This is a genomic window from Paenarthrobacter sp. NPDC089714, from assembly GCF_044748905.1.
Taxonomy (GTDB): Bacteria; Actinomycetota; Actinomycetes; order Actinomycetales; family Micrococcaceae; genus Arthrobacter.
In genome coordinates, this window is the sequence record NZ_JBIVGX010000003.1 from 1 (window position 1) to 56184 (window position 56184).

Annotated in this window: 54 protein-coding genes, 5 tRNA genes and 1 other RNA gene (1 of these 60 only partly in view); 36 read left to right on the forward strand and 24 right to left on the reverse strand. The window is 63.4% G+C overall.

All coding sequences use genetic code 11. From position 1 onward, the window contains the following. Positions 1-495: 495 nt before the first annotated feature. The 7 genes from ACIPY3_RS06620 (at position 496) to ACIPY3_RS06650 (ending at position 5456) form a co-directional block, all read left to right on the forward strand. Positions 496-915 (forward strand): DUF3052 domain-containing protein, encoded by a 420-nt coding sequence (locus ACIPY3_RS06620; RefSeq protein ID WP_397321510.1) that lies wholly within the window; start codon positions 496-498, stop codon positions 913-915. Next, a complete protein-coding gene (locus tag ACIPY3_RS06625; protein ID WP_400331673.1) occupies positions 912-1409 on the forward strand; it encodes a peroxiredoxin in 498 nt (165 codons plus the stop codon). The genes ACIPY3_RS06620 and ACIPY3_RS06625 overlap by 4 nt, the downstream gene beginning before the upstream one ends. A gap of 1 nt (position 1410) precedes the next feature. Beyond that, complete coding sequence (locus ACIPY3_RS06630) at positions 1411-2367, forward strand: NAD-dependent protein deacetylase (protein ID WP_400331676.1); 957 nt, start codon at positions 1411-1413, stop codon at positions 2365-2367. 64 nt (positions 2368-2431) lie between these two features. Then, positions 2432-2507, forward strand: a tRNA-Val gene (locus ACIPY3_RS06635). A 288-nt stretch (positions 2508-2795) separates the two neighbouring features. Beyond that, a complete protein-coding gene (locus tag ACIPY3_RS06640) occupies positions 2796-2930 on the forward strand; it encodes a hypothetical protein (protein WP_400331679.1) in 135 nt (44 codons plus the stop codon). 231 nt (positions 2931-3161) lie between these two features. Further along, on the forward strand, positions 3162-3956 hold the full coding sequence (locus ACIPY3_RS06645) for an IclR family transcriptional regulator (protein ID WP_400269121.1): 795 nt from the start codon (positions 3162-3164) through the stop codon (positions 3954-3956). A 141-nt stretch (positions 3957-4097) separates the two neighbouring features. Continuing rightward, positions 4098-5456 (forward strand): MFS transporter, encoded by a 1359-nt coding sequence (locus tag ACIPY3_RS06650; RefSeq protein WP_400331682.1) that lies wholly within the window; start codon positions 4098-4100, stop codon positions 5454-5456. 67 nt (positions 5457-5523) lie between these two features. Here ACIPY3_RS06650 and ACIPY3_RS06655 read toward each other — a convergent pair whose 3' ends face one another. Further along, positions 5524-6591, reverse strand: a complete 1068-nt coding sequence (locus tag ACIPY3_RS06655) for a D-2-hydroxyacid dehydrogenase (protein WP_400331685.1) — start codon at positions 6589-6591, stop codon at positions 5524-5526. Positions 6592-6688: 97 nt separating this feature from the next. On the opposite strand from ACIPY3_RS06655, the gene ACIPY3_RS06660 reads away from it, so the two are divergent. From ACIPY3_RS06660 to ACIPY3_RS06670, 3 genes are read left to right on the forward strand one after another with little or no spacing between them, the layout of a single operon-like run. Continuing rightward, complete coding sequence (locus ACIPY3_RS06660; RefSeq protein ID WP_400331688.1) at positions 6689-7600, forward strand: NAD(P)-dependent oxidoreductase; 912 nt, start codon at positions 6689-6691, stop codon at positions 7598-7600. Positions 7601-7633: 33 nt separating this feature from the next. Further along, a complete protein-coding gene (locus ACIPY3_RS06665) occupies positions 7634-8404 on the forward strand; it encodes an SDR family oxidoreductase (protein ID WP_400331690.1) in 771 nt (256 codons plus the stop codon). Next, positions 8404-9453 (forward strand): L-idonate 5-dehydrogenase, encoded by a 1050-nt coding sequence (locus ACIPY3_RS06670; RefSeq protein WP_400331693.1) that lies wholly within the window; start codon positions 8404-8406, stop codon positions 9451-9453. The genes ACIPY3_RS06665 and ACIPY3_RS06670 overlap by 1 nt, the downstream gene beginning before the upstream one ends. Here the strand turns inward: ACIPY3_RS06670 and ACIPY3_RS06675 are convergent. Then, the gene (locus tag ACIPY3_RS06675) at positions 9450-10178 is read right to left on the reverse strand and encodes a FadR/GntR family transcriptional regulator (RefSeq protein ID WP_400331696.1); all 729 of its coding nucleotides are present in this window, start codon (positions 10176-10178) and stop codon (positions 9450-9452) included. The two genes, ACIPY3_RS06670 and ACIPY3_RS06675, sit on opposite strands and share 4 nt — an antisense overlap. A 243-nt stretch (positions 10179-10421) precedes the next feature. Between ACIPY3_RS06675 and gndA the strand changes: the two genes are divergently transcribed. After that, positions 10422-11858, forward strand: a complete 1437-nt coding sequence (gndA, locus tag ACIPY3_RS06680; protein WP_400331699.1) for an NADP-dependent phosphogluconate dehydrogenase — start codon at positions 10422-10424, stop codon at positions 11856-11858. Between the two features lie 83 nt (positions 11859-11941). Further along, positions 11942-12775, forward strand: coding sequence for an oxidoreductase (locus ACIPY3_RS06685; RefSeq protein WP_400331702.1), 834 nt, complete (start codon positions 11942-11944; stop codon positions 12773-12775). On the opposite strand, the gene epsC is transcribed toward ACIPY3_RS06685, so the two are convergent. The 3 genes from epsC to msrA all read right to left on the reverse strand — a co-directional run bounded on the left by epsC (position 12772) and on the right by msrA (position 14924). Next, positions 12772-13356, reverse strand: coding sequence for a serine O-acetyltransferase EpsC (epsC, locus tag ACIPY3_RS06690; RefSeq protein WP_397321523.1), 585 nt, complete (start codon positions 13354-13356; stop codon positions 12772-12774). The two genes, ACIPY3_RS06685 and epsC, sit on opposite strands and share 4 nt — an antisense overlap. A gap of 40 nt (positions 13357-13396) precedes the next feature. Next, positions 13397-14332 carry a cysteine synthase A gene (gene cysK, locus ACIPY3_RS06695; RefSeq protein ID WP_397321524.1) on the reverse strand — a complete coding sequence of 312 codons (936 nt, stop codon included), beginning with the start codon at positions 14330-14332 and terminating at the stop codon, positions 13397-13399. 67 nt (positions 14333-14399) lie between these two features. Next, on the reverse strand, positions 14400-14924 hold the full coding sequence (gene msrA, locus ACIPY3_RS06700; protein ID WP_397321525.1) for a peptide-methionine (S)-S-oxide reductase MsrA: 525 nt from the start codon (positions 14922-14924) through the stop codon (positions 14400-14402). Between the two features lie 134 nt (positions 14925-15058). Here msrA and ACIPY3_RS06705 point away from each other — a divergent pair, with 134 nt between their 5' ends. Together ACIPY3_RS06705 and ACIPY3_RS06710 are read left to right on the forward strand one after the other, a co-directional pair. Continuing rightward, on the forward strand, positions 15059-15970 hold the full coding sequence (locus tag ACIPY3_RS06705) for a Nif3-like dinuclear metal center hexameric protein (protein WP_400331705.1): 912 nt from the start codon (positions 15059-15061) through the stop codon (positions 15968-15970). 62 nt (positions 15971-16032) lie between these two features. Further along, positions 16033-16770, forward strand: coding sequence for a zinc ribbon domain-containing protein (locus tag ACIPY3_RS06710; RefSeq protein WP_400331708.1), 738 nt, complete (start codon positions 16033-16035; stop codon positions 16768-16770). Here the strand turns inward: ACIPY3_RS06710 and ACIPY3_RS06715 are convergent. Beyond that, positions 16767-17531, reverse strand: a complete 765-nt coding sequence (locus ACIPY3_RS06715; RefSeq protein WP_400331711.1) for a YaaA family protein — start codon at positions 17529-17531, stop codon at positions 16767-16769. The genes ACIPY3_RS06710 and ACIPY3_RS06715 overlap by 4 nt on opposite strands. A 58-nt stretch (positions 17532-17589) precedes the next feature. Between ACIPY3_RS06715 and rnpB the strand changes: the two genes are divergently transcribed. After that, positions 17590-17982, forward strand: an RNA gene (gene rnpB, locus ACIPY3_RS06720) — RNase P RNA component class A. 11 nt (positions 17983-17993) lie between these two features. Here rnpB and ACIPY3_RS06725 read toward each other — a convergent pair. Both ACIPY3_RS06725 and ACIPY3_RS06730 read right to left on the reverse strand, forming a co-directional pair. Beyond that, positions 17994-18728 carry an acyltransferase gene (locus ACIPY3_RS06725; protein WP_400331714.1) on the reverse strand — a complete coding sequence of 245 codons (735 nt, stop codon included), beginning with the start codon at positions 18726-18728 and terminating at the stop codon, positions 17994-17996. Between the two features lie 47 nt (positions 18729-18775). After that, complete coding sequence (locus ACIPY3_RS06730; protein ID WP_400331717.1) at positions 18776-19864, reverse strand: polysaccharide deacetylase family protein; 1089 nt, start codon at positions 19862-19864, stop codon at positions 18776-18778. 262 nt (positions 19865-20126) lie between these two features. On the opposite strand from ACIPY3_RS06730, the gene ACIPY3_RS06735 reads away from it, so the two are divergent. The 3 genes from ACIPY3_RS06735 (at position 20127) to ACIPY3_RS06745 (ending at position 22811) form a co-directional block, all read left to right on the forward strand. After that, positions 20127-21614 carry a glyceraldehyde-3-phosphate dehydrogenase gene (locus ACIPY3_RS06735; RefSeq protein ID WP_400331720.1) on the forward strand — a complete coding sequence of 496 codons (1488 nt, stop codon included), beginning with the start codon at positions 20127-20129 and terminating at the stop codon, positions 21612-21614. A 70-nt stretch (positions 21615-21684) separates the two neighbouring features. Beyond that, entirely contained in the window at positions 21685-21894 is a 210-nt protein-coding gene (locus tag ACIPY3_RS06740) for a hypothetical protein (protein ID WP_387437088.1), read from the forward strand. A gap of 116 nt (positions 21895-22010) precedes the next feature. Beyond that, positions 22011-22811 (forward strand): HNH endonuclease family protein, encoded by an 801-nt coding sequence (locus ACIPY3_RS06745; RefSeq protein ID WP_400331723.1) that lies wholly within the window; start codon positions 22011-22013, stop codon positions 22809-22811. Here ACIPY3_RS06745 and ACIPY3_RS06750 read toward each other — a convergent pair. From ACIPY3_RS06750 to orn, 4 genes are all read right to left on the reverse strand, one after another. After that, entirely contained in the window at positions 22796-23626 is an 831-nt protein-coding gene (locus ACIPY3_RS06750; RefSeq protein ID WP_400331726.1) for an acyltransferase domain-containing protein, read from the reverse strand. The genes ACIPY3_RS06745 and ACIPY3_RS06750 overlap by 16 nt on opposite strands. A gap of 3 nt (positions 23627-23629) precedes the next feature. Continuing rightward, entirely contained in the window at positions 23630-24202 is a 573-nt protein-coding gene (def, locus tag ACIPY3_RS06755) for a peptide deformylase (RefSeq protein ID WP_400331729.1), read from the reverse strand. Positions 24203-24332: 130 nt separating this feature from the next. Then, positions 24333-24408 (reverse strand) — tRNA-His (locus ACIPY3_RS06760). A gap of 130 nt (positions 24409-24538) precedes the next feature. After that, positions 24539-25174: an oligoribonuclease gene (gene orn / locus ACIPY3_RS06765; RefSeq protein ID WP_400331731.1), complete on the reverse strand. Its 636-nt coding sequence runs from the start codon at positions 25172-25174 to the stop codon at positions 24539-24541. Between the two features lie 149 nt (positions 25175-25323). Here orn and mptB point away from each other — a divergent pair, with 149 nt between their 5' ends. Beyond that, positions 25324-26880 carry a polyprenol phosphomannose-dependent alpha 1,6 mannosyltransferase MptB gene (gene mptB / locus ACIPY3_RS06770; protein WP_400331734.1) on the forward strand — a complete coding sequence of 519 codons (1557 nt, stop codon included), beginning with the start codon at positions 25324-25326 and terminating at the stop codon, positions 26878-26880. Here the strand turns inward: mptB and ACIPY3_RS06775 are convergent. Together ACIPY3_RS06775 and ACIPY3_RS06780 are read right to left on the reverse strand one after the other, a co-directional pair. Further along, positions 26873-27583, reverse strand: a complete 711-nt coding sequence (locus tag ACIPY3_RS06775; RefSeq protein ID WP_400331737.1) for a DNA alkylation repair protein — start codon at positions 27581-27583, stop codon at positions 26873-26875. The genes mptB and ACIPY3_RS06775 overlap by 8 nt on opposite strands. 57 nt (positions 27584-27640) lie before the next feature. Next, the gene (locus ACIPY3_RS06780) at positions 27641-28222 is read right to left on the reverse strand and encodes a single-stranded DNA-binding protein (RefSeq protein WP_400331740.1); all 582 of its coding nucleotides are present in this window, start codon (positions 28220-28222) and stop codon (positions 27641-27643) included. A 224-nt stretch (positions 28223-28446) separates the two neighbouring features. Between ACIPY3_RS06780 and ACIPY3_RS06785 the strand changes: the two genes are divergently transcribed. Further along, positions 28447-28519: transfer RNA gene (locus tag ACIPY3_RS06785), tRNA-Arg, on the forward strand. Between the two features lie 44 nt (positions 28520-28563). Here the strand turns inward: ACIPY3_RS06785 and ACIPY3_RS06790 are convergent. Further along, the gene (locus tag ACIPY3_RS06790) at positions 28564-29010 is read right to left on the reverse strand and encodes an SRPBCC domain-containing protein (protein WP_400331743.1); all 447 of its coding nucleotides are present in this window, start codon (positions 29008-29010) and stop codon (positions 28564-28566) included. 86 nt (positions 29011-29096) lie between these two features. Here ACIPY3_RS06790 and ACIPY3_RS06795 point away from each other — a divergent pair, with 86 nt between their 5' ends. Both ACIPY3_RS06795 and ettA read left to right on the forward strand, forming a co-directional pair. Further along, complete coding sequence (locus ACIPY3_RS06795; protein ID WP_400331745.1) at positions 29097-29636, forward strand: DUF6993 domain-containing protein; 540 nt, start codon at positions 29097-29099, stop codon at positions 29634-29636. A 57-nt stretch (positions 29637-29693) separates the two neighbouring features. Next, positions 29694-31376 carry an energy-dependent translational throttle protein EttA gene (ettA, locus tag ACIPY3_RS06800; RefSeq protein ID WP_400269143.1) on the forward strand — a complete coding sequence of 561 codons (1683 nt, stop codon included), beginning with the start codon at positions 29694-29696 and terminating at the stop codon, positions 31374-31376. Positions 31377-31451: 75 nt separating this feature from the next. On the opposite strand, the gene ACIPY3_RS06805 is transcribed toward ettA, so the two are convergent. Next, the gene (locus tag ACIPY3_RS06805) at positions 31452-32357 is read right to left on the reverse strand and encodes an acyl-CoA thioesterase (protein WP_400331748.1); all 906 of its coding nucleotides are present in this window, start codon (positions 32355-32357) and stop codon (positions 31452-31454) included. A 63-nt stretch (positions 32358-32420) separates the two neighbouring features. Between ACIPY3_RS06805 and ACIPY3_RS06810 the strand changes: the two genes are divergently transcribed. Continuing rightward, positions 32421-33098, forward strand: a complete 678-nt coding sequence (locus ACIPY3_RS06810) for a hypothetical protein (RefSeq protein ID WP_400331750.1) — start codon at positions 32421-32423, stop codon at positions 33096-33098. Here the strand turns inward: ACIPY3_RS06810 and ACIPY3_RS06815 are convergent. Beyond that, on the reverse strand, positions 33095-33574 hold the full coding sequence (locus ACIPY3_RS06815) for a globin (RefSeq protein WP_400332590.1): 480 nt from the start codon (positions 33572-33574) through the stop codon (positions 33095-33097). The two genes, ACIPY3_RS06810 and ACIPY3_RS06815, sit on opposite strands and share 4 nt — an antisense overlap. 1 nt (position 33575) lies before the next feature. Further along, positions 33576-34274, reverse strand: coding sequence for a mechanosensitive ion channel family protein (locus ACIPY3_RS06820; RefSeq protein WP_400331752.1), 699 nt, complete (start codon positions 34272-34274; stop codon positions 33576-33578). Between the two features lie 87 nt (positions 34275-34361). On the opposite strand from ACIPY3_RS06820, the gene ACIPY3_RS06825 reads away from it, so the two are divergent. Continuing rightward, entirely contained in the window at positions 34362-35357 is a 996-nt protein-coding gene (locus ACIPY3_RS06825; protein ID WP_400331755.1) for an NAD-dependent epimerase/dehydratase family protein, read from the forward strand. On the opposite strand, the gene ACIPY3_RS06830 is transcribed toward ACIPY3_RS06825, so the two are convergent. Beyond that, positions 35354-35833, reverse strand: a complete 480-nt coding sequence (locus tag ACIPY3_RS06830) for an OsmC family protein (RefSeq protein ID WP_400331757.1) — start codon at positions 35831-35833, stop codon at positions 35354-35356. The two genes, ACIPY3_RS06825 and ACIPY3_RS06830, sit on opposite strands and share 4 nt — an antisense overlap. 52 nt (positions 35834-35885) lie before the next feature. After that, positions 35886-38486, reverse strand: coding sequence for an aminopeptidase N (gene pepN, locus ACIPY3_RS06835; RefSeq protein ID WP_400332593.1), 2601 nt, complete (start codon positions 38484-38486; stop codon positions 35886-35888). Between the two features lie 107 nt (positions 38487-38593). Between pepN and ACIPY3_RS06840 the strand changes: the two genes are divergently transcribed. The 3 genes from ACIPY3_RS06840 (at position 38594) to ACIPY3_RS06850 (ending at position 41066) form a co-directional block, all read left to right on the forward strand. Beyond that, a complete protein-coding gene (locus ACIPY3_RS06840) occupies positions 38594-39604 on the forward strand; it encodes a hypothetical protein (RefSeq protein WP_400331760.1) in 1011 nt (336 codons plus the stop codon). 92 nt (positions 39605-39696) lie between these two features. Continuing rightward, positions 39697-40179 (forward strand): ribose-5-phosphate isomerase, encoded by a 483-nt coding sequence (locus ACIPY3_RS06845; RefSeq protein WP_400331762.1) that lies wholly within the window; start codon positions 39697-39699, stop codon positions 40177-40179. Further along, positions 40179-41066: an Fpg/Nei family DNA glycosylase gene (locus ACIPY3_RS06850; RefSeq protein WP_400331765.1), complete on the forward strand. Its 888-nt coding sequence runs from the start codon at positions 40179-40181 to the stop codon at positions 41064-41066. Before ACIPY3_RS06845 ends, ACIPY3_RS06850 begins: the two co-directional genes overlap by 1 nt. Before the next feature lie 74 nt (positions 41067-41140). On the opposite strand, the gene ACIPY3_RS06855 is transcribed toward ACIPY3_RS06850, so the two are convergent. After that, positions 41141-41214: transfer RNA gene (locus ACIPY3_RS06855), tRNA-Gly, on the reverse strand. Between the two features lie 126 nt (positions 41215-41340). Between ACIPY3_RS06855 and ACIPY3_RS06860 the strand changes: the two genes are divergently transcribed. From ACIPY3_RS06860 to ACIPY3_RS06885, 6 genes are all read left to right on the forward strand, one after another. Further along, a tRNA-Pro gene (locus tag ACIPY3_RS06860) sits at positions 41341-41415 on the forward strand. 71 nt (positions 41416-41486) lie between these two features. Further along, positions 41487-42866, forward strand: a complete 1380-nt coding sequence (gene tig, locus ACIPY3_RS06865) for a trigger factor (protein ID WP_400331768.1) — start codon at positions 41487-41489, stop codon at positions 42864-42866. 219 nt (positions 42867-43085) lie between these two features. Next, the gene (locus tag ACIPY3_RS06870) at positions 43086-43709 is read left to right on the forward strand and encodes an ATP-dependent Clp protease proteolytic subunit (RefSeq protein ID WP_397321550.1); all 624 of its coding nucleotides are present in this window, start codon (positions 43086-43088) and stop codon (positions 43707-43709) included. Between the two features lie 37 nt (positions 43710-43746). After that, positions 43747-44406 carry an ATP-dependent Clp protease proteolytic subunit gene (locus ACIPY3_RS06875; protein ID WP_387437112.1) on the forward strand — a complete coding sequence of 220 codons (660 nt, stop codon included), beginning with the start codon at positions 43747-43749 and terminating at the stop codon, positions 44404-44406. 182 nt (positions 44407-44588) lie between these two features. Continuing rightward, positions 44589-45878 carry an ATP-dependent Clp protease ATP-binding subunit ClpX gene (gene clpX / locus ACIPY3_RS06880; RefSeq protein ID WP_397321551.1) on the forward strand — a complete coding sequence of 430 codons (1290 nt, stop codon included), beginning with the start codon at positions 44589-44591 and terminating at the stop codon, positions 45876-45878. An 80-nt stretch (positions 45879-45958) separates the two neighbouring features. After that, positions 45959-46582, forward strand: coding sequence for a DsbA family protein (locus ACIPY3_RS06885; RefSeq protein ID WP_400331772.1), 624 nt, complete (start codon positions 45959-45961; stop codon positions 46580-46582). Positions 46583-46599: 17 nt separating this feature from the next. On the opposite strand, the gene ACIPY3_RS06890 is transcribed toward ACIPY3_RS06885, so the two are convergent. Further along, positions 46600-47475, reverse strand: coding sequence for a DNA-formamidopyrimidine glycosylase family protein (locus ACIPY3_RS06890; RefSeq protein WP_400331775.1), 876 nt, complete (start codon positions 47473-47475; stop codon positions 46600-46602). Between the two features lie 338 nt (positions 47476-47813). Next, on the reverse strand, positions 47814-50435 hold the full coding sequence (valS, locus tag ACIPY3_RS06895) for a valine--tRNA ligase (protein WP_400331778.1): 2622 nt from the start codon (positions 50433-50435) through the stop codon (positions 47814-47816). Between the two features lie 73 nt (positions 50436-50508). Here valS and ACIPY3_RS06900 point away from each other — a divergent pair, with 73 nt between their 5' ends. After that, on the forward strand, positions 50509-51276 hold the full coding sequence (locus tag ACIPY3_RS06900; RefSeq protein ID WP_400331781.1) for an SDR family oxidoreductase: 768 nt from the start codon (positions 50509-50511) through the stop codon (positions 51274-51276). A gap of 4 nt (positions 51277-51280) precedes the next feature. On the opposite strand, the gene ACIPY3_RS06905 is transcribed toward ACIPY3_RS06900, so the two are convergent. Further along, positions 51281-52309: an endonuclease/exonuclease/phosphatase family protein gene (locus tag ACIPY3_RS06905; protein ID WP_400331784.1), complete on the reverse strand. Its 1029-nt coding sequence runs from the start codon at positions 52307-52309 to the stop codon at positions 51281-51283. A gap of 328 nt (positions 52310-52637) precedes the next feature. Here ACIPY3_RS06905 and ileS point away from each other — a divergent pair, with 328 nt between their 5' ends. Both ileS and ACIPY3_RS06915 read left to right on the forward strand, forming a co-directional pair. After that, on the forward strand, positions 52638-55925 hold the full coding sequence (gene ileS, locus ACIPY3_RS06910) for an isoleucine--tRNA ligase (RefSeq protein ID WP_400331786.1): 3288 nt from the start codon (positions 52638-52640) through the stop codon (positions 55923-55925). A 4-nt stretch (positions 55926-55929) separates the two neighbouring features. Then, positions 55930-56184, forward strand: partial view of a bifunctional folylpolyglutamate synthase/dihydrofolate synthase gene (locus ACIPY3_RS06915; protein WP_400331789.1) — the start only. Its footprint extends 1107 nt past the window's final position; only the first 255 of its 1362 coding nucleotides appear in the window; its start codon is at positions 55930-55932; its stop codon lies off the right edge, out of view.

The window sequence follows — 56184 nt, forward strand, 5'->3', positions numbered from 1 at the left end:
CACTCCGCGGTCTCTTCCGGATCACGATCAGGCAACTGGGCAGTCAACCCACTAAGGATGTGTGAGGTCTCTTCTCCTGCAGCCACGTCCAACCTTCCTTTAGGCGCATCCATCGGCGCCTCAGGTCCGGCAGGGTAACTGCCCGTCGTGAACGCGTCGTGTGCGACATCTCGGTTTCAAACAGCCCGGTCCGATGCGCCGGGCAGGTCTTGTGAGCGCATGGCTGCCCGATGGAATCCGTCGGGGCGATCGCCCTGCAGCCAATGCACTCATGGCCACTCTAGCTTTGACGGCGCTGCTATGCGTAGCCGCGGGCCCGGACGGGCGTTGTATGTCACACCGCGGCGCGTTCCGTGACGGATGCCACGCGATTGTCACAGCTTCGAAACACCCCGGGTGGTGCGGAATATGGTGGATCGCAGGGACAATGGCTTGAAGCACGCGCCCAAAGGGTGTTGGCTGTTAGTAATGGAAGTCACTTCAAAAGGAGGAAACGTGAGCGAGGCCGACGCCGCCACATCGGTAAATGTGGCGGAAAGATTGGGTTTCAAAGATGGGGATCTGATTCAGGAACGCGGCTACGACGACGACGTCGATTTCGACTTGCGTGACGACATTGAAGATGTCACGGGTTCAGAGCTGCTGGATGAAGACGACCACGATGTCGTCGACGCTGTGATCTATTGGTGGCGCGACGGCGACGGAGACCTGGTTGATGCGCTGATGGATTCGCTCACCACACTCAAGGAAGGCGGCGTGGTGTGGGTGCTGACCCCCAAGTCAGGCCGCGAGAATTATGTTTCACCGGCTGACATCCAGGACGCCGCCCCGACGTCCGGCTTGCACTTGACCACGTCGGCCGGGGTTTCCAAGGACTGGAGCGCCACCCGCCTGGTGGCTAAGAAGAACAAGTGACGGAAGTCCAGGAATCTTCCGCCCTCTCGGTCGTTCCGGAGGTTGGCCTGCCGGCACCGGACTTCGAGTTGTCCAACCAATACGGTGAGCCGATCCGGCTTTCGGATTTCAGGGGCCGCAACGTAGTAGTGGTGTTTTATCCGTTCGCTTTCTCCGGCATCTGTACAGGCGAGCTCTGCGAAATCCGCGACAACATTGCGTCCTTCGAGGACTCCGACGCGACGGTGCTGGCTGTTTCCGTGGACAGCAAATTCGCTTTGCGGGCCTACGGTGAGAAGGAAGGTTACGGATTCGACCTGCTGGCAGACTTCTGGCCTCATGGCGCCGTCGCTTCGCAGTATGGGGTTTTCGATGCCCAGAGCGGAATGGCACTGAGGGGCACCTTCATCATCGATTCCGAGGGTATCGTGCGCTACGTGGTGGTCAATCCACGTGGCCAGGCGCGGGATCTCGCGGAATATCGCACAGCCCTGTCGGCCCTTTCGAGGACATAGCGTGGCCAACGCGCGGCCAGGGGTGGGCATGACAGGGTTTGCCAGCATGGCGCCGGTGTCCGACGATGCTTTGGCCCCGGACGAGGTGGCTGCCCTGAGGGAAGCCTCCGCCGTCCTTGCCGGCAGGCGGCTGGCCATGCTCACGGGCGCCGGGCTCAGTACCGACTCCGGCATTCCTGATTACCGTGGCCCGGGCTCAGCCCCGAGGAAGCCCATGACCTATCAGGAGTTCATTGGCAGCATGGAGAACCGCCGCCGGTACTGGGCCAGGAACCATCTTGGATGGTCGCACCTCCGGCATGCCGATCCAAACGCCGGCCATGCCGCAGTCGCCTTGATGGAGCAGCGCGGTCTCTTGACCGGGCTCGTCACCCAGAACGTTGACAGGCTCCACGAGGACGCAGGAAGCGTCAATGTCGTGGACCTCCATGGGCGGTTCGACCAGGTCATCTGCCTTGACCAAGGACACACGTTTTCCCGGAAGCTGCTGGCGGCCATCCTCGAGGAACTCAATCCGGGTTTCGTGGAGGCTGCCCTCGAGGCCGGTGTTGTGGAGATGGCGCCTGACGCCGACGCAACCATCGAGGATCCGGAATTGATCACGTCCTTCGTGGTGGCAGTGTGTCCCATATGCGGTGGAACCCTGAAGCCCGATTTCGTCTACTTCGGCGAGAATGTCCCCAAGGACAGGGTGGATCGGGCTTACGCCATGGTGGACAGTGCCGACGCCTTGCTCGTTGCCGGGTCGTCCTTGACGGTGATGAGCGGACTAAGGTTCGTCCGGCATGCGTCCAAAGCGGGCAAGCCGGTGGTGATCATCAACAGGGGAACCACCCGTGGAGACGGACTGGCAACGCTCAAGCTTGACCTCGGTGTCAGCGGTGCCTTGGAGTATTTGTCCCGTGATTTGCCTGATCTGCCGGACACTGGGCGCGCGATTGGTATTTCCACCGGATGATCAGGTAGAGTCATTGTTCGTTGGTTGGGGCGGTAAGGAAAGAAAGCCGCCCAGACCAAGGCAAGGGTCTTTAGCTCAGCTGGTAGAGCGCCACGTTTACACCGTGGATGTCATCGGTTCGATCCCGGTAGGACCCACCAACAACCCCGTCATTTCACACTGAAAAGTGGAAATGGCGGGGTTCTTTTTGTTTCGGCCGTCTTTGCCGCCTTGTCCTGGTGAGGAAGCCCATCCACCAAGAATGTCAGAGCTTTCGCTTAGCGTTCCCTGTCATGGAGCACGTCTTTATTCGTAACAACCCCGACGGCACTCCGGCGGCCGTCGTCAGGGGTACCAGGGAGTGGCAGATAGCGGTTGATCCCGTGAGGTGGTTTGAGAGGGTTCCGTGGTGGGAGGACGCTCGTCGGATGCCAAGGGGACATGGGCGCGTGGACATCGAAGTGTGGCAGGTCCAGGTTCGCCTGGGAAGCAACGCCAAGTCGATGCTCGCCACCTGGGAGCTTGTGAGGGACGGAGCCGGCGGGGGATGGCGCCTGAGGGGCGGGGAACTGGCCGTCGCCTGACCTTCCCGGGAAATGGATGAGCTCTCCACCGCGACTATTGGGGGATGCCGCGGTGGAGAGCTCGAAAATGAATATACATTGAACTTTTGGGTTTGGAAAGCTGCGCAGTGGCAACTCTGTCTCTGTGACGAGAGCTGCCTGCCACCGCCACGATCGACCCGCTCATCTTGCCACTATGATGGGAATTGTTCAGCAGACTGGACAGCCGGTTGAGATCGACAAAGGAGAATCATGGCCGATTCCCGTACCACCCGCCCGGATGGGCTGGGTTCGTCATCCCCGGCGCCGGCGGTAACCCGCGCGGCAGCAGTACTGGAGGCCCTGGCGGAGTCGCCATCGGGTCGCCTGACGCTCAGTGACTTGTCCCGGGAGCTTGGCATCCCCAAGTCGTCAACGTCCAACCTTCTGCTCGCGCTTGAGGAGGCCCGGCTGATCACCCGTCAAGGTGCCGATTTCGCGTTGGGACGCAAGCTGGTGGAGTTGGGCGCCGCCTATCTCAGCCGCCTCGATGAGGTGCAGGAGTTCTATAAGTACTGTGAGCAGGCGCCAACCCTTTCGGGCGAAACGGTCCGGGTGGCCATGCTTGATGGCGACCACGTGATCTACCTGGCACGTTATGAGGGGCACCCCGCCGTCCGATTAACCTCGAACATCGGCGACAAGATGCCTGTTTCACTGTGCGGGGTTGGCAAGGCGCTCATCGCCCAACTGCACGATCACGACATTGAAGCGATGTTCCCCGATGGCTCGGAGCTCCCGGTCATGACGGCGAACTCCCTGCGAACGGCCGAGGAACTCAAGGCCCAGATTTCCACCATCCGCAAACAGGGCTTCGCCTTCGAGGATGAAGAGTCCACCGTGGGAGTCGTCTGCCTGGCCGTGCCGGTACCCACCCATGGTGCGCACGGCCCAAGCCTGGGCCTCTCCGTCACGGCGCTGAAGGCGACCTATTCGGATGAGCAGGGTGCGCTCATGGTCAAGGAACTCAAGGAGCTGGCGCGTTCGCTGGGCAACCCCATGGGCTAGCGCTCGAATACTTGCATTAAATCTGATTACAACCTTGGCATGTGATCCAACTCGCTGTACGCTGTTCAGCATAGTGACCTTGGCGGTTGATGCCATCACTATCTCGCCGGGCCAACGGGGGCCTGGCGTGATGTTGAGGGAGTGCTTGTGATTACTCGAACCAATGCAAAGCTCGCAGCAGAAGCTGACGACGCTGTTGTTGAACCGGAGCAGCTGCGCAGGGCGACGCTGGCCAGTTCCGTAGGCTCCGCCCTGGAGTACTACGACTTCTATATTTATGGCCTGGCTTCTGCTTTGATCTTCGGGCCGTTGTTCTTCTCTCCTCTGGGACCCGACGGGGCATTGATTGCCTCCTTTGCCACCTACGGCGTCGGGTTTGCGGCGCGTCCGTTCGGTGGCTTGTTCTTTGGCTACATTGGAGACCGCTTCGGCCGGAAAATGGTCCTCATCCTGACCATCGCCCTGATGGGTACGGCAAGCTTTGCCATCGGCCTCCTGCCCACGTTCGAGCAGGCCGGAATGCTCGGGGCTGTCCTCCTGGTTACCTTGCGGATCATCCAGGGCCTGGGGGCGGGCGCTGAGCAGGCCGGCGCCACCACGCTCATCTCGGAAGTCGCGCCGCGCCGCCGTCGTGGTTTCTTTGCTTCCCTGCCTTTCGTCGGAATCCAGTTGGGCACCCTGCTCGGAGCCGGAACTTTTGCGCTCATCGCCATGGCAGACAAGTCGGTGTTGCAAGGTTGGCTGTGGCGCGTACCCTTCCTCGCCAGCTTCATCCTCATCGCTGTCGCCATCTTCATTCGCCTCAAGTTGAAGGAAACGCCGGCGTTCCAGGAACTCGAGAAGCACAAGAATGTCGTCAAGAACCCCATCGGCGCACTGTGGAAGCACTCGAAGAAGAACGTCCTGGTGGGAATCGGACTCCGGATGGGGGAGAACGGAAACTCTTCCATCTACTCCGCATTGCTGGTCTCGTTCATGAGCATGCCGGCGGGTGTCTTCGCCGGCAACAACTCCATCGGGCCTGTCGGCCTGCTCATTGCCGCGGGTTTCGCGGCGATCCTGGTGGTAACTTTCGGTGCTTTGTCGGACCGTTTCGGCCGAGTGCCCGTTTACCGCTACGGGGCCCTGTTCCAAGCCATCATTGCCGTTCCCGCCTTTTACCTGGTCACCCTTGGCAACGTCACCTTGGTGTGGGTGGTCATGGCGGTTGGCATTGCGATCGGCGTCCAGTCGATGCTCGGTCCCCAGTGCCCGCTGCTTCCTGAACTGTTCGGATCCCAATACCGCTTCACGGGTGTTGCCATGAGCCGTGAGATCTCGGCTGTCATCGCCGGTGGTGTGGCTCCACTGCTGGGCGCCGTACTGCTTGCGGCAACCAATCATTCCTGGCTGGTCCTCGCTGTGTATTCGTTGGTCCTTGCCCTGATTTCCTTTGTCACCACGTTCTTCACACCGGAAACGGTTGGCCGTGACCTGGTCAGCACGGAAGACGCCAAGTAGCAGCCGAAGCAGTGCAAAAGGCCCCCGCCCCGTGAGGGAGCGGGGGCCTTTTGGCTGTCCTGCTGGCTTAGTAGAAGTGCACCGGGTCCACGAGGTGGGGCAGTTCGCCGCCGTCGATGAACGTGCGCAGGTTGCTGCAGAAGCGCTCGGCGATGAGCCGGTTTTCCGCGGTGCTGAGCGCCGAGGTGTGCGGGGAGACGAGCACCTTCGGGTGGTTCCAGAGCGGGCTGTCCTGGGGAAGCGGCTCGACGGCGAAGACGTCCAGGCAGGCGTAGGAGACCTGTCCGTTGTTGAGGGCTTCGAGGAGCGCGTCCTCGTCCACCACGGTGCCGCGGCCGACATTGACGAAGACGGCTCCAGGCTTCATGGCCGAGAAAATCTCCGTGCTGAACAGCTTTTCCGTGTAGGGGGTGCCGGGCAGCGTGTTCACCACGGCATCGGCGTCGGCCAGCAGCCCGGCGAGGCCTTCGTTGGTGGTCACTTGGTCAATGCCCTCGATGGCTTCGACGGTGCGCTTGGTGCCACTGACCCGCATGCCCAGGGCCCGGGAGATACGGGCTGTTTCCATGCCGATTTCGCCGAGGCCGGCGATGACCACCTTGGAACCGTTGGCAAGCTTGGTAGGCGTACGCAGGGCGGGCCAGACCTTGGCGGCCTGGTCCTGTGCCATTTCGCCGCTGCGCTTGAAGCCATTGAGGATGCCGAAGGCGGAGAATTCTGCGAGGGGCAGTGCGTGGACGCCGGCGGAGGTGGTGACGTGGAACTTACGGAGCGTCTCAGTGTTGAGTCCTGACGCCTTGACGGCTCCACCGGCGCCGGCTGCCATGGCATGGATCCACTGCAGGTGCGGGTTGCTTTCCGCGATGCGGGCAAGGCCGGCGGGGCTTTCGTTGGGGAAGCCGTAGAGGACCTGTGCTTTGTTGAGCATGGCCCAGTAGCGTTCCTCCTGCTCAGGGGTGCGCTCGAAGTCCGGGTCGCCGGCGTGGTCGGCGGGGAAACGCTCCGGAGGCAGCAGGTCCGGCTCGTACAGAACCGTCACGGAGGGGTCTATGGCACGGATCTGCTCTACGTACTCAGCCTCGAGGGGTACAGCGATCGCGATGGTAAGTTCATCAGTCGTCATAGTGTTCATCATACTGAATGGAGGCTAGGATATTGAACAGAGTTCCATCATTTGGGCACATCAGCCGAGGCACCAGTGCCTGTTGCACAAGGAAGTGAGGATCGGCTCCATGACGAGTAAGAGCGTGGGATTTGTAGGTTTGGGTCTCATGGGTGGCCCCATGGCCGCCAACATCGCTGCGGCCGGCTGGGACGTGACCGCATGGAACCGCTCGAGCGCAGCGTTCGAGGATCTGGACGGCATCGCACGCGCAGAAAGCGTCGCCGATCTGCGTGGCCAGCCCACCCTGATCTTCATGCTCCCCGACTTGCCCTTCATCGAGGCTGCCGCCTCCGGCTTGCTCGACTCCTGGCGGGCGGAGCCACCCAAGCCGGGGACCGCCGTCGTCGTCATGAGCAGCGTCTCCCCAACGGAAGTGCAGCGTTTCGGCGAAACCGTGGAAGCGGCCACCGGCGGCAATGCCGTGGTGGTCGACGCCCCCGTCAGCGGTGGCACGGTGGGTGCCCTCAAAGGAACCCTCGCCATCATGGTGGGTGCCTCCGAGGCGGATTTCCAACGGCTCCAGCCACTCTTCGCCACCATGGGCACCACTGTTCGACGGATGGGTCCCCTGGGGTCGGGCTCGCTCGCCAAGGCGTGCAACCAGCTGATCGTCGGAAGCACGACGGCGGCACTCGCCGAGGCGGCGGAACTCGCCGAACGTTCGGGCATGGATGTGGCAGCCCTCTACGACGTGTTGTCCGGAGGCCTGGCGGGCAGCCGTGTCCTGGAGGTCGTGGGCCCCCGGCTCGCGGCCAAGAACTACACGCCCACAGGCCCGGCCAAGTTCATGCACAAGGACCTCGGATTCCTGCTGGACAGTGCCAAGGCAGCAGGTTCCGCGGTTCCCATGGCCACGGCGGCCATTGAACTTTACGCCGAACTGAAGCGGCAGGGCCTGGGGGACCAGGACCTCGCCGTCGTGCGGCAGGCAATAGCCAACCTGGGCGTGGCATCTCCCGCGTCGCAGGCCTCCAACTAAACCGGCACCAACCAAGAAGGAAAACAACGAACCATGAGTGGATTATTCGACCTGACCGGGCGCGTCGCGTTGGTCACAGGCTCCAGCCGCGGCATCGGCAACGCGCTGGCCCGTGGCTTGGCGGATGCCGGGGCGACGGTGGTGCTCAACGGCATCAGCACGGAGCGCCTGGAATCTGCGCACCAGGCCATGGCCGCTGAGTACCCGGAAGGGCGCGTACACAGCCGTGCCTTCGACGTCACCGATGCCGCTTCCGCCGCCGAAGGCGTGGAGTGGATCGAGAAGAACGTCGGTCCCCTTGACATCCTGGTGAACAACGCCGGAATCCAACACCGCGTCCCGATGCTGGACCTGGACGTCAAGGACTGGGACCGGGTCATCACCACGGACCTCACCAGCGCCTTCCTGGTGGGCCGCGAGGCTGCCCGCCACATGATTCCCCGTGGCCAGGGCAAGATCATCAACATTTGCTCCGTCCAGACGGACCTGGCCCGTCCCACCATTGCACCGTACGTCGCTGCCAAGGGTGGCTTGCGCAACCTCACCCGTGCCATGACGGCTGAATGGGCGGCTTCCGGCCTTCAGATCAACGGCATCGCCCCGGGGTACATCCACACGGAAATGACGCAGAACCTGGTTGACGATTCCGACTTCAACTCCTGGATCCTCGGCCGCACGCCGGCCAACCGCTGGGGTACCGTTGCCGACCTGGCGGGCCCCACGGTATGGCTCGCCTCGCAGGCTTCGAACTTCGTCAACGGCCAAACCATCTTTGTCGATGGCGGAATGACGGTGGTGGTCTGATGGGCATCGCACTTCCTTCCTCCGGACCGGCAGTGGTTGCCCACGGCAAGGGCGACCTCCGCATCGAAGACATCCCGCTGGCGACTCCGGCAGCTGACGAGTCGGTCGTGGAGATCGCCTACGGCGGCATCTGCGGATCAGACCTCCACTACTGGCTGCACGGGGCTGCCGGTGAGTCCATCCTCAAGGCACCCATGGTGCTGGGACACGAAATCGTTGGCGTGGTTGTGCAGCAGGCAGCCGACGGAAGCGGTCCGGGCGTCGGTACGCCCGTTGCTGTCCACCCCGCCACTCCGGCACCGGGCGATGTCAGGTACCCCGAGGACCGGCCCAACCTCTCCCCGGGATGTACCTACCTGGGCAGTGCGGCTCGTTACCCCCACACCGATGGCGCCTTCAGCCGCTACGCCAACCTTCCGTCCCGCATGCTGCGCGAATTGCCGGCGTCCCTGGACCTGCGGACAGCCGCCCTGGTGGAGCCGGCGAGCGTCGCGTGGCACGCCGTCGCCCGCGCCGGTGATGTGGCGGGCAAGAGCGCCCTGGTGATCGGCAGCGGTCCGATCGGTGCCTTGACGGTCGCCGTCCTGAAGCGGGCCGGAGCGTCCCGGATTGTCGCCGTCGACATGCATGACAAGCCACTGGAAATCGCCCGGGCCGTGGGCGCCGATGCTGTCCTGAAGGGTGACGACGCCGAGGCGATCGCGGCAGTGGACGCGGACATCGTCGTCGAATCCTCGGGCAGCCACTTCGGTCTCGCGTCAGCCATCAAGGGTGCCACCCGCGGCGGCAAGGTAGTGATGGTGGGTCTCTTGCCATCCGGCCCGCAGCCCGTGTTCATTTCGCTGGCCATCACCCGCGAGCTGGAATTGCTGGGCTCGTTCCGCTTCAACGACGAAATCGACCAGGTCATCGCCGCGTTGGCTGACGGTTCATTGTCGGTGGATCCGGTGGTCACGCACGAGTTCGACCTCGCGCACGGACTGGAAGCGTTCGAAGTCGCCAGGAACTCCGCCGAATCCGGGAAGGTTCTCCTGAACTTCCAGGACTAGGTCCGGGCTACCGGCACGAAGACGCGGGGCTGGCCGTCCCAGCTGGGGGCCAGCTCCGCGATGGTCTGCTTCATGATCCTGCCCGAGGCTTCGCGGGCGCCCTTGCCGTCCCCGGAGTTGATGGCATGGGCAACGTCGATGTGCCACTGCAGTGCTTGCTGCTGCGGGTGCTCGGGCATCAAACCGTGGACTGTCCGGCCCGTCAAGGTCTCCGTCACCTGGCCTATCAGGTTGGCGAACATCTCGTTGCCGGATCCGGAAAGGACCAGGGCGTGGAACCGGATATCCAGGTCCAGGAACGTGGCCATGTCTCCGGCATCGCCGGACTTCTTCATGGCCAGGGAGATGTCCACGAGCTCCTGCCGGAGCATTGCCGGGGCGTTGCCGGCGGCAAGTTCGGCAGCCACGGGCTCGACGGCGGAACGCAACTCTGCGAGCGACCTCAACTGCGCGCCGCGTCCTTCGCCGGCAAGGCGCCAGCGGATCACCAACGGGTCGAAAGGGTTCCAGCGGTGGGCGGGCAGGACCCGGATGCCTACGCGCTTGATGGTCTCGACAAGGCCGAGGGATTGAAGGACCCGAACGGCTTCGCGCACCACCGAGCGCGATACGTTCAATTCGTCTTCCAAGTGTTCCGCCAACATGACGTGCCCTGTCGGCAGGGTACCGCCGACGATCCGGGTACCCAAGTGCTCGACGGCGCGGTGGTGGAGGCTGGTTGACATAGAGGTAAGCATAGTGGCGGGCGAAGGTCCTGCGCGCGCAGCGTGCGTGGGTGGCGCCCGGGATCCGATGCCCGGACGGAACGGCCGCAACCTAGACTGTTTATGACGCGGCAGTGTCCCACAACGTGGGCGATGCTTCCGGCCCACGGCTTAAATACGTATGGTTTATTACAGCCCCTGTTTATCAAAATCGCTTCCTGCATGCCCGCAGGACTGACTGCACACGATCGAATTGGAGTTTTGATGTCAGCACACATCGGTGTCACCGGCCTAGCGGTGATGGGCGCCAACCTGGCCCGTAACCTTGCCCGCAACGGCTTCACCGTGGCACTTCACAACCGCTCCGTGGAAAAGACCGACGCCCTGCTGGAGAAGCACGGATCCGAAGGCGACTTCATCCGCACGGAAACGCTGCAGGAACTCGTCGACTCACTGGAGAAGCCCCGCCGCGTCCTCATCATGGTCAAGGCCGGCGCTCCGGTCGACAACGTGATCGAGCAGCTTGAGCCTTTGCTCGAAGCCGGGGACATCATCATCGACGCCGGCAACTCGCACTACGAGGACACCCGCCGCCGCGAAGCTGCCCTGGCCAAGAAGGACCTGCACTTCGTGGGCGTTGGCGTCTCCGGTGGTGAGGAAGGTGCCCTGAACGGCCCGTCCATCATGCCTGGCGGTTCCCGCGAGTCCTACGACGCCCTTGGCCCGCTGCTGGAGAAGATCTCCGCCAAGGTCGACGGCGAACCGTGCTGCGCGTGGGTGGGCACCGATGGTGCCGGCCACTTCGTGAAGATGGTCCACAACGGCATCGAGTACGCCGACATGCAGGTCATCGGCGAAGCTTTCGACCTCCTGCGTTCCGGTGCTGGCATTGAGCCGGCCGAGCAGTCCAAGATCTTCGCTGAGTGGAACAAGGGCGATCTGTCCTCCTTCCTGATCGAAATCTCCGCCGAGGTCCTGGGCCACGTCGATGCCAAGACCGGCAAGCCGTTCGTTGACGTCGTGGTGGACGCTGCCGGCCAGAAGGGCACCGGCCGCTGGACGGTCATTTCCGCCCTGGAACTCGGTTCGCCGGTTTCGGGCATTGCCGAGTCCGTGTTCGCCCGGGCCCTGTCGTCCCAGGCAGAACAGCGCAAGCTGGGCCAGGAACTGCTCGCCGGTGAGGAAGCCGCCGTCGAAATCCCCGAGACGTTCGTTGAGGACGTCCGCCAGGCGCTGTACGCCTCCAAGCTGGTCTCCTACGCCCAGGGCCTGGACATGCTGACCTCCGCCGCGAAGGAATACGGCTGGGACCTCAAGCTGGACGAGATCGCCTCCCTGTGGCGTGCAGGCTGCATCATCCGTGCGGAACTGCTCAAGGACATCACCAAGGCCTACGCAGCCGAAGAGAAGCCGGCCAACCTGCTGTTCGCTCCGGCGTTCACCAAGGCCATCGCCGAAGTCCTTCCGGCCTGGCGCCGCGTGGTGGCCACCGCTGTCCAGTTGGGCATTCCGGTACCGGTGTTCTCCTCCTCGCTCGCGTACTACGACGGCCTGCGCCGCAAGCGCGTTGCCGCTGCCCTGATCCAGGGCCAGCGCGACCTCTTCGGTGCACACACCTACGGCCGCGTAGACGCCGAAGGCACGTTCCACACCCTGTGGGGCGAAGACAAGTCCGAAATCTCGGCCGTCGACACCCACTGATTGCAAAACCGCCGAAGGCCGGTTTCTCCCTTATAGGCTGGGAGGAACCGGCCTTTGCCGTATTCAGGGTTGAGGAGTACCAGATGAGCGAACCCACCGCCTTTGTCACGGGCGCTTCCACCGGAATCGGCTACGCAGCTGCCTTGGCCTTGCGAACGGCCGGTTTCACCGTCTACGCAGGGGCCCGACGAGTGGAGAAGATGGAGCCGCTGAAGATTCAGGGCATCCACGTCCTTTCACTGGACGTCACCGACGACGCATCGATGGTGTCCGCAGTCCGTCACGTGGAAAATGCGCAAGGACAGGTGGATGTCCTGGTGAACAATGCCGGCTACGGGTCCTACGGCTCCTTGGAAGAAGTCCCGCTCTCCGAGGGGCGGCGGCAGTTCGAGGTCAACGTCGTGGGCCTGGCACGGATGTCCCAGCTGGTCATTCCGGGTATGCGGCGAAAGGGCGCCGGCCGGATCATCAATATCTCATCCATCGGCGGGAAGATGTACGAGCCACTCGGCGCCTGGTATCACGGGACCAAGTTCGCCGTGGAGGGCATGAGCGATTCATTGCGCCTGGAACTTGGACCGCACGGCATCGATGTGGTGATCATCGAACCGTCCGGAACGGACACGGAGTGGGGAACCATCGCCGGTGAAGGCCTCATGCTGGCTTCCGGCAGCGGACCCTACAAGGACCAGGCGCACGTCATGGCTGCCGCGCTGGCTTCCACCTCGGGGCAGGTGCTGTCCACGCCGCCGGACGATGTGGCCAGGGCCGTCGCCAGGGCGGCAACGGCAAAACGCCCCAAGACCCGATACCCGGTGGGCAGGGGAGCCTGGAGCGTCCTGGCGTTGCGAAGGATACTCCCGGACCGTGTGTTCGACACGGTGCTGTGGAATTCCTATCAGAGGTTTGTCCGCTAGATCCGGTACTCGATGTAGTACTCGGCCGGGTCGACGGCGGGCTTGGTTTCGGACTTGGCGTCGCGGTGCCGCCACGTGGCCGGGACGCCGGTGATGATGGACTCCGGCGGAGCGTTCTTGACCACCACTGCATTGGCACCCACGGCGCTGTCCGCGCCGATGGTGATGGGTCCCAGGACCTTGGCGCCTGCGCCGATGGTCACGCGGTCGCCGATGGTGGGGTGGCGCTTGACCTTGGCCAGGGACCGTCCGCCGAGGGTTACCCCGTGGTAGATCATCACGTCGTCGCCGATTTCGGAAGTCTCGCCGATCACCACACCCATGCCGTGGTCAATGAAGAAGCGGCGGCCGATGGTGGCTCCGGGGTGGATCTCGATACCGGTGAGGAAGCGTGCAAGCTGCGAAATCAGGCGGGCCGGGAAGCGGAGGGCCGGGTTCTGCCACAGCTTGTGGGTTAAGCGGTGTGCCCAGATGGCGTGGAGGCCGGAATAGGCAAAAAAGTTCTCAAAAGAGCCTCGAGCCGCCGGGTCGTGTGACCGGGCGGCGTCGAGGTCTTCCTTAAGCCTTGCGAAGAAACTCACAAAGACCTTTCTACAGGAATGAATATTGGCGGGCGAAGAATCAGCCGCGGATATCGTCAAACAGGACAGTGGAGATGTAACGTTCGCCGAAGTCGCAGACCACGGCAACGATCAGCTTGCCTGCGTTTTCCGGGCGCTTGGCCAGTTCCAGTGCGCCCCAGACGATGGCTCCGGAGGAGATACCGCCCAGGATGCCTTCGCGGGCACCGAGTTCGCGCGCAACGCGGACAGAGTCTTCCAAGGTGGCGTCAAGCACTTCGTCGTAGACGTTGGTGTCCAGGATTTCGGGGACGAAGTTTGCTCCGAGGCCTTGGATCTTGTGCGGACCGGGTGCGCCACCGTTGAGGATGGGGGAGTCCTTGGGCTCCACGGCCACGATCTGGACGCCCGGCTTGCGTTCCTTAAGGACCTGCCCGACGCCGGTAATGGTTCCGCCGGTGCCCACGCCGGAGACGAAGATGTCCACTTCGCCGTCGGTGTCGGCCCAGACTTCTTCGGCAGTGGTTTCGCGGTGGACCTGCGGGTTGGCCTCGTTGGCGAACTGGCGTGCCCAAATGGAGTTCTCGGTGTTGGCCACGATTTCCTGGGCCTTTTCCACGGCGCCACGCATGCCTTCGGAACCCGGGGTCAGCACGATCTCGGCGCCGTAGGCGCGAAGCATGACACGGCGCTCGGTGGACATGGTCTCCGGCATGGTCAGGATGACCTTGTAACCACGGGCGGCACCAACCAGGGCCAAAGCGATGCCGGTGTTGCCGGACGTACCTTCAACGATGGTTCCGCCAGGCTTCAGGGCGCCGGACTTTTCGGCGGCGTCGATGATGGCTACGCCGATGCGGTCCTTGACGCTGTTGGCCGGGTTGTAGAACTCGAGCTTGACTGCGACAGTGGCGCCAAGTCCTTCGGTAAGGCGGTTCAAGCGGACAAGCGGGGTGCGTCCAACCAACTGGGTGACGTCGTCGTAGATCCTTGCCATGAAAATGTATGCCTATCTCTCAAGAGGGAATGCTGAGGTCAGCCTAACCAGCAGCGCCGAAACCCTGCTAAGCAATTAGCCATGCAGAGTAATATTTCCGGGCTTTTGCCAGCTTCGGGTTAATAATCACCTGGCAATAGCCCTGGTTGGGGAACTTTGCGTAGTAGTTCTGGTGAATATCCTCGGCTTCGTAGAAGTCGCCCAAGCGGCTGACCTCCGTGACGATCGGATGCTGCCACAGGGACTGCGCACGTTCGATCGCTTCTTCGAAGAGGATCTTCTCCTCGGTGGTGGTGTAGAACATGGACGAGCGGTACTGGGTGCCGACGTCGTATCCCTGGCGGTTCAAGGTGGTGGGGTCGTGCAGGGCGAAGAACATGTCCAGGATGACTTCGGCGGGCACCACGGATTCGTCGAAGGTCACTGCCACCACCTCGGCATGGCCGGTGGTTCCGGAGCAGACCTCGTAGTAGTCGGGATTGCGGAGATGGCCCCCGGTGTAGCCGGAAACGACAGACTGTACGCCGCGGGTTTTCTGGTAGACGGCATCGAGGCACCAGAAGCAGCCGCCGCCAAGTACGAAAGTTTTCATGGTCTCTTCAATGGATCGGACGGACTGATCATTCCCGCAATACCTTACGGGACGGTGACGGAGATCGACAGGATGCTGGGGTTGGCGGCAGGTCACACCCTGACCGATCCGTTGCGGTAGGTAAGAATAAGAGTATGGAAGCAGTAGACACCGCCCATTCCGATGCGGACTCCAGCGACGACGCCGGAACAGTTGAAGACAACGGTGAACCGACACTGGGCCAGGTGCTCCTGGCAGTGGAGGAACTCTGGCCGGAGTCCCTGGCCGAAGACTGGGATGAGGTTGGCTTGGTTGTAGGGCGGCCTGACTCCCCGGTAACCAAGGTCCTCTTCGCTGTGGATCCGACGCTTGAAGTGATCGACGAGGCCATTGAGTGGGGTGCCGAACTCCTGATTACCCACCATCCCTTGCTGCTCAGGGGCGTGAACTCGGTAGCCGCCACCACTGCCAAGGGCCTGGCCGTCCATCGCCTGATCGAGGCCGGAACCGGGTTGCTGACGGTCCATACCAATGGTGACTCAGCCGTCGGGGGAGTCTCCGATGTGCTGGCGCATGCCTTCGGCCTGGACAACGTCAGCCCGCTGACCACGGCCGCTAACGGCCTGCCCGAGGAAGGCATCGGCAGGGTTGGCGATCTGCCCGAACTCATGACCCTCGGAGATTTTGCCGCCCGGGTCTTCGGCGTGCTGCCGGCCGTTGCAGGGGGCGTGCGCGTGGCGGGTGACAAGGACGGATTGGTGCGGCGCGTTGCGGTGTGCGGCGGCGCCGGTGACTGCCTGTTCGATGCCGTTCGGGCCAACCAGGCCGACGTTTACGTGACTGCCGACATGCGGCACCACCCGGCCTCGGAAGCCCGCGAGGCGGCTGTGAACGACCGGCCATACCTTATTGACGTTTCGCACTTTGCCAGCGAATGGCTGTGGCTGCCGGTGGCCGCCGAAGCGTTGTCGAACGTACTTAAGGATCAAGGACACGATGTGGAGATCCGGGTCAGCAGCGCCAACAGCGATCCCTGGGACTTCATCCTGACTCCCGGCGGGGACTAGCATCAACAAGACAGCGGCCGGCACTGACCAGCGGTGCCGGCAACAGACAGGTGGAGGTAAGCGTGGCGAAGGCAGCACCGGCAGAACAACTCAAATTGCTTGAACTGCAGGGCCTTGATGCCAAGCTGAAGTCGCTGGCGGGCCAGCGGAAGGTACTGGAAAACGATCCCCGCATCACCGACCTGCAGGACGCCCTGAATGTGGCGAACGGCGAACTCGGTGCGGCGAAGCTCGCCGTCCACGATTCCGAGGCGGAGTTGCGGCGTTCGGAAGCGGATGTGGAGCAGGTGGTCAGCCGCATCGAGCGCGACGAAGCCCGGCTCAACAGCGGCACCGGACTGTCCAAGGACCTGGTGGCGCTGCAGAACGACATCGCTTCCCTGAACAAGCGCCGGTCGGACCTGGAAGATGTGGAGTTGGAGATTCTTGAGCGCCTCGACGGGCTCCGCGAACGCCAAGCTGCCCAGCAGGCGATCGTGGATGACATCCAGGGTTCCTTTGGGAGCATCCGGGCCGAACTGGACCAGGAGATTGCCCGCATCGCGTCGGAGGAAGCAGTCGTCCGTGGCGAACGGGCTGCCTTCGCGGAGGCCTTGGACCAGGGCATGGTGGCCATTTATGAGAAGACCATTGCCAAGCGCGGCGTGGGTGCTGCCCGCCTTTTCCATGGAAAGTCTGAAGGCTCGGGGATGACGCTCAGCCCCGGCGACCTCGCCGAAGTCAAGGCCGCGGCCGAGGACGACATCGTGTTCTGCCCCGATTCCGGCTGCATCCTGGTCCGCTCGGCGGAGTGGAACTAGCCCGCCAGGATGATGTTGAGGGCATGCGTCTTGCGGGCCGTGCCCTCAACAAGTTCGCTGGTCCACACCTCGCTGGCTGCCTTCAGGAGTTGGGCGGGGGTGGCGGGAGCTTTTCCGCGCCTGGTCAGCAGGTGCCGGGCCAATTCACCGCGGGTGTGCTTGGCGAAGTGGCTCACCACCGTGCGCTTGCCCTTGGTTTCAGTGAACACATTGACGGTCACCGTTTGATCTGCCGGCGGTGTCCAAGCGGCCGCATAGGTACTGGACCGGCAGTCAACCAGCAGCTCGCCTTCGGAGCGCTTGGCGAGGGCGGCGGCCAGCTGCGGCTTCCAGTACGAGGCGAGGCGTCCGACGTCGGGCAGTGCGGTTCCCATGGACAGCCGGTAGGCGGGCACATGGTCGCCAAAGCCGATGGCGCCCCACAGGGCGGAAATCACCAGGATTGATTCGGCAGCCTTGCGGCGCTGCGTGGGGGTCAGGCTGTTGTACCCGAGGGCGTCGTACAGGACGCCGGAGTAGACCTGGTGGGCTGGGGCGGCCGGTTCCGAGTGCAGCCTGGTGTTGCGTTCGACGTCGTCACGCAGCGAGGCGCCGACGCCGAGTAACGCGAGGGCGTCTTCATGCGCGCTGACGGTCCCCAGCGCCTCCAGGACCCTGGCCCGGGAGGTGTTCAAGTCCGGGAAGCTCAGCGCCTCCCAGTCGATGGAGGGTCCTTTGGCAGCGGGTGTCTTGCCTTCGGAAGGCGGCAGGAGAATCAGCACCAGTCGATATTACCGGTGTCCGGGCGTGGCTCCCGACGCCGGTAGACTGTACGGCGGATGGGTTGACCAGGCGGCCGCGCGCCACGAAAGTGGCTCGAGGAACGTCCGGGCTCCACAGGGCAGGGTGGTGGGTAACGCCCACTCGGGGTAACCCGCAGGCAAGTGCCACAGAAAACAGACCGCCTGCGCCGATCGGTGCCTGCACCGGTTGGTTGGCAGGTAAGGGTGAAACGGCGGTGTAAGAGACCACCAGCTCCCTGGGTGACCGGGGAGGCTAGGTAAACCCCACCCGGAGCAAGGCCAGACAGGACACGTTCGAGGGCTGCCCGCCCGAGTGTCCGGGTAGGCTGCTGGAGGGCGTCGGCAACGGCGTTCGTAGATGGATGGCCGCCACTCCCTTGCCGGTAACGGCTCGGGATGACAGAACCCGGCGTATCGGTCAACCCATCCACATACCCCCTGTCAGTGGTGGTCGTGCCAGCCGCTGAGTTCTTCGAAGATGGGGACGTCCTCCGCGGTCAGGTTCCAGTACTCCTCGCTCTTGGCCACGGATGCGGCATCCGGCTTGTACGGGGGACTGGTGAAGGAAAGGTGCGGCCTTTCCCATGCCACGTCGCGCCGGACCACGCGGGCGGGTGACCCCACGGCGATGACGTTGTTGGGGATGGTTCCGGTCACGATGCTGCGGAACCCAATCACTGAACCGTCGCCCACGCGTGCGCCGCCCAGGGCCACAGCCTGGGCCCCAAACCACACGTGGTTGCCAATGACAACGTCCCTGGCGGGGTTGACGCGACGGCCCGTGGCGACGTCGAAGATGGGATGCCCATCGTCGGTCCGGAATTGGGTGCTGCTGGCGATCATGACGTCGTCACCGAACATGACGGCGGCTCCCTCCACTGCGCTGACCACGGCGACGCTGGTTGTGGTGAAGTCTGCGCCTGTGCGTACCGTTGAATCCTGGCCGACTCGGACGTTCATGCTGAACGGCGACTTGTTGCTGGGACCGATGACGAGCGTGCCGTTGTCGCAGTCGAAAACGGCCTGCAGCTTGGCAATACGGGCGCCATCCGCGACGATGATGCGGTTGTTCCTGCCTCGAAAGGTCACCGCGATGCCGGTTTCAATGGCCCGGGAACACTCGATGCTGTTCCCGGACCCATCGCTGTGGTCAGCCAGTACTGAGAGTTTGTTCACCTTGGCAGCGTACCGGGAGCTTTTTGTGCCCTCAGACGCAGCGTTGCCTAGACCGCGACGAGCCTGACGTCGCGACTGCCAGCATTGATGGTGACCTCCAAGGACTTCACATCAAGGGGGACGGTGGCCAAGTGGCGCAGGTGCAAGGTGCCCCCAACAGGGACCACGTGGTGGCGTGTCGACTCACCGATCACTGATGCTACGGCTGTACCTGCGGGCGCGGAGACCGTAGCCGTCAGCTCACGTGTGGAGCCGGGAATGTTCTGCCGGTACTGCGGATAGGGGATGGCTTCCGCGAAAGGGTTACCCGAATCTGTGACCAGGATGTTGTCGCGATGGGTGCTTGAAGCGTCGGCCGCGCCCAGCCCCGATGCCGTCAAAACCAACAGCGAACCCTGGTCCCTTTGTTCCACGAGATAGTCCAGTATGGCGGTGAACGCCTCCATGGACTGCCGGTCTTTGACGCCCAGGTTGTTGGCGTGCCACATCATGACGATGCCGGCCCTCCACTCCCGGGCCCGGTCCACCAAAGCCGTTGCCCGTCCTGGCTCCGTGTAGAGGTCCAGGCTGTAATGGTTCTGCCCATCCCGCAGCACGCCATCCAGGGGACGGTAATAACTGTCCGGGAGATACCCGGAGGCCAAGGCGTGGAAGTCGTGGATCAGCCTGCCAGCAGCTGTTCCAGCCCAGGCTGCCACCGTCCTGGATGGCATATGGCCGTCATAGCGGATGCTGGCACCGCCCGGGGGAGCGAAGCAGTCGATCGGAATGCGGGGCAGGAAGCGGCCGAGATCCTGCAGTGCCCCCACGATTTCCTGGTGCAAGGCGTCGTCCCCGGACGCGTCCCTGTGGGTGGCGCCATGGTTCCACACCTCGCCGCCGTGCTGCAGGCAGTAGTGCTGGATGTTTTGCCAGGTATCGCTTTCGGTGCGTACGCTTCCGATCCGTTGGGTGGTGGTGACCCGCGTGAACGGCAGGTTGCGCTCAACCAGGAGCGGCAGCACTTTGTCCCTGAAGTCGCGTGCGCCGTCGTCGAAGCGCAGGGCCACGGCACCCCGGCCGCCTGTGCCGATCCGGCCGCCCTTCCGGGCCAGGAGCGCTTGGCGGAGCAGCTCGCGCCGCACTGGATGAGTCACACCCGGGAGTCTACGGGACACCCGTGTGAGTGATTTCACGCATCCGGGCGGCCACTGCGCCGGGATCCAGCCCTAGAATGGTTACTGAACGTAGAAGTTCTGCCGCCGGGTCTGCGTTCGCAGCCGGCGGATTTTCTTTGCTCTCGTTCAAGGCGCCGTGGGTGGACCGAAGCCCGCAGCGCATGTGCCGCAGGACTACTCCGGGCGGCCGACGCCATCTGCATACGAAGACGTATGTGGTTGACCCAAGGAAGGTAGTTCTGTGAGCCAGACGTCAGATTCTTGTCTTGATAAGTGGATGGGCCGGGAGGCCCTCGCCGAGGCCATGATTCCGGTGATCGGCCGGCTGTACCGGGAAAACAACGTGGTCACCAGCATCCACGGCCGGAGCCTGATCAACAAGTCCACCATGAACATCCTGAAGGCCCACCGCTTCGCCCGCCGGATGAGCAATACAGAGCTGCTGCTCGAAGAGACCGCGCCCCTGCTGAATGCCTTGGCTGAGCTGGAGCTCGGCGCTGCCGCGATCGACATCGCCCGGCTGACCGAAAAGTACCGTGCAGAAAACGGCGCTGTCTCCCTGGATGAGTTCCTTCGCGCGGAGTTGGCTGACGTTGTGGGCAAGCGCGGCGCGGACGACCGCACCAGCACCGACGTCGTCCTCTATGGCTTTGGCCGCATCGGACGTCTGCTCGCCCGCCTCCTGATCGAAAAGGCAGGCGGCGGACACGGGCTGCGCCTCCGTGCGATCGTTGTGCGCAAGGGCGCCGAGAACGACCTCGTCAAGCGCGCCAGCCTGCTGCGCCGCGACTCCGTCCACGGTTCCTTCGAAGGCACCATCCGGGTGGACGAGGAAGCCAACACCATCACGGCCAACGGCGTCCAGATCCAGGTGATCTACTCCGACAACCCCGCCACGGTGGACTACACCGCCTTCGGCATCAAGGACGCACTGGTGGTGGACAACACCGGCCGCTGGCGCGACGCAGATGGCCTCTCCCAGCACTTGCAGAGCAAGGGTGTTGCCCGCGTCCTGCTGACCGCCCCCGGCAAGGGCGACCTCAAGAACATCGTGCACGGCATCAACCAGGCCGACATCACCGACGAAGACAAGATCGTCACCGCAGCCTCCTGCACCACCAACGCCATCACCCCCGTGCTGAAGGCCCTGAACGACAAGTTCGGGATTATCCACGGGCACGTGGAGACCGTGCACTCGTTCACGAACGACCAGAACCTGATCGACAACTTCCACAAGGGCGACCGCCGGGGACGCTCCGCTGCCCTGAACATGGTGATCACGGAAACGGGCGCCGCCAAGGCCGTAGCCAAGGCCCTCCCGGAGTTGCAGGGGAAGCTCACCGGCAACGCCATCCGCGTTCCCACGCCGGATGTGTCCATGGCCATCCTCAACCTCAACCTCGCCAACGGCACCACGCGCGATGAAGTGAACGACTACCTCCGCGAGATGTCCCTGCACTCGCAGCTGCGCAAGCAGATCGATTACATCGATTCGCCGGACGTTGTTTCCACTGACTTCGTAGGGTCCCGCCGGGCCGGCATCGTGGACGGGCTCGCTACGATTTCCAACGACAAGAACCTGGTTGTCTACGTCTGGTACGACAACGAGTTCGGCTACTCCTGCCAGGTTGTCCGCGTGATGGAGGAGATGGCCGGCGTCAACCCGCCGTCGTTCCCCGCCCGCGACATCGTGGCCCCCATCGCGGTGCTTGAGGCAGCCAACGCCTAAGCCAAAGTGTTACCTGGGTTTCCCGGCTGGGTTACTGGAATCAGCCGGGAAACCTGCTCACAATGGGGTCATGGAAAATGAATCTACGTTGGAGCACGAAACCACGCTTGAACACGCCTTGGACGTGGCCAAGGCCAACCACAAGCAGGCACAGAAACTGCTGGACCAGGCCGTCGCGGCCAATGCTGCCGGCGATGTCACGGACGAGCGCGTTGAGCAATTGCGGGGACTCCTGGCAGTGGCAGCCGAGGACCTGCAGCGGGTGATGCGCGAGCAATAGGCCAGCTATCCTCGATCCACCGTGTGACTCTCCCTGCACACTGTGGACAGCGGCTTCGTTGTCGGTGTTTTGTCCTACGCTCGAAGGGCAACGTCACCCCGATAGAACGGAGCCCCTTGAGTATCACGTGGTCTGCCTACAAGCGTGCCCGACGCCGGTCCCGGCAAGCCTGGGCCATCCTGGGGCTGCTGGCCGCCACCGTGGTGGGTGGACTGACGTGGTTTTTCACCGCCGGGCAGTTCGATGCTGTGGGCCCGTGGGTCGCAGGCCCAACGGAGGCGCCCGTCTTTGACGCCGCCTGGATGAAGCCGCTCCCGGGCGCCGTCCGCGTCCAGGCCCAGAAAGCGTCTGAGGCCCTGGACCAGCTCGAGGTGAAGGGCAGGTCGTCGAAGAGCGACTATGACCGCACCGCTTTCGGCCAGGCCTGGCTGGATGTTGACCGCAACGGCTGCGACACCAGGAACGATATCCTCCGCCGCGATCTCGCAGGCGTCGAGTTCACCACTGGTTCCACCTGCAAAATCGCCGCGGGAGAAATCCAGGAGCCCTACACTGGCGCGTTTGTGTCGTTCCGGAGGGGCCAGGACACCAGTTCACTCCTCCAGATCGACCACGTGGTGGCGCTGGCCGACGCCTGGCAGAAGGGGGCCAAGGAGTTGTCTGCCCAGCAACGCCAGATGCTGGCCAACGATCCGCTGAACCTGATTGCCGCTGACGGACCCGCAAACGTCAAGAAGGGCGCAGGGGACGCCGCAACCTGGCTGCCGCCCAACAAGAACTTCCGTTGCCATTATGTGGCCCGGCAAATATCGGTGAAAACGGCTTACAAGCTGTGGGTCACACAGGCCGAGAAGGACGCGATGAAGCGTGTCCTGGCCTCGTGTCCGGAGCAGCAGGCCATTTACAACGAAAGGTGACCATGCCCCAGTTGCCAGGTGCCGCCGTCGTCGATCCTCTCCAGAACCAAGCGCTGCAGTGAGGTTTCGCGTGGCAGTGCGTCCAAGCCTTCGAGCCCACGGTGCCGGAACGTGAAGTAGACGGCATCGGTGGGTGCGTCCGTGCAGCGGTCCAAGGTGAAACGCCTGGCGAAGGACGCGATGTTGCTCTCCGGAAGGTGGTTCGCCAGGTAGGGATCAAGCATCCATGACTCGCAAGTGGCTGTTGCAATGGGCTTGTCGGGAAAATGGCCGGCGAAGAACAATTTCGCGTCCCTGAAACTGGCGTCAACGGCGGCTGGCGCGAGAGCCCCGGCCTCGGGAATGTGGACGCCCAGCACCCAAGACCTTTCCTGCCCGTCTTCAGCCTCGGGTGACTGCCGTCGGACCAAGTGAAACTGCAGCCTTCCCAGCCGGAAGAGATTCCCCGCCATGTGCAGGGTCAACCAGGCCCAGGTGTCCAGCCCAAACCGGCCGTGGACACGCCTGTTGATGCGCAGTTGGAGTCCCACGTCCGCCAGGGACGCGGCTGACACCTCAGGAGTAATGGCCAAGCCGAGATGATAGGAATGCACCAAAGGCGCGAACCGGAGCAACGCAGTAATCCATTCGGACTCCGTGGGTCCGTTGGAGATGACGCTGTCCGAGGGGAAGGTTCCCAGCCTGGCCTGCAGCGCCTCGAGAGCCTGCTGGACGCCGGGGCCCGGAGTTGCCGCAAGCAGGTCCGCGCATTCCCGCGCATCCTCGCCTGTGATGTCGAGGAGTTGGAACAGCTCCGCGCGGTCTCCGGTTGCCATGGGTTAGTGCCCGAACGGATCGGGGTCGACCCCGGGCATCCAGGTCAGCCCCGGGACTCCCCAGCCGCTCTTCTTCGCCTGCTTCATGGCTTTCTTCGCATAGCGGTCCACGAGGCGGTTGACGTACAGCTTGCCGTCCAGATGGTCGAACTCGTGTTGCATGACGCGGGCGAACCAGCCCGTTGCCTCGAACTCAACAGGTTTTCCGTCGCCGTCGAAGCCCTGGACGCGGGCCCACTCGGCCCTCTGGAGAGGGTAGTGCTCACCGGGAAAGGACAAGCACCCTTCAACATGCTCCTCGGGATCCGGAAGGGCGCCCGACACCTTGGACAGGGTCAGGACAGGGTTGACCAGGACGCCTTGGTCCGGCGCGTCGTCATCGTTGGCGTACTTGTAGACGAAGATCCGCTTGCCCACTCCGACCTGGGGTGCTGCCAGGCCAACCCCGTTTGCGGCGTCATTCGTTTCGAACATGTCCGAGATCAGCTGGCGGAGTTCGTCGTCAAAGACGTCCACTTCGCTGGCCCGGCGGTGGAGGACAGGCTCGCCCCAGATGGTGATTGGCAGGACCGTCATGTCTGTACTTCCTTAGTCAGTGGCTGCGACCCCTGGTGACTCCGGCAGGAACCACCAGCGGACCAACAAACAAAGGCCGCACCGGATATCCGGTGCGGCCTTTGGGAACCGGCTTTCCAGCCAATCCCGGTGGGGTGAGCGACGGGGGTTGAACCCGCGACCTCCTGGACCACAACCAGGCGCTCTGCCAACTGAGCTACGCCCACCATGCGCCTCTTGGTCTGACCGTTTGACCGGCTTTCCGTGAAGGCAACGACAAACAGCTTACCTGCTGTTTGGGGGTTCAAAGTCCACTTTTGCCGGTTTCACCGAAAAAACCCCAAAAAATGACGCAGATCACACGTCGTCGGCGGCCTTGAGGGTCTCTGCCGAGGCTGTCGTCTCCTTGGAAATGCGCTGCGCGGTAGCGGTGTCCGGTCCGGGGGCAGGCACAAAGACAGCTTCGCGGTAGTACCGGAGTTCGTCGATGGAGTCCTTGATGTCACCGAGGGCCCGGTGGCCACCATGCTTCGCCGGTGCTTGGAAGTAGGCGCGTGGGAACCAGCGGCGGGAGAGTTCCTTGATGGTGCTGACATCGATGACGCGGTAATGCAGGTGTTCAATCACGTTGGGCATGTCGCGCGCGAGGAACATGCGGTCGGTGCCCACGGAGTTGCCGCCAAGCGGCGCCTTGCGGGGATCCGGAACCCATTTCTCGATGTACTCCAACACCAGGGCTTCGGCCTCGGCCATCGTTTTGCCATGGGGGAGTTCGTCAAGGAGCTTGGAGCGTGTATGCATGTCGCGGACGAAGTCGTTCATCTGTTCCAGCGCTGCGTCGTCAGGTTTGATGACGACATCCACGCCATCGCCAAGAATGTTGAGCTCGGAGTCGGTCACGAGCGCCGCTACTTCGATCAAGGCGTCGTTGACGAGGTCCAGTCCGGTCATTTCGCAGTCGATCCAGACGATGCGTTCATTAGTAATAGGCACGCGCCCAGCCTATCGGTCAGGTTCCTGCCAGTGCTCCGATGGTACGATTTTTGGGCACGGCAGTGTCATTTCTTCCTGCTGTGACCCACCTCCAGAGATTCGTAATTCCGTCCCGAAACATCAACGGGCAAACGATTGGATGAAACCACATGACGGTGCCCGTACCCGCCGCCCAGAAGGCCGGGAGAGCTGCGGCGCCCGTGGGGACCGCAGCAGCCGAGGTGGATAACCCCCGTTCCCCGCTCATCGCCGGTTTCATCGGATCCATGTTCCTCGTCTTCGGTTCCCTGGGAGTCGGTTGGCTCGCGCCGGTATCGGAATTGAGGCGGCTGCCGCTGTTTATTTGGATGCGGACCGAGGGCCTTGGTGTTGGGCTGTCAATCGTCCTTCTGGCCATCGGTGGAATGTTGTTGGTCAGGGCATGGCTAAGGCTTGGCCAGCGCGTCAGGGTGTGGGGGTTGGAAGCCCGCAAGGCTACCCTGAAGGCCGTGGTGGCCTGGGGCCTGCCCATGATGTTCACGGTTCCCCTCTTCAGCAGGGATGTGTATGCCTACATTGGCCAGGGCCGCCTCATGGTCGAGGGGATCAACCCCTATGAGAATGGCATCTCCGCCCTGCCCAACTACTTCCAACTGGGCGCCGACAAAATGTGGACCGAGGCGCCCGTTCCGTACGGGCAGTTGTTCCTGTGGATCGAACAATTCGTTGTCTGGGTGACGAATGTCCAACCTGAAGCCTGCATTATGCTGTTCCGGCTCGTGGCGGTGGCAGGCGTCATTCTTTGCATCATCTACGTCCCCAAACTGGCTGAACTCCACGGAGTGAACCCGCACCGCGCACTGTGGCTGACTGCGGCAAACCCCTTGTTCCTGACCAACTTCATTGCGAGCGTCCACAACGATGCCCTGATGATCGGATTGGCACTTGCCGGATTGTATTACTGCGCAACCCGCAGAGTGGTCCTCGGTATCGCGCTGGTGGCCCTTTCCATCTCGGTCAAGCCGATCACCGTCGTGTTCCTGCCGTTCATTGGATTGTTGTGGGCGGGCAAGGGAGCATCCTGGCCCCGGAAGTTCCTGTTCTGGTTCCTGACGGCGGCCCTGACCCTGGGCATCCTTTACGCCATGGGCCTCGTGAACGGCTACGGCTTCGGTTGGATCAAGGGCCTGTCCGCCCCGGGCAGCGTGTGGATCTGGTATGCCCCCATCGGCCTGATCGGATTGATTGTGGCTTCCATCTTCAACGTCTTCGGACTTGATGGCTGGGGCATGGCCAAGTGGGTTTACGACGCCGGAAAGCTCCTGATGCTTGTTGCTGTGGGGTGGCTGGTGTTCCGCGGCGATTACGACCGGCTGATGCGCCGTCTCACTTTGGCCTTCGCTGCCATCGTGCTGCTGGCACCCATGATCCAGTCCTGGTACGTCGTGTGGCTGATTCCGCTGTTTGCCGTGACCGGGATCCGCAACGACTGGCAGGTCAAGGCGGTGTATTTTGTGGTTTCCTTCTTCATGGTCTACGCCATCTCCGACCAATTGGACGTCTTCCCGTACCTGCAGAGCGAAGATCTTGGCTTGGCGTTGACCCTGGCCCGGAACGCCGCAGCCATCATCGCGTTGCTCTTTGCCGTCTACCTGATCTTTGTGGACCCCAAGACCAAGAGCCTGTTCCGCAAGCGTGACGAGCCGGGGCTCCGCCCCATCATTTGAGGCCGTCCTGGCCCCTTGGCCGTGCGGACAGCAGCCGCAGTGCTTCCCGGGTGGAAAGGGGACTGAGCGCGGGAGCGTTTTCGGCCGCGAAAGCCCTCACCCAGGCGGGGTCCGTTTTGCTGAACTCCCGCAGCGCCCAGCCGATGGCCTTGCGGATAAAGAATTCCTTATCCGCAAGATTGGCCTGGATGACCACGGACAGCAACGCGGTGTCAGTCTTCGCTTTGGCGCCAAGTTGCGCCGTGATGGAAGAGCGTCGAATCCACATGTCCTGGTCTGCGGACCACTTGACCAGCAGCGGCCTCATGATCTCCGGATGCGCCAACAACAGGGCTCCAAGACGGTGGGCAACGCCGTCCACCAGGTCCCACCAAGCCCCGGTCCTGATGATTTCCTCATACACGGGCAACATGCCGAGATCTTCCTTCACCAGCGGAAGACCCGTCAGGTCGATGGCGGCGTATCGTTCCTCCCGGGCCTCCGCGTTGCGCCACAATTCCAGCACTGCCCGACGGACATCTTCCGGTGACGCGAGCGGAAACTGTTTGGCGGCTTCTTTGGTGATCCGGCGGACTTCGGGGACCCTCACCCCCAGCGATGGCATCTCGGACTTCATGTACGCCTGGGCGCCCCGTCCACGATCGGCGTCCGCCGCCGACCGGAGGGCTGAACGGATCGCCTCAAGGAGTTCGGTGTTGTGCATGCCTCAACTGTAGGACGGGACACCACACATGTTCCTTGGGCGTAGCCCGGCCAGGCATCAAGCCACGGCGTCCGCCAGCTCACCGGTCTCCGTGTTCACCAGCATCCTGTCCGGATCCTCGGATCCTTCCCTGCCAACGGCGTCTTCGCTGTCTGCAGGGGGAGTGGGTCCGTCCATGGCGGATTCCCAGTCCTCGCTGGAGCCATCGGGCCGAGGAGCCGTTGCCCCGGCTGCGAGGTCCAGACGGGTATCCGTTGGGGCCATCTCCGGTGCCGGGGAAGTTGCGCTCATCCGCGTAAAGTTCGCCGAGCCCCACATGAGGTCGTGCCCCACGGCCTCGGCATCCACCTCGGCCACGTGGTAGATCTTGCCCTCGTGCTCCCATTGCCTGAGCCGCAGCCGGCCCACCACAATGACGCGCTGGCCCTTTTTGAGGCTGCAGCCCACGTGCCCGGCCAAGTAGCGGAAGGACTGTACCGTGTACCAATTGGTATTGCCATCCACCCAGGCGTTGTTTGCCCGGTCGTAGCGCCGCTCTGTCGTCCCCAGCCGGAACGAAGCGGTGGATGTGCCGCGGATGGTGGTGGAACTCTTGACTTCCGAAGCTACAAAGCCGCGGAGGGTGATGACGTCGTTCATTTGCGGTCCTTCCCGAAGTGGAGATTGCCTTTCCGGCTCCTTCAGCTTCGGGCAGCCGCAAGCGTCGAGGCACTCCCTCGGGCCCCTATGTGCATAACCGGACCCAAACCGACGTCTGTGGAGGGCCAGTGCCGGCTGGGGCGCGCGTCTGGCGGCCAGGGGAAGGAATGCACTGTAAACTCTTTGTGGCGCCAAACAGCCCATGCTGTCCGGCGATCCCGTACGCCCCAGTAGCTCAGGGGATAGAGCAGCGGCCTTCTAATCCGCCGGTCGGGGGTTCGATTCCCTCCTGGGGCGCAAGCATCCCCCGGAACTCACCACGAGTTCCGGGGGATCGTTGCTTATTGACCCGGCTTCCCCGCCTCAAGAAGCTCTTTGAGGTTCCGCAGCACCATGCTCCATGTGGCGGTGGACTGCTGCACTTCCTCTGTGCTCCTGTTGTTTCCCTGCACGATGGTTACCGACGTTCCCTGACCCGCGTCCGCCAGTCGATACTCAACGGTGTGGTAGTTTTCCGGAGCGTCGGGCAATCCCGCTGAAGGGCTGAAGTGTGTCGTTTTCACGCGTTCCATGGGCTCGAACTCCAGGACGGCGCCTTTGTCCTCGTAGGAGTTGCCGTTGTATTCACCCGAGTAGGTGATGGGATCGCCCACCTTCCAGGTGGTCTCCACGTTGGTGCCAAGGAAGTACTTCCTGATGATGGCGGGGTCGGTCAGGGCCTTCCATACGTCCCCGCGCTCCGCCGCGACCGTCACTGTGGCTTCCGCATCCGGAATCTGTGCGTTCACGGTGCGCCTCCTTCGTCCATAGATGCGTCCGTTTGGTCCAAACCCGTAGGTCAGGGCAACGCTACGCCCGAAGGGGCGTCCGCGGAATGGCAGAATGGCTGTGTGATGAATGGGGGAGCACAGTGAACCGGCAAAGCGACACGTCCAAACGGCTGGGCGGGGTCTTGCTGTCCTCGCTGGTGGTTGCTGCGGCACTGACCTCCTGCGCGCCGGCACAGCCGGCCGGCACTGTCGCGCAGCAGACCATCAACCCAGCGCAGCCTGCCACCGCCCAGGCCGTATCGCCAACCGTCCCGCAGGCATCAACGGCCGCGGGGACAACTGCCGATCCTGCTGTGACGGCAACCGCCCAAACCGTGGAAACTACGCTCAAGAACCTCGTTTCCACCACCCCCAAGCCCAGCCAGGAAGCGGTACGGGCCGCCTTGGTGGCCGCGGGTATCCCAAAGAACAACGTTGAGGTGTCCGCCGGCCGGACTCCCACGGGCCTCGATGTCGATGCCATGGAGGCGGCGGCGCTTGCCGGGAGCAGTTGCGTCATGGGACAGATCCGTGATGGTGCCGTCGTGGTGACGGTACTTCCTGTCCTGGCCACTGGAAAATGCTTCATCGGAGACGCCAGATAGCTTCACCCGCTTCGACCGAATGTGAGTTCTGCCCGCCAAGCCACTAGATTTAACGGCATGGCGGAATTCATTTACACGATGACCAAGGCCCGCAAGGCCGTTGGCGACAAACTTATTCTGGACGATGTCAGCATGTCGTTCTTCCCCGGTGCCAAGATCGGCGTCGTTGGCCCGAACGGTGCTGGTAAGTCCACCATTCTCAAGATCATGGCCGGACTGGACACTCCCTCCAACGGTGAGGCCCGCCTGAGCCCCGGTTACACCGTGGGTATCCTCTTGCAGGAACCGCCGCTGAATGAGGAAAAGACGGTCCTGGGCAACGTCCAGGAAGGCGTAGGCGAAATCTACGGCAAGATCCAGCGCTTCAACGAGATCTCCGAAGAAATGGCCAACCCGGACGCCGATTACGACACCCTCCTTGAGGAAATGGGCAAACTCCAGGAAGCCATCGACGCCGCCGACGCCTGGGACATCGATTCCCAGCTCGAGCAGGCGATGGACGCACTGCGCTGCCCGCCGGCCGACTCGGACGTCACCGTCCTGTCCGGTGGTGAGCGTCGTCGCGTGGCGCTGTGCAAGCTCCTCCTCCAGAAGCCGGACCTGCTGCTCCTGGATGAACCCACCAACCACCTCGACGCCGAAAGCGTGCTGTGGCTGGAACAGCACCTGTCCAAGTACCCCGGGGCCGTCCTGGCCGTCACCCACGACCGCTACTTCCTTGACCATGTGGCTGAGTGGATCGCCGAGGTCGACCGCGGACACCTGTACCCCTACGAGGGCAACTACTCCACTTACCTGGAGAAGAAGAAGGCCCGCCTCGAGGTCCAGGGCAAGAAGGACGCCAAGCTCGCCAAGCGCCTCACCGAGGAACTGGAATGGGTCCGCTCCAACGCCAAGGGCCGCCAGACCAAGTCCAAGGCCCGTCTTGCCCGCTACGAGGAGATGGCAGCCGAGGCAGAGCGCACCCGCAAGCTCGATTTCGAAGAAATCCAGATTCCGCCGGGACCCCGCCTGGGCAACCTGGTGATCGAAGCCAAGGACCTGAAGAAGGGCTTCGACGACCGCGTCTTGATCGAAGACCTGTCCTTCTCCCTGCCCCGGAACGGCATCGTGGGCGTCATCGGTCCCAACGGTGTGGGCAAGTCCACGCTGTTCAAGACCATTGTGGGGATGGAACCGCTCGACGGCGGCGACCTCAAGATCGGCGACTCGGTCAAGATTTCCTACGTTGACCAGTCCCGTGGCGGCATCGACCCCAACAAGACCCTGTGGGAAGTTGTTTCCGATGGCCTGGACCACATCCAGGTGGGCCAAGTGGAAATGCCTTCGCGTGCCTACGTTTCTGCCTTTGGCTTCAAGGGTCCGGACCAGCAGAAAAAGGCCGGTGTCCTCTCCGGTGGTGAGCGCAACCGCCTCAACCTGGCCTTGACGTTGAAGCAGGGCGGAAACCTCCTGCTCCTTGACGAACCCACCAACGACCTCGACGTGGAAACGCTGAGCAGCCTTGAGAATGCCTTGCTCGACTTCCCCGGTTGCGCTGTGGTGGTCTCCCACGACCGGTGGTTCCTCGACAGGGTGGCGACGCACATCCTGGCCTACGAAGGCGACGACGAGAACCCCTCCAAGTGGTACTGGTTCGAGGGCAACTTCGAGTCCTACGAGGAGAACAAGGTTGAGCGCCTCGGCCCCGACGCCGCGAAGCCGCACCGTGTGACCCACCGTCGCCTGACCCGCGACTAGAACGCCGGTAGCAAAAACGGCCGTCCCGGAAGGGGCGGCCGTTTTGTTGTTCCGGGGAAGACGGAAACCAGCGTCTCAGGGAATCCTGACCATGCCTTCCTGCGCCACGGTGGCTACGTGCACGCCGTCGCGGTTGAAGATCCGGCCCGTGGAAAGTCCGCGGGCTCCCTGGGCGCTGGGGGACTCCTGGACGTAGAGCATCCATTCGTCCACCCGGACCGGGCGGTGCCACCACATGGCGTGGTCCAGGCTGGCCACACTCATGCCCGGTGTCATCCACGCCAGGCCGTGCTTCCGCAGGATCGGTTCCAGCAGGGTGTAGTCGCTCGCGTAGGCCAACGCAGCAACGTGCAGCTGTGGATCGTCCGGCAGGGGTCCCATGGTCTTCATCCACACAGCGTTGGTGGCCACGTGATCCGTGGGCGGTGAGACGTACAGTGCGGGGTCGACGTGCCGTACATCGAAGGGGCGTTCGGAGGACATGTGGCGGGCCAGGGGATGGTCATAGCGGGAGAGCAACTCTGCGGTGCTCGGAAGCGATTCAGGATCCGGGATCCCTTCCGGCATGACGGCTTGGTGGTCCAGGCCGTCGTCCTGGACCTGGAAGGACGCGATCATCGAGAGAATCGGCACGCCGTCCTGGTAGGCGTGCACCCGGCGGGCGGAGAAGGACCGGCCGTCCCGAAGCCGCTCCACGCCAAAAGTGATGGGTTTGTTGGCGTCTCCGGGGCGCAGGAAATAGCCGTGCATGGAGTGGGCAACGCGCCCGGGGTCCACGGTCCGCATCCCCGCCATCATGGACTGGGCCAGTACCTGTCCACCAAAGACGCGGTGCCGGGGTTGCTTCTGGGACGGGCCCAGGAAGATGTCCTCGGTGGTGCGGGCTCCGTCGAAGTCGCCCAAATCCAGCAGATCGATCAGCACTTCCATGGGATCTCCGGAGGGGGCCTCAGCTTCAAGGCCCGCGTTCGTCTCAGTCATGGTTCGACTCTAGACGGCCCCCTGACCCCTCTCAACCGCGGACATGCCGGTAGAGTCGTTGATGTGACAGACGTCTTGACCCAGTCCTTCCGCTTTGCCGACCCCCGCGATCTCAGCGATCTGCGCACCTACGTGACGCGTGCCAAGAGCATCGACGACGGCGCCATCCGGCTGCAGGCAGCAGGCCAGGTGCTGGCCGCCTATGTTTGCGTCCTGCGGCCCCGGATCCTCGGTGAGGCGACGCCAACCATTTTGGGCCTGCGAACCATGGCATTGGCCGAGCAGGCGCAGGCGGATGTCACGGTGACGCTCGCGTCCGTCCTGGACCGGCTTGCCCGTTCCAGCGCAGTCGACGTGGACCTGCCCATCCCACCGTCCACCGTTTCCGAGTCGTGGGCAGGTGTCGGTGCCCCAAGGAGCGGCTGGGAGGCGCAAGGCCCGGTTTCGGATGCAGAATTGAAGGCCGCCGCTGAGGCCGGAATCGCGGAAGTGGCCGGTGTTGTGCCCGCCATGGCGGGTGCCGCCGTCGTCAATTCTGCGCGTGCGGCGGTTTGGAGCCGCAGCCTGCCCGGCCGGGAAGGCATCCCTGCCGGCGCTGCCTTTGCGGCTTTCGCCCTGGGGTTCCTGGGCGACGGGGAACAGCAACTGTTCCGCAACGGCAGGTGGTTCCGCCTCAGTGGCCCGCGCGGTCACGTGCTGGTCCGCACTGGCGCGGGCCTGGGTTTCCAGAACCAGGGCTAGACGGCTGAGGGACTGTTCACCATGGTGAGCGCTGCCCGCTCCATGTAATCCCACAACGTGCCTTCGTGCAGTGGGGACAAGCCGAGCGAATCCACAGCCGCACGCATGTGGAACAGCCAGCGGTCCTTCGCTTCCGGGGTGACCCTGAACGGCATGTGGCGCATCCGGAGGCGGGGGTGGCCACGCTCCTCGCTGTAGGTGGTTGGCCCACCCCAGTACTGCTCGAGGAACATGAGGAAGCGCCGTTTGGCAGGTTCCAGGTCGTCCTCAGGATACATGGGCCGCAGCAAGGGATCCCCGGCAACGCCGTCGTAAAACACATCGATGAGCTTCACGAACGTCTGGTGTCCACCCACGGCGTCGTAGAAACTGTCCGTGTAGGCAGGCTGGCTGAAGGGATCGTTGCGCATCAACTGGGGGCGTTCACCGGCCTGCGGGGATGCTGGCGTCGATGCCGGTTCGCGTCCGGCGGTCATGTCATTCACTGGCCTTCTCCTCAGGCTTCTGGGCGGAACCCGTTGCTGCTCCGGCAGGTACTTTGGCGTCTTGGTTGTCATCATCGGGCGTGGGTGCATCCAACGGGACGTAGTCGCCCTGGGACCGGTTGCCTACCCGCAGGATTTCGCCGTTGCGCAGATACCAGATGGCTCCGTCTTCGGCCCGTACACGGGTGATGCGCAGACCCACCGACTCGACCGTGCCGATCACTTCGCTGGTCACGATCACATCGCCGATCCCGTACTGGTCCTCAATGGTGATGAAAATGCCCGCGAGGAAGTCACGGATCAACTGCTGGGCACCGAAACCGATGGCCACGCCCAGGATGCCCACGCTGGTCAGCAGGGGAGCGACATCCACGTTCATGTATTTCAGGACGTAGATGATCACGATGACCACCACAATGACGCTCACCAGGCTGGTCAGCAGCGAACCAATGGTTTGCGCACGTTGGGACCGCCGTTCGTGGTCAAGCGCCCGGATGGCGGGTTGGACCCACTTGAAGTGCGGCTTCTTGAAGAGCGAGCTGCCGGCGGCAACCCTTCGGGTGATCCGCAGGATGATGAAGCGCGCCACGGTCCACACCAGCAGGCCAACGCCCACTGTAATGAGGATCGAGACGTAGTCGATCTTTTCCGGCTCGATGGTGAGGGTTTCCATGGGGGGAATGAAGGTCAAGGTCCAATAGCTCCTTGTGGTCGGCCCGTGTTCGCCTGGCGCAGAACACTGTGTCCACTACCAACACTAGCGTCGTAGCGTGGCCGCATGCGCATCCTGGTTCTGGGCGGTACCGCCTTCCTCTCCGCCGAAATCGCCCGTCAGGCCGCGGCCTCCGGGAACCACGTCACCTGCCTGGCACGGGGCACGTCGGCAGCAGCGCCCGACGGCGTCAGCTGGGTGCGGGCCGATCGCTCCAAGGGCGCGGCAGCTTTTGCGGACGTCTCCGGGCAGTGGGACGCGGTGATTGACGTTTCACGCGACCCCGTCCAGGCGAAGACGGCGCTGGAGGCGTTGGGGCCGGACGCCGGCCACTGGACCTTCGTTTCGAGTTGTTCGGTATATGCAGACCATTCTGTTCCGGGGGCCGATGAGAGCGCTCCACTGCTTGAACCCCTTCCGGCGGGCCAATCCGGCAGCCCGGAAACGTACGGAGAGTCCAAGTCGGCGATTGAGCACATGACCCGTGCCTTGGCAGGGGAGAAAGCCCACATCGTCCGGGCCGGCCTCATCGGCGGACCCGGGGACCCCTCGGACAGGTACGGATATTGGCCCGCGAGGTTGGCGGCAAACACCCAACCCGTCCTGGTTCCGGACATCCCAGCCGCCGCTACACAGATCATCGATGTGCGGGACCTGGCGGCCTGGATCCTGCAGTCGGCAGGACGCGGGCTGGCCGGAACGTACAACGCCATGGGTGACGTGGTGCCGTTTGGTCACTACGTCACGGAATCACAACGTGTGGCCGGCAACCCGGCGGAACTGGAATCAGTGCCGGAGCAATGGCTCGTGGACCACGGCGTAGCCTACTGGGCCGGCCCCGACTCACTTCCACTCTGGCTTCCGCCTGGCCACGAAGGATTCCAGGCCCGGAGCAACGCGGCGGCCATCGCCCAAGGAATGATCCTCCGGCCGTGGCAGGAGACGCTCGGTGACACGCTCTCGGACGAACGCGCCAGGGGCCTGGACCGCGACCGCAGGGCCGGACTCACACCGGACACCGAACGCAGTCTCGTGTCACTCTGGCGGGCCGAAGCGCCTTAGTCCACTGCCGGCGTCGTGGTTGGCCGGTGCAGCACCGGGAAGTTGACGCTGCGGGCGATGAAGCAGACCTGGTTGGCCTCATGGTGCAGTTGCGGCATCAGCTCTTCGTGGGCCGGATCGGCCAGGGTGACACGTGGCTTCAGCGTCACGTTCTCAAATTGGCCGCTGCCATCGCGGTTGAGCTTCATGAGCCCTTCGGCGTTGTCCTCGTAGGCGGTCACCACCACGCCGTGCTTGACGGCCACGTGCAGGAAGGACAGCATGTGGCACTGCGAAAGTGCAGCCAGGAGAAGTTGTTCCGGGTTGTAGCGTGTCCGGTCTCCGTGGAAGGTGGGGTCCGACGAGCCGCGGAGCGTGGGCAAACCAGGGATCTCCACATCATGGTCCCGTGAGTACCCGCGGTAGGTGGACGTGCCGTCCCCGAGGTTTCCGGTCCACCGGACGGTCAGCGCGTAGTGGTGTTCATTGAGGGCCATGCGGACAGTCTAGCCAGCGGCCGGAGACTGTCCGCACGGACCGTGGCGGACCTTAGCCGACGTCGGCAGCCCGGGCACGCAGTGCCCGCGCCACGGCGTCGCGGTTCTCCAGCATCATGCGGCGCAAGGCGGCGCTGTCCTCGGGGAGTTCGGCAAGAAACGCGTCCGTCCGGTCGACCGTGGCCTGGGTGGTCAACTGGGCAGGATAGAGGCCCACCACGATCTGCTGTGCCAGCGCGTGTGTACGTTCCTTGACGATTCCAGGGACCGCCTCGAAGTACTTCTCCGCGAAGGGTTCAAGGAGGGCCGTGTCAGGTACCCGCATGAAGCCGGCCACCGCCGAAGCCTGCAGGGCGTTGGAGAGCTCTCCCTTGACCACGATCGAGTCCCAAGCGGCTTCCTTGGCCTCCGGGGTGGGAATGGCTGCTTTGGCTTGTGCGGCGGCGTTCTGGCCGTTGGACGTGTTGTCCCGTGTCAGCTCTTCGTCGATGCGTTCCTGTCCCTGGCGGCCACCGGCAACCAAAGCCGTCAGCAGTTCCCACCGCATGTCCTGGTCGATGGTGAGTCCCGCCAACGTTTCCGTTCCCTCCAGGAGGGCCTGGATACGGTCCAACTGGGTGTCGCTGCGGGAGATCTGGGCAAACGACTTGGCGAACTGCAGTTGCGCGTCGGATCCCGGTTCCACGACGGAGGCGAGCTCCCAGAGCTTGTCTGCAGCGGCAATGGCCGTTTCCTGCTTGTGCCCGGCGGCCACGAAGTACGTCAGCGTCGTGGCGAGCTGGCGGAGCTGGACCAGGATCACGGAGGAATCCGTTTCGTGGGCGATATTGGCCAGGATGAGGTCCACGTAGCCGCGGGCAGGAGTTTCGCCGTCCCGTGCAGCGTCCCAGGCCGAACCCCACACGAGCGTCCGTGGCAGGCTCGAGGCGAAGTCCTTGAGGTGTGCCTTGGCTGTTGCGAGGGATTCGGGATCCAGTCGGACCTTTGCGTAAGCGAGGTCGTCGTCGTTGAGGAGCACCAGGTCCGGGCGGGTGCGTCCCACCAGGCCAGGAACTTCCGTGCGCGCACCGTCGACGTCCAGCTCTTCACGGTGGATCCGCTCCAGCTTTCCGTCCACAAGGTTGTAGAAACCCACGGCCAGGCGGTGCGGACGCAGCGTTGGCTGCTCGGTGATGGCTGTTTGCAGGATGGCAAAGCCCGTGATGGTTCCGTCCGCGTCGACTGTGAGCTCGGGCGCCAAGGTGTTGACGCCTGCCGTCTCCAGCCACAACCGGCCCCACTGGTCCAGGTCCCGGCCGCTCGCGGCCTCGAGTTCCACCATGAGGTCCTGGAGCTCCGTGTTGGACCACGCGTGCTTGGCAAAGTACGCCCGCACACCGGCCATGAACTGTCCGGGTCCCACCCACGCCACCAGTTGGCGGAGCACGGAGGCGCCCTTGGCGTAGGTAATGCCGTCGAAGTTGACCTCCACGTCCTGCAGGCTGTTGATCTCGGCGAAGATCGGGTGCGTGGTGGGAAGCTGGTCCTGCCGGTAGGCCCAGGACTTCTCCACCGAGGCGAAGGTGGTCCATGCACGGTCAAACTCAGTGTTTTCCACGGCCGCAAGGTGGGACATGTATTCGGCAAACGACTCATTCAGCCAGAGATCGTTCCACCAGCGCATGGTCACCAGGTCGCCGAACCACATGTGCGCCAGTTCGTGCAGCACCGTGATGGCGCGCCGCTCAACCTGCGCTTCGGTGACTTTGCCGCGGAAGACGTAGCCCTCCAGGATGGTCACGGCGCCGGCGTTTTCCATGGCTCCGGCGTTGAATTCGGGGACGAAGAGCTGATCGTACTTTTCGAACGGGTAGGGGCAGCCGAACTGGGCCTCGAAGAACTCGAACCCTTGCCGGGTCAGCTCGAAGATGTTCTCCGCGTCCAGGTATTGCATGAGTGACTTGCGGGCAAAGACGCCCAGCGGCACAACGCGGCCGTCGGAGCTTGTGACCTGGGAACGGACGGACTGGTAGGGTCCGGCGATCAACGCGGTGACGTAGGAGGACAACCGTGGCGTGGGGGCGAATTCCCACACCGACCGGGCCGCGCCGTCCTCGCCCGCGTCTGCCTGCACAGGCGTCGGAGTGGGGGAGTTGGACACCACGTCCCAGTGGGATGGCGCTGTAATGGTGAACGTGAAGCTTGCCTTGAGGTCCGGCTGTTCGAAAACGGCAAACATCCGCCGGGAGTCCGGAACCTCGAATTGCGTGTAGAGGTACACCTCCCCGTCAACCGGGTCAACGAACCTGTGGAGGCCCTCGCCCGTATTCATATACGGTGCGTCGGCAACGATGGTGAGTTCATTCTCTTCGCCGAGGTTGGGGAGCTGGATGCGCACTCCGTCTGAGACGTCGGATGGTTCCAGTTCGATTCCGTTCAGCGTCACGCTGTGGACTGCGTCCGTAATGGCGTCGATGAATGTTGATGATCCAGCCTGCGCGGAAAAGCGCACCACGGTGGTGGATCCGAAGACTTTGGCGCCCTTGGTCAGGTCCAGGGTGACGTTGTAGGACTCGACGTTGAGCAGTTCCGCGCGCTTCGCGGCTTCGTCGCGGGTCAGGTTAAGGCCTGGCAAGTGTGCCTCCAGAAGATTGGGGTGGCCGGCCGGGATCATGATCCGGTCGCTGGTGTGAAGCCATTCTTTCACTCTGTCGCTTGTTGGCAAGCTTGTTGGCAAGGAGGAGTCCGCACAGTGTCGCCACCACGGAGTAGCGTTTAAGCATGGGAACGTTCCGGGATTCGCTCGACACCCGCGCACTTCGGTTCGCGCTGGCCTTTCCGCTGCTGCTTGCCGTGGGATTCGTGGTGTGCGCCCAAATGTTGCGGAACAGCCTTCCGGATCCCGTCGCCGTGATGTGGAACGCCGACGGCGGCAGTTCGTTCGCGCCGTTCGGAGCCTATGTGGCGGGCGGCGCAGGACTCATCGTCCTCTGCGGTTGGGTCGCCTTCCTCCAGTCCGTTCCCATCTCGCGGCCCGTAGTCATGCGCCGCGTCATGATGGGACTGGGGCTGATGGTCAGCCTGTTCATCACCACGGTCCTGGCGGCGGGCCTTGTGGGGCAGTCCGGAGTCGGCGACGCGAGGTTGTCACATGTCGACCCGATCGTTTTGGCGATGGGCAGTGGCGCCGCGCTCGCGCTGGGTGTGGTGATGATGTTTGCCTTCAAGCCGGATCCCCGGTGGACGCAGGAGGATGACCACGCGCTCGAAGCCGAACGCCTGCGTGCTGCCGATCCCGATCTGGCCCGGGACACGCTCCGGATGTGGGTTCACGCCCGGAGTTCGGTCTTCATCATGATCATCATCTCCGCGCTCTTCCCGGCCGCTTTGATCGCAGTAGCCATTCCATGGCTGGGGGCCTTGCTGGCAGCGGCGGGACTGGTAGGCGCCGGCTTCCTGTTCGCACGCGTCCGTGCGGACAGGGGAGGGCTGCAGGTATTCGCCGGTGGCCTGGTCCCCGTACTGAACGTTCCCGCCGTCGATATTGCCGCGGCGGCTCCCACCGACGTCAAGGCTGCTGACTACGGCGGTTGGGGCTGGCGACACCACGAAGGCGCCACCGCCATGCTGGTCAGCAGCGGGCCGGCCGTCGTCGTTCGAAGGCTCAACGGTGGACGGGTGGCACTGAGCGCCGGTACATCGGTTGCCGCGGACAAACTCGCCGGTATCCTCAACCGCGCTGCCGAACGGGCACACCAGGACGGGCAGCCCCAGCAACCGGGCTCGCGGTAACCTAGGTAACGCATCCCTCCCCGCCGCGCCTTGGCCAATGCTGTGCAGTTGCCCAGTGCTGTGCCGCCCGCGCCACAAAGAACGGACTTCCTGTGACTACACCCCGCGTCCACATCGCCACGGACCACGCCGGCATGGAACTCAGCGCCCACCTGGTCAGCCACCTCACCGCCAAGGGCTATGAAGTTGTGGACCACGGACCCAAGGAATACGACGCCCTGGACGACTACCCCTCGTTCTGCATCAACGCAGGCGTAGCCGTGGTGGCGGACCAGGAAGCCGGAGTCCACGCGCTGGGGATCGTGCTGGGTGGCTCCGGAAACGGTGAGCAGATCGCGGCCAACAAGGTCAAGGGCGTGCGCGCGGCGCTCGCCTGGAACCTCTCCACGGCCAAGCTCGCCCGCGAGCACAACGATGCCAACGTGATCGCAGTCGGCGGCCGCCAGCACACGGTTGAGGAAGCAACGGAACTCATCGAGGCCTTCCTGGCGGAACCGTTCAGCAATGACGAGCGCCATGTCCGCCGCATCGGCAAAATCGCGGTCTACGAGACCACCGGCGAAATTGTCGAATAGTGCCTGAAGGGCATTCCATCCACAGGCTGGCGCGTCAGTTCCAGGATGTCTTCGGTGGCCGGCGCCTTCGCGTGAGCAGCCCGCAAGGGCGGTTCGCCGAGGGTGCGGCGCTGCTGGATGGACACGTCATGGTGGACGCGCTTGCCCACGGCAAGCAACTGTTCCTGAAGTTCGACCATGACCTGTTCCTTCATGTGCACCTCGGCCTTTACGGGGCGTGGAACTTCGGGGGAGACAGTTCCTTCGCTGGTGCGTCCAGCATCGGCGCGCCACGACGGATCGGTGAGCGTGAATCCGGGCCGGCCGGTGCTGACACGGACTATTCCGGACCGCCGGAGCCGGTGGGGGCCGTCCGCGTCCGCCTTGTCTCCGACCACGGCTGGGCGGACCTTCGCGGCGCTACGACGTGTGCCGCCATTACGTCGGATGACGCAGCCAAGGTGCTCGGCAGGCTGGGCCCGGACCCCTTGCGGAATGGGCCTGGCGACCGCGATGAGTTCATCCGGCGGCTGCGGAAGCGGAAGACCGCCGTCGCGCTCCTGATGATGGACCAGTCGGTCCTGGCTGGCGTAGGCAACATTTACCGGGCCGAAGTGTTGTTCCGGCAGGCAGTGGACCCCTGGAAGCCCGGCTCTGCCGTGGATACGGGCACCGCCGGCCGCCTGTGGGATGACGCCGTTGCGACCATGTCCGACGGCGTCCGCGACGGTCGTATTGTCACCACGCCGCCGGCACTATGGACAGATGGAGCGGAAACGGCGCCCGACGCCGATGCGCACTTCGTCTACAAACGCGAAGGACTGCCCTGCCGTGCCTGCGGGACGGTAGTGGGCATGGCGGAAATTGGTGCCCGCAAGCTCTACTGGTGCCCTGGCTGCCAGGTTTGAACTCCGGAAGTACCAAAAAGAGCCCCAATCCTGAAGGATCGGGGCTCTTTTTGTTTCCCTGGAGGGAAATTCCCTGGAGGGGACGACGGGAATCGAACCCGCGTAATCAGTTTGGAAGACTGAGGCTTTACCATTAAGCTACGTCCCCGAAAGGATCTCCTGTTCAGGACATCTTCCCGGCGGCTGTTCAAGCCGGGTACAACTAAACCTAATTCCGGCGACGGTGTCAAATGTGCATTCCTGGCCCGCTTGCCCGTAGACTGTCCTGTGCGTTCGGGGTGTAGCTCAGCTTGGCTAGAGCGCCTGCTTTGGGAGCAGGAAGTCGCAGGTTCAAATCCTGTCACCCCGACTCTGTGTTTCGTGTCCATTTCTTGGAACGCGACAGAACCCCATACCCATCAATCCAGGAGTACTTAGACTGTGAAGAGCGCTGTCGAGAACCTCACCGCCACGCGGGTCAAGCTCAATGTTGAGGTTCCCTTTGAGGAACTGAAGCCGAGCATCGATGCCGCGTACAAGACCGTTGCTTCGCAGATCCAGGTTCCCGGATTCCGCAAGGGCAAGGTTCCCTCCAAGCTCATCGACCAGCGCGTCGGTCGCGGATACGTCCTGGAGACTGCCATCAACGATGGCCTGAACGGCTGGTACCAGGCCGCTGTGCAGGAAACCGGCGTTCGCCCGCTGAGCCGCCCCGAGGTTGAGATCACCGAGGTTCCGGACCCGTCCGCAACCGACGGCGAGCTCAAGTTCCAGGTGGAGGTTGACGTCCGCCCCGAGATCGAGCTGCCGGACTACGCAGGCATCAAGGTGGAGGTCGCAGCTGCTGAGTCCTCCGACGCCGATGTCGACAAGGCCCTTGACGAGCTGCGCGGCCGCTTCGGCACGCTGAAGTCCGTCGAGCGTCCTGCCAAGAACGACGACTTCCTCACCATCGACATCACCGCCACGATCGACGGCGAAGAGATCGACTCCGCATCCGGCCTGTCCTACCAGGTTGGCGCCGGCACCATGCTCGAGGGCCTGGACGAGGCCGTAGAGGGCCTGTCCGCTGACGAAGAAGCCATCTTCGACACCACGCTGGTTGGTGGCGACCACGCCGGCGAAGCCGCCCAGGTCAAGGTTGTCGTCAAGGCCGTCAAAGAGCGCGAGCTCCCCGAGGCGAACGATGACTTCGCACAGCTGGCTTCCGAGTTCGACACTCTCGCTGAGCTCCGCGAGGACCTCGCCAAGCAGGCAGCCGACTCCAAGGTTGTCGGCCAGGGCGTCGAGGCCCGTGACAAGGTCCTGGACAAGCTCGTTGAGCTCGTTGAGGTCCCCGTTCCGGATTCGGTCGTGGAAGAGCAGCTGGAATCGCACTTCAACCCGGAGAACGCCCACGGCGAAGGTGACCACGACACCGAGGAGCACCGCGCCGAGGTCAAGGCCAACACCGAGCGTGCGTTCCAGAACGAAATCATCCTTGACGCCATTGCAGACAAGGAAGAAGTCAACGTCAGCCAGAACGAGCTGATCGACTACATCGTCACCACCGCCAGCCAGTACGGCATGGACCCGAACCAGTTCGCCCAGATCATCGATCAGAGCGGCCAGGTTCCCATGATGGTTTCCGAGGTCCGCCGCCGCAAGGCGCTGGCCGTCGTCCTTGGCCAGGCTGAAGTTGTGGACTCCGAAGGCAACAAGGTGGACCTGACCGACTTCGTGCGCCCCGCCGGCGAAGCCGTGGAAGAAGCTCCCGCAGCTGAGGCTGCTGAAGAAGCCGATACCGTTGCCAGCGATGACCCCGCAGCAGTGAAGTTCTAGTTTCAGGCACTAACCGGCCCCGGATCATTCGATCCGGGGCCGGTTTGCTTTAAGGCCGTCCAAGGCGCCGTCCACAAACGTGCGCCGTCAGCGAACAGTGCGATTCCGGCGAACAAATCACCCCTGAATACGGTTAGTGTCCATGTAGTGAAGTTCAGTGATGTCACTGGCACCAGCGAGAGGTAAGTACTTATGTCACAGCAATCAGAGGCTCCCCGGATGGCAACTGTCGATCCCGCGGCCCAGGACAACTACATCTACAACCGCCTGCTGAAAGAGCGCATCATCTGGCTCGGCTCCGAAGTCCGCGATGAGAATGCCAACGCCATTTGCTCACAGCTTCTCCTGCTCTCGGCCGAAGACCCTGAGAAGGACATCTACCTTTACATCAACTCGCCTGGTGGTTCGGTAACGGCAGGCATGGCCATCTACGACACCATGCAGTTCATTCCGAACGACGTCGTCACGGTCGCCACCGGCCTGGCCGCTTCCATGGGGCAGTTCCTGCTTTCCTCCGGCACCAAGGGCAAGCGGTACGCCACCCCCAACGCCCGCATCCTGATGCACCAGCCTTCCGGCGGTATCGGTGGAACGGCCTCGGACATCAAGATCCAGGCTGAGCTGATCCTGCACATGAAGAAGGTCATGGCGGAACTCACCGCCGAGCAGACGGGCCAGACCGTGGAAACCATCCTCAAGGACAATGACCGCGACAAGTGGTTCACGGCCGCGGAAGCACTGGAGTACGGCTTCTTCGACAAGATCTCGGCGCACGCCGGCTCGGTGGCCGGTGGCGGCGGAACTGCCAACCAGTCCGACGCGGCGTCCTCCACCGAAAACTAGCCGGCACCACGAACCACTGAAAACCCAGGAGTAAACAATGAACTACAACTTCGGATGGTCTGCCGGCAACCTCCCCTCCAGCCGCTACGTCCTGCCCCAGTTCGAGGAGCGCACCCCCTACGGTTTCAAGCGCCAGGACCCTTACACCAAGCTGTTCGAGGACCGCATCATCTTCCTCGGCGTACAGGTGGACGACGCCTCTGCTGATGACATCATGGCCCAGTTGCTGGTCCTTGAATCAACGGACCCGGACCGCGACATCACCCTCTACATCAACTCGCCGGGCGGTTCGTTCACGGCAATGACCGCCATTTACGACACCATGCAGTACATCCGTCCGGAGATCCAGACGGTCTGCCTGGGCCAGGCAGCCAGTGCTGCGGCCGTCCTTTTGGCAGCCGGCACCCCTGGCAAGCGCCTTGCCCTCCCGAACGCCCGCGTGCTGATCCACCAGCCGGCACTGTCAGGCGGCCAGGGAGGCCAGGCCTCGGACCTGGAAATCCAGGCCGCGGAGGTCATGCGCATGCGTACGTGGCTTGAGGAGACGCTCGCCCACCACTCCGGCCGCACGGCCGAGCAGGTCAACAACGACATCGAGCGCGACAAAATCCTCACGGCCGAGGAAGCCCGGAACTACGGCCTTATTGACCAGGTACTGGACTCCCGGAAGATCAAGCCCCAGGCAATCGCCCGGTAGCATCCGGAAAACGACGCCGGTGCGGTTCGCGAAATATGGACCGCACCGGCGTTCTGTTTCCACCCAAGCGGCTCATTGTGACCTAGAGTGGAAGAAGTCACGGTGATGCCAACCGCGGTCTGGCCGCACAATGGAGCAAGGCGCGGAGCCCCATCACCCGCACGCAACGAAGGGATTCACACATGGCTCGGATTGGCGAGAGCACGGATCTGCTGAAGTGTTCTTTTTGCGGAAAGAGCCAGAAGCAGGTTCGCAAGCTGATTGCCGGGCCCGGCGTGTACATCTGCGACGAGTGCATTGAACTCTGCAACGAGATCATTGAAGAGGAACTCGCCGAGGTCTCGGACCTGGGCAGCTTCGAACTTCCCAAGCCGCGCGAAATTTTCGACTTCCTGCAGGAATACGTGATCGGCCAGGAGCCGGCCAAGCGGTCGCTGGCTGTAGCTGTCTACAACCACTACAAGCGCATCCAGGCAGGCCATGCACCGAAGACCGGCAGCCTGGGCGAGGGACCGCACCACGAGGACGTGGAGATCGCCAAGTCCAACATCCTGCTGATCGGCCCCACCGGCTGCGGCAAGACCTACCTCGCGCAAACCCTGGCCCGCCGGCTCAATGTGCCCTTCGCGGTAGCCGACGCCACGGCCCTCACCGAGGCTGGCTATGTGGGCGAAGACGTCGAAAACATCCTGCTCAAGCTCATCCAGGCCGCTGACTACGACGTCAAGAAGGCCGAGCAAGGCATCATCTACATCGACGAGATCGACAAGATTTCACGCAAGAGCGAGAACCCCTCCATCACCCGTGATGTTTCGGGTGAGGGGGTGCAGCAGGCCTTGCTGAAGATCCTCGAAGGCACGGTGGCCTCGGTGCCTCCGCAGGGCGGCCGCAAGCACCCGCACCAGGAATTCATCCAGATCGACACCACCAACGTGTTGTTCATCGTGGCTGGCGCGTTCGCGGGCCTGGAAGACATCATTGGTTCCCGTTCGGGCCGGAAGGGCATCGGCTTCGGCGCCCCGCTTAACGAGGTCAAGGACAACGTGGATACCTACGGTGAGGTCATGCCGGAGGACCTGCTCAAATTCGGTCTGATCCCGGAGTTCATCGGGCGGCTCCCGGTGATCACCACGGTGTCCAACCTGGACCGTCCCGCCTTGATCCAGATTCTCTCGACGCCCAAGAACGCCCTGGTGAAGCAGTACCAGAAGATGTTCCAGCTCGACGGCGTGGAACTCCAGTTCGACGACGACGCCCTGAACGCCATCGCCGACCAGGCCCTGGAACGTGGAACAGGAGCCCGCGGCTTGCGCGCCATCATGGAAGAAGTCCTGTTGCCGGTCATGTTCGACCTCCCCAGCCGCGACGACATCGCCACCGTGGTCATCACCGAGGACGTGGTGGCCAAGAAGGCCCAGCCAACCATGATTGCCCATGACGTGGTGGCGAAGCGGCGGAATAAGTCCGCCTGACCACCCGTTGCACCAAACAGCGGCCCTGTCCGCTTTTCACGTTTAGCGTGCCCGTTGCCACCTTCCTGAGGAGATTTCCTGTGCCTGAACAGACCGAGCAACCCGTCAACAAGGCCGATTTCTGGTTCGACCCCGCGTGCCCGTTTGCATGGATCACGTCCCGCTGGATCGGCGAAGTGGAGCAAGTCCGTGGGATTGAGACCCAGTGGCATGTCATGAGCCTGTCCGTCTTGAATGAGGGCCGCGACTTGCCTGATGACTACCGCGAACTCATGGACAAGAGCTGGGGTCCGGTCAGGGTGATCATCGCGGCGCAGGAGTTGCACGGCAGCGAGTACGTCAAGCCCCTCTATGACGCCATGGGCGAGGAAATCCACCACGAGGGCAACAAGGATCGTCCGTCGGTGATCCGGAAAGCCCTGGCCGAAGTGGGCCTTCCCGCAGAACTGGCGCGCTACGCTGACTCGGACGAATTCGACGCCCAGCTGCGTGCCAGCCACGAGGAAGGAATCTCACTGGTGGGGCAGGACGTAGGAACGCCCGTGGTTGCCTTCAACGGTACGGCTTTCTTCGGCCCCGTCTTGACCCGCATTCCCCGTGGCGAAGACGCCGGTAAGATCTGGGACGCAACCGTGGCACTTGCCGGCTACCCGCATTTCTTCGAGCTCAAGCGCAGCCGCACCGAACGGCCCGAGTTCAACTAGGGTGACCCGTTCGGCCGCTATTTGAGGAAACGCGAAGTCCTGCGGTCGGCCAGGATCTTGCCGTTTGTTTGGCACGTAGCGCAGTACTGGAGGGAGGTGTCCGCGAAGGACACCTCCCTCACTGTGTCTCCACACACCGGGCACGGCTGTCCCGTCCTGGCATGGACCCTGAAATTGCTCCGTTTGGTGTCTTTCAGTTCACTGGACGGTTTGCCGGCCGCTGCCGCGACGGCGCCCACCAGCACTTCCTGCATGGCCCCATAGAGTCGGCCAACCGTCCCCTCATCCAGGGACTTGGCAATCGCGAAGGGGGAGATCCTGGCAGCGTGCAGGATCTCGTCGCTGTAGGCGTTGCCGATTCCGGCGATCACGGCTTGGCTCCGCAGCAGTCCTTTGATCTGCTGCGAGCTTGAACGGACTATTCCGGCGAACGCTTCGACATCGAAATCGGGACTCAGTGGTTCGGGGCCCAGCGTAGCGATGCCGTGGACATCCAGGGGATCGCGGACCACGTAGATGGCCAGGCTCTTCTTTGTTCCAGCTTCGGTGAGGTCCAGTCCGATGTGGGTGTCGTCGATTCCGCGGTGCAGGAGCAGGCGGGCAGCGATGTTGCTCTTACCCATGCGCAGCGTTGCCGTGGACGGGTGCTCGGTGTACCGGACCCAGCCGGCCTTCGCCAGGTGGAAGACGAAGAACAGTTCGTCGGTATCGACGCAGATGAACTTGCCAAAGCGCCGCACCCCGCGGATGGTCCGACCCTCCAGGGCCGTGTAGGGGGGATCTGCCGTCTTCAGCGCGGCAATGGAGTTGATGCGGACACTCGTCAGCACCGCTCCGTTCAGTTGCGTGTCCAGGTAGGTGCACAGGCCGTGCACTTCGGGCAGTTCCGGCATGGGAATACTCTGCCACACGCGACGGCAAAAGGTCCCGGAAACTACAGGATTGTAGTTCTTTCGGAAGCCTTGTGGATCGGCCCGGGCAGGACAACAATGGTTCTTACCCACTTCGAAAGAAGAGGGACACGGAAACCGAAGATTCAGTGATATGCAACCGACGCAGCCGTTGGCAAAGTCGGACGCAAGCTACCAGTGACGTGGTAGGAAGACCTGAAATTCCAAGGATTCCGCCAGACTGTCAAGTCGTCACCGGACAGCCGAAAAGTCGAAGCCCCACCAACGGCAAAACGCTGATGGGGCTTCCCCTTTGCCCAAAAACTCCCGGGCGATGGCTGCTACGAGGCGGGTGTCTCTTCCGGCTGCGCAAGGACGACGTCGCTGACCGTCAGATCGCCTTCAGCGGACTGCAGGGTGATCTCCTGGGCGTTTGCGGCGGCCTTCAAGTCACCCAAACCGGCCTTGAGCTGCGCCACAAGCACTTCCGTTGCCGAAATATTGGCAGAAAGCACTTCGGTCCGCTGCTTGACCTTGGCCTCGGACTTGGCCTTGCGGATGCCGCTGAGGGCCAGGCCCACCGTGCCCAGCATGGTGGTGTCGCCGTCGGCGATTTCCAGGGCGGAAGGCCACGCGGCGCGGTGCACCGAACCCGTCCGCCACCAGCTCCAGACCTCTTCGGTGGCGAAAGGCAGGAAGGGGGCGAACAGACGCAGGAGCGAGTCCAGCGTGGTGGCGAGGGCCGCAAGCACGGAGGCCTGCTCGGCTTCGCCGGCTGCACCATATGCACGGTCCTTGATCAGTTCGACGTAGTCGTCCGTGAACTGCCAGAAGAACGATTCGGTGATCTGCAGGGCCCGGGCGTAGTCGTAGTTGTCGAAGGCCTTGGTGGCCAGGGCTACGACGTCCGAGAGCTGGGCGAGCAAGGCACGGTCCAGCGGGTTGCTCAGGACAGAGAGCTGGTTGGTGACCACGGAATTCTCCGTGGCGCCGAGGTTCAGGACGAACTTGGAGGCGTTGAGCAGCTTGATGGCCAAACGCCGGCCGATCTTCATCTGTGCGATCTCGTACGCGGTGTCTGCGCCAAGCTTGGCCGATGCTGCCCAGTAACGGACGGCGTCGGAGCCGTATTCGTTCAGGACATCGGTGGGAACCACCACGTTGCCCTTGGACTTGGACATCTTCTTCCGGTCCGGGTCCAGGATCCAGCCGGAGATCGCAGCGTGCCTCCACGGAGCGCTGTTCTGCAAGGCATCGGCGCGGACGGCCGAGGAGAACAGCCAGGTCCGGATGATGTCGTGGCCCTGCGGGCGGAGGTCGAACGGGTAGACCTTGGCGAACAGCTCCTCGTCACGGCTCCAACCGCCCACGATCTGCGGCGTGAGGGAGGACGTGGCCCAGGTGTCCAGGACATCGGCGTCGCCGGTGAACCCGTTGGCCTGGTCACGCTGGGATTCCTCGTAGCCAGGAGCAGCATCGGCGGCAGGGTCCACGGGAAGCATTCCGTCGGACGGCAGGATCGGGTTGTCGTAGTCCGGGTTGCCCTGGGCATCGAGCGGGTACCAGACGGGGATCGGCACGCCGAAGAAGCGCTGGCGCGAAACGAGCCAGTCGCCGTTCAGGCCGGCGATCCAGTTTTCGTAGCGGGACCGCATGAAGGACGGGTGGAAGTCGATGTCCTGGCCGCGACCGATCAGCCGTTCGCGGCGGTCCTCGTCCCGTCCGCCGTTGCGGATGTACCACTGGCGGGAGGTGACCACTTCGAGGGGCTTGTCGCCCTTCTCGAAGAAGTTCACGGGGTGGGTGATCTTCTTCGGTTCGCCGTCCAGCAGATCCGCTGCGGTGAGGAGCTCAACCACGGCTTCCTTGGCCGAGAAAGCCGTCTTCCCGGCGATCGCCGCGTAGGCTTCCTTGCCTGCCTCCGTGGTGATCCATTCGGGAGTCTCGGCAATGATGCGTCCGTCGCGGCCCATGATGGCGCGCGTCGGCAGTTGCAGTTCGCGCCACCAGGTGACGTCGGTGAGGTCACCGAAGGTACACACCATGGCAATGCCCGAACCCTTGTCCGCCTTGGCCAGGGGATGGGCTTTGACTTCGAGTTCGACGTCGAACAGCGGAGACTTCACAGTCTTGCCGAAGAACGGCTGGTACCGCTCGTCGTCGGGGTTTGCCACCAGGGCGGCACACGCGGCAAGCAGTTCGGGACGGGTGGTCTCGATGAAGATCTTCTGGCCGTCTTCGGTGAAGAAGGGGTAGCGGTAGTAGGCGCCCGGGACCTCGCGGTCCTCAAGCTCAGCCTGCGCCACGGCGGTGCGGAAAGTAACATCCCAGAGGGTGGGGGCTTCGGCCATGTAGGCGTCACCCGCAGCGAGGTTTGCGAGGAAGGCACGCTGGGACACCGCACGGGAGGTGTCGTCGATGGTGCGGTACGTCAGGTTCCAGTCCACGGACAGTCCAAGGGTCTGGAAAAGGTTTTCGAAGACTTTCTCGTCTTCAACGGCGAGTTCTTCGCACAGTTCGATGAAGTTCTGGCGCGAAACGACGTCGAAATCGCGCTGGTTCTTGGCCGGCTGCGCAGGCGGACGGTAGTCGGCGTTGTACGGAATGGCAGGATCGCAACGCACGCCGTAGTAGTTCTGGACGCGGCGCTCGGTGGGCAGGCCATTGTCATCCCAGCCCATGGGATAGAAGACGTTCTTGCCGGTCATGCGCATGTAGCGCGCCTGGACGTCTGTCTGGGTGAAGGAGAACATGTGGCCGACATGGAGCGAACCCGAGGCGGTCGGCGGGGGAGTGTCGATCGAGTAGACCTGTTCCCGGGTGGTGTCCGGGTTGAACTTGTAGGTTCCTTCCGCGAGCCAGCGCTGCGTCAAGGCAGCTTCAAGGCCTTCAAGGGCCGGCTTGTCGGGAACGTTAATGGGGGCGGTGGCGGGCGTGTCTGTACCCTGCGTTGATTCAGCCATGGACCAATTGTTTCATGGCCCGGAGTTACAGGGCGCCTTCAGCGGCTGGCCCTGCCCTCGATAGGGTGGTGCCATGACTTTGGGAGCACAGACACAGAACAAGACGGCAGTCGTCACCGGCGCCAGCACCGGCATCGGCGAGGCCACGGTCCGGGCGCTGAGCGGCGCGGGATGGAAGGTCTACGCCGTGGCGCGCCGGGCAGACCGTCTGGAGGCCCTGGGAGCCGCGACCGGCGCCGTTCCCGTCCCCGCCGATGTGACCAACGACGACGACGTCGCGGCGCTGCTTGCCGCCGTCACCAAAGGCGGGGGAGCCGATACCCTCATCAACATTGCCGGTGGAGCCCGCGGCGCTGACACGATCGGGAATGCGGACACCGAGGACTGGGACTGGATGTATCAGGTCAACGTGGTGGGCACCATGAAAATCACCCGCGCCTTCCTGCCCATGCTTCGGGAGAACGGCGAAGGCACGGTCCTGAACCTGACCTCCACAGCAGGTCTGGCAGCCTATGAAGGCGGGGCAGGTTACAACGCAGCCAAGTTCGCCCAGCATGCAGTGACCAACGCACTCCGGCTGGAGGAAGTGGGGAACAACATCCGGGTCATCGAGGTAGCCCCGGGCCTGGTCCAGACCGAGGAGTTCGCGCTGAACCGTTTGGGTGACAAGGACGCGGCGGCCAAGGTGTATGCCGGGGTGGAGAAGCCGTTGACGGCAGACGACGTTGCGGACGTGGTCCGGTACGCCGTCTCCCTGCCGCACCACATCAACCTGGACGAGATCGTGATCCGCCCCGTGGCGCAGGCCGCCAACCACAAGCTCATCCGCAAGCAGGACTGATGGCCTAGCCGGCAGGAATACTGAGCTGGGCAATGAGGGCGGCATGGTCCGTGCCCGGAACGGTGTGCACTGAGTAGGCGCTGTTGCCGATCCGGGGAGAGGTGACCACATGGTCGATGACCACGCCCGGCAGCGGCGGGCCTTCCATGGGCCACGTGGGGGACAACCTTCCCCACGTGGCCGTGCCGACGTCCACCAGTTTGTTGCCGTCCCTGCCCCCGTCCAACAGGGCTCTGAACTCGGCGTGGTCATACGTGGCGTTGTAGTCGCCCATCAGCACCTGGTTGCCTTGGCTCCCGGCCTGGCGGGAAACCTTGAGAAGGTCGCTCCTCCACTGCCCGATGCGCTCATCCACGGGCGGGAGGGTGTGGACGTTGGTCAGGGTCAGGGCCGCCTTGGCTCCGGAACCTTCCGCCACAACCCGGGTCGCCGCCATGCGGAAGGGAGTGTCGGGCAGAAGGCCCTCCGACGCCAAGGGGAAGACCGAATACACAGCGGCACCGGATCCGTCGTCATTGGCGGTGCTGATCCTGTTGGACAGCACGGTATCGAGGCCCTCGGCGCTGAGCCGGTCCTGTAACGCCGGGGAAAACTCCTGGAGTGCCAGCAGTTGGACACCGTGGTCACGGACCAGTTGCACGATTGTGGCCGCTTCGGCTTCACCAAATTCGGTATTGAGGCTCATCACCTTCAGCGGGACGGTGGCCGTCCCCTCTTTCAGTACCACCGGGCGGCCGTAGTCCAGCGGGAACAGCCAGAAGAGCTGCGCAGCCAGCAGGGCCGCCGTCGTGATCGTCGTCCACCGACGCCGACCCAGGAGGGCCAGCACCAGCGCAACAGCGGCCGGAACCACCAGCCACGGCGTGAAGGCCAGTGCCTGTACCACCAGCAACGGCCACTCAACCTCGACAGCCCGGAACAAGGACAAGCTGGCCACCGGAAGGGCAACAAGGGCGGCGGCAACAGACCAGGCAATCGAGGCCGTGCGGCGCCGGCGGCGGACAGCCGGGAGGGCGGCGGCAGGTTCAGTCATGTGGCCGAGTCTATGCAGCCATGCACCCTGGACCCGTCCACCCAGGGGATGACTTGGAAAGTAGTCGATGGTGCCCCGCTGCCGCTAGACTTTGATAACCAGCGTTGACCCGGCCATCACCGGTGAGCTTCCGGAAGAACAGTACTGGCCCGCAGTTGCGGACAGTTCCCAGTAGAACCGGACGGGTAAGCCCGTCACAGCAGTAATGAGAGGCCGGGACGCCGTGTTCCGGTAAGTGAGGTGGTACCGCGGTGCCTGGACTGTTGCGAAACAGGCCTGGAGCCGTCCTCGCATCCTGACAGTCAACCAGCTATCACCAGGATTCGAGATGACCCACTACCCCAAGGCCTCAGCATCGCCTTCCGGCGCCCAAGGCGTATCCGCCTCCGTGAAGTTCCCGGAGATCGAAGAGCGCATCCTCAAGTACTGGGACCAGGACGGCACCTTCCAGGCGAGCATCGACCAGCGCGACGCGGGACAAGACGGCAGCAACGAGTTCGTCTTCTACGATGGCCCGCCTTTCGCCAACGGCCTGCCCCACTACGGCCACCTGCTCACCGGCTACGCCAAGGACCTGGTGGGCCGGTACCAGACCCAGCGCGGCAGGCGCGTGGAGCGCCGCTTCGGCTGGGACACCCACGGCCTCCCCGCCGAGCTCGAAGCCATGAAGCAACTGGGCATGACTGACAAGACCCAGATCGAAGCCATGGGCATCGATAAATTCAACGACGCCTGCCGTGCCTCGGTGATGAAGTACGCCAACGAGTGGAAGGCCTACGTCACCCGCCAGGCCCGCTGGGTGGACTTCGACAACGACTACAAGACGCTCAACGTCGAATATATGGAGTCCGTGCTCTGGGCCTTCAAGCAACTGCACGAGAAGGGCCTCACCTACAACGGCTACAGGGTCCTGCCGTACTGCTGGAAGGACGAGACCCCGCTCTCCAACCACGAGCTGCGCATGGACGACGATGTCTACAAGAACCGCCAGGACCAGACCGTCACCGTGACGTTCCCCATCAAGGGCGGCGAGTCCGAGGTTTCGCAGGCGCTCGCAGGCGTGCAGGCGCTCGCCTGGACCACCACGCCCTGGACGCTGCCCACCAACCTTGCGCTCGCCGTCGGGCATGATATCTCCTACGTTGTGGTCCCCGCTGGCCCCAACGGCGTGAAGGCCGCTTCACCGGAGGCTCCGGTGACGGGCAGCTTCCTTCTCGCGGCTGACCTTTTGGGTTCCTACGCCAAGGACCTTGGGTACGACGACGCTGCTGCCGCAACTGCCGCCGTAACGGCCACCTACGCAGGCTCCCAGTTGGAAGGGCTCGACTACGAGCCGCTGTGGAACGACTTCGCCGATACCGAAAAGTATGGGACGCAGAACGCGTGGCGGATCCTCGTGGCCGACTACGTCACCACCACCGACGGTACGGGCATCGTCCACCAGGCCCCGGCCTACGGTGAAGACGACCAGAAGGTCTGTGAAGACGCCGGCATCCCCGTGGTCCTCTCCGTGGACGAGGGTGCGAAGTTCCTGCCGCTGTTCGGCCATGGCCGGCTTGCCGGCATCGTTGGCCTGCAGGTCTTCGAGGCCAACAAGCCCATCACCCAGGTGCTGCGAGCCGACGGCCGCCTGGTCCGCCAAGCCAGCTACGAGCACAGCTACCCGCACTGCTGGCGCTGCCGCAACCCCCTGATCTACCGCGCGGTTTCCTCCTGGTACGTGGAGGTCACCAAGTTCAAGGACCGCATGTCCGAGCTGAACCAGGAGATCAACTGGATCCCGGGCAACGTCAAGGATGGCCAGTTCGGCAAATGGCTTGAGAACGCCCGTGACTGGTCCATCAGCCGCAACCGGTACTGGGGTTCGCCCATCCCGGTGTGGCAGTCCGATGATCCCGAGTACCCGCGCACGGATGTGTACGGGTCCCTCGCCGACCTCGAAGCGGACTTCGGCCGCCTGCCTGTCAACAACGAGGGCCAGGTGGACCTGCACCGTCCCTTCATCGACGAACTGACGCGCCCCAACCCGGACGACCCCACGGGCAAGTCCACCATGCGCCGCGTCGAGGACGTACTGGATGTTTGGTTCGATTCCGGCTCGATGCCGTACGGACAGGTCCACTACCCGTTCCAGAACGAGGAGTGGTTCGACACCCACAATCCCGCGGACTTCATTGTGGAGTACATCGGCCAGACACGTGGCTGGTTCTACATGCTCCACATCCTGTCCACGGCGCTGTTTGACCGCCCGGCGTTCCGCAACGTCATCAGCCACGGCATCGTGCTGGGCTCCGACGGCCAGAAGATGTCCAAGAGCCTGCGCAACTACCCGGATGTGTCCGAGGTGCTGGATCGCGACGGTTCCGACGCCATGCGCTGGTTCCTGATGTCCAGCCCGATCCTGCGCGGTGGCAACCTGATCGTCACGGAGCAGGGCATCCGTGACGGTGTCCGGCAGGTCATCCTTCCGCTGTGGAATGTGTACAGCTTCTTCACGCTGTACACGAACGCCGCGAACGGGGGCGCGGGCTACGAAGCCAAACTGCGGTACGACGGCTACGCGGACACCCTTGACCAGTACCTCTTGGCAAACACCGGCGACTTGGTCCGCAAGGTGACAGAAAGCCTGGACACCTACGACATCTCCGGTGCCTGTGACGAGCTGCGCAGTTACCTGGACATGCTCACCAACTGGTACGTACGCCGCAGCCGCCAGCGCTTCTTCGACGAGAACGTGGATGCGTTCGACGCCCTGTACACGGCGTTGGAAGCTGTGTGCCGGGTTTCGGCATCCCTGTTGCCGCTTGTCAGCGAGGAGATCTGGCGTGGCCTGACCGGTGGCCGTTCCGTGCACCTTGCGGACTGGCCCGAGGCTTCGCTGTTACCGGCCAATCAGGAACTCGTGGAGGCCATGGACCGCATCCAGCAGATCTGCTCCACCGGCTCCAGCCTGCGTAAGGCAGCCAACCTCCGTGTCCGCCTTCCGCTGCAGGAACTGACTGTCGTGGCACCCGGTGCGGACGCGCTGGAAGGTTTTGCCGCCGTCGTCGCCGATGAACTGAACCTGCGGTCCGTGCGGCTGCTGGACGCAGCCTCCGCCTCGCCCGAGGAATTCGGCATCGAGCAAAAACTCGTGGTCAATGCCCGCGCCGCCGGCCCCCGCTTGGGCAAGAACGTCCAGCAGGCCATCAAGGGTTCCAAGTCCGGCGACTGGTCCGTGAACGACGCTGGAGTGGTGGTTGCCGGTGGACTCGAGCTCGAGCCGCAGGAATACACCCTGGAAACCGTGGTGGCGGCAACGGCCGACGGCGGTGCTGCCGCAGCAGCCGTACTGCCCGGCGGCGGGTTTGTTGTCCTGAATACCGAGGTGACGCCGGAGTTGGCTGCCGAAGGGCTTGCCCGTGACATGGTCCGTGCCATCCAGCAGGCACGCAAGGATGCAGGACTGAACGTGAGCGACCGCATCCGCACCTCCGTGGAAGCGCAGCAGGACGTCGTGGAGGCCCTGCATGCCAACGCTGAACTGGTCAAGACCGAAACGCTGACGTTGGAACTGGAGGTTCTCCTTTCCAGCGCCGACGAACCGCAGATCACCGTAGCGAAAGCAGGGGCCTGATCCGATGACCGACGAATTCTCAGTTGAGAGCGTCTACGCCGAGCTCCTTGGCAGGGCGCCGGAGAACAAGATGGAGCCGCGCCTGGCACCGTTGTTCCGCGCCATGGATGTGCTGGGCGAGCCCAATAAGGCCTACCCGATCATCCACATCACCGGCACCAACGGCAAGACGTCCACGGCGCGGATGATCGAGGCCGGACTGCGCGCCCACGGCCTCAGTACTGGCCGTTACACGAGCCCGCACCTGTCCAAGGTCACC

Excerpts from the sequence above, each read along its gene's own strand:
- ACIPY3_RS06645 (WP_400269121.1), top strand. The coding sequence starts at position 3,162 with ATGGCCGATTCCCGTACCACCCGCCCGGATGGGCTGGGTTCGTCATCC.
- ACIPY3_RS06655 (WP_400331685.1), bottom strand. The coding sequence starts at position 6,591 with ATGATGAACACTATGACGACTGATGAACTTACCATCGCGATCGCTGTA.
- ACIPY3_RS06660 (WP_400331688.1), top strand. The coding sequence starts at position 6,689 with ATGACGAGTAAGAGCGTGGGATTTGTAGGTTTGGGTCTCATGGGTGGC.
- ACIPY3_RS06665 (WP_400331690.1), top strand. The coding sequence starts at position 7,634 with ATGAGTGGATTATTCGACCTGACCGGGCGCGTCGCGTTGGTCACAGGC.
- ACIPY3_RS06670 (WP_400331693.1), top strand. The coding sequence starts at position 8,404 with ATGGGCATCGCACTTCCTTCCTCCGGACCGGCAGTGGTTGCCCACGGC.
- ACIPY3_RS06675 (WP_400331696.1), bottom strand. The coding sequence starts at position 10,178 with ATGTCAACCAGCCTCCACCACCGCGCCGTCGAGCACTTGGGTACCCGG.
- gndA (WP_400331699.1), top strand. The coding sequence starts at position 10,422 with ATGTCAGCACACATCGGTGTCACCGGCCTAGCGGTGATGGGCGCCAAC.
- ACIPY3_RS06685 (WP_400331702.1), top strand. The coding sequence starts at position 11,942 with ATGAGCGAACCCACCGCCTTTGTCACGGGCGCTTCCACCGGAATCGGC.
- cysK (WP_397321524.1), bottom strand. The coding sequence starts at position 14,332 with ATGGCAAGGATCTACGACGACGTCACCCAGTTGGTTGGACGCACCCCG.
- msrA (WP_397321525.1), bottom strand. The coding sequence starts at position 14,924 with ATGAAAACTTTCGTACTTGGCGGCGGCTGCTTCTGGTGCCTCGATGCC.
- ACIPY3_RS06705 (WP_400331705.1), top strand. The coding sequence starts at position 15,059 with ATGGAAGCAGTAGACACCGCCCATTCCGATGCGGACTCCAGCGACGAC.
- ACIPY3_RS06740 (WP_387437088.1), top strand. The coding sequence starts at position 21,685 with ATGGAAAATGAATCTACGTTGGAGCACGAAACCACGCTTGAACACGCC.
- ACIPY3_RS06750 (WP_400331726.1), bottom strand. The coding sequence starts at position 23,626 with ATGGCAACCGGAGACCGCGCGGAGCTGTTCCAACTCCTCGACATCACA.
- def (WP_400331729.1), bottom strand. The coding sequence starts at position 24,202 with ATGACGGTCCTGCCAATCACCATCTGGGGCGAGCCTGTCCTCCACCGC.
- mptB (WP_400331734.1), top strand. The coding sequence starts at position 25,324 with ATGACGGTGCCCGTACCCGCCGCCCAGAAGGCCGGGAGAGCTGCGGCG.
- ACIPY3_RS06775 (WP_400331737.1), bottom strand. The coding sequence starts at position 27,583 with ATGCACAACACCGAACTCCTTGAGGCGATCCGTTCAGCCCTCCGGTCG.
- ACIPY3_RS06780 (WP_400331740.1), bottom strand. The coding sequence starts at position 28,222 with ATGAACGACGTCATCACCCTCCGCGGCTTTGTAGCTTCGGAAGTCAAG.
- ACIPY3_RS06795 (WP_400331745.1), top strand. The coding sequence starts at position 29,097 with ATGGCAGAATGGCTGTGTGATGAATGGGGGAGCACAGTGAACCGGCAA.
- ettA (WP_400269143.1), top strand. The coding sequence starts at position 29,694 with ATGGCGGAATTCATTTACACGATGACCAAGGCCCGCAAGGCCGTTGGC.
- ACIPY3_RS06805 (WP_400331748.1), bottom strand. The coding sequence starts at position 32,357 with ATGACTGAGACGAACGCGGGCCTTGAAGCTGAGGCCCCCTCCGGAGAT.
- ACIPY3_RS06815 (WP_400332590.1), bottom strand. The coding sequence starts at position 33,574 with ATGACCGCCGGACGCGAACCGGCATCGACGCCAGCATCCCCGCAGGCC.
- ACIPY3_RS06825 (WP_400331755.1), top strand. The coding sequence starts at position 34,362 with ATGCGCATCCTGGTTCTGGGCGGTACCGCCTTCCTCTCCGCCGAAATC.
- ACIPY3_RS06830 (WP_400331757.1), bottom strand. The coding sequence starts at position 35,833 with ATGGCCCTCAATGAACACCACTACGCGCTGACCGTCCGGTGGACCGGA.
- pepN (WP_400332593.1), bottom strand. The coding sequence starts at position 38,486 with ATGATCCCGGCCGGCCACCCCAATCTTCTGGAGGCACACTTGCCAGGC.
- ACIPY3_RS06840 (WP_400331760.1), top strand. The coding sequence starts at position 38,594 with ATGGGAACGTTCCGGGATTCGCTCGACACCCGCGCACTTCGGTTCGCG.
- ACIPY3_RS06870 (WP_397321550.1), top strand. The coding sequence starts at position 43,086 with ATGGCAACTGTCGATCCCGCGGCCCAGGACAACTACATCTACAACCGC.
- ACIPY3_RS06875 (WP_387437112.1), top strand. The coding sequence starts at position 43,747 with ATGAACTACAACTTCGGATGGTCTGCCGGCAACCTCCCCTCCAGCCGC.
- clpX (WP_397321551.1), top strand. The coding sequence starts at position 44,589 with ATGGCTCGGATTGGCGAGAGCACGGATCTGCTGAAGTGTTCTTTTTGC.
- ACIPY3_RS06890 (WP_400331775.1), bottom strand. The coding sequence starts at position 47,475 with ATGCCGGAACTGCCCGAAGTGCACGGCCTGTGCACCTACCTGGACACG.
- valS (WP_400331778.1), bottom strand. The coding sequence starts at position 50,435 with ATGGCTGAATCAACGCAGGGTACAGACACGCCCGCCACCGCCCCCATT.
- ACIPY3_RS06900 (WP_400331781.1), top strand. The coding sequence starts at position 50,509 with ATGACTTTGGGAGCACAGACACAGAACAAGACGGCAGTCGTCACCGGC.
- ACIPY3_RS06905 (WP_400331784.1), bottom strand. The coding sequence starts at position 52,309 with ATGACTGAACCTGCCGCCGCCCTCCCGGCTGTCCGCCGCCGGCGCCGC.
- ileS (WP_400331786.1), top strand. The coding sequence starts at position 52,638 with ATGACCCACTACCCCAAGGCCTCAGCATCGCCTTCCGGCGCCCAAGGC.